Source organism: Endozoicomonas sp. G2_2 (assembly GCF_017744135.1).
GTDB lineage: Bacteria > Pseudomonadota > Gammaproteobacteria > Nevskiales > Salinisphaeraceae > Salinisphaera.
In genome coordinates, this window is record NZ_JAGHQU010000005.1 from 1 (window position 1) to 57,671 (window position 57,671).

Sequence of the window (57,671 nt, forward strand, 5' to 3'; positions counted from 1 at the left end):
AAGAACGACCGAAGAAAGAACTCAGCGGGCTGACGCCCGCTGACTACGCTGCGCGGATGGCCGCAGAAGCGGCCATTTAAACCCTGGGGCTCTGGATCGAAACGCTACTGAAACCGGGGTATGGTCGTTTATACCCTCTTAACTGCCTAGACTGGATAATGTCGTCAAATTTGCTCCGCCTATTATCTAGCCACTTATCCACGAATTGCTGTATCCAGGAAAGAAAATGGCTAATTGTTAGCCCACCAACCAAGAGTACCCAAAGTAACACCGATCCCCATAGTGGCAGACCGTTAACGTTTCCTAGGGCTGTAGCTCCTAAACCAAATCCTAGTGCTATGAGATAAACCACCAGAATTCCAAGGGCCCGTCGACACTTATAAGCACTATTAACTTCCGAAAGAGCTACCTCAAATTGGCTTCGAACGAACTCCATTTTTGATTCGTCACTTTTGTGTGCACGACTCTCCGAGCTTTCAGCTAAGACCCTGGCACGCTCTGCGCGGTCTTTCTCCCTTTGAATTTCCTCGTTCTTTCGGTCAATTTTGGCGGACGTTTCCTCCTGGAGTTGATGGACGAGGGCTTCTTCAATCGATTCAAGAATTTCCGCATAGTTATCATCATTTATAATTTCTGCATCATTCAAGGTCTGATCGGTCAAAACATATTGGCACCTTTGATCTCGAAGCAAAGCTTCATAGCGCTCCAAACTCTCAGGGTCATTCTTAGCAACGAAGGCGTGCATCCGTGAGATCACGTCCTGGCGAGGCGCGAGCGCGCGACTACTATTTGCTAACAACTTACTCTGCGGCAGCGATCTAGCGCTTTGACCCCCGGTGACGACCCATAAAAGACCGGCCAAATGGCGATCCGTTATACACGCAGGGAAGACATATGGAGGCACTAGTTTTTCGCGTTTCAAAGCGTTGTCGCCTTGCGCCGCCAAACGCGGATTTCTCGTTATAAACAGGAATTTGCATCCATAAAAGTCGCGGGGCTCGTTATCGCGCCGTAGACGTAAGATGTGCGCCAATGAAGCAGCGTCTCGCTCCCTAGTCACAACGTTAGATATAAACGATAGATTTTCAAAGAGCTTTTCTTCTTTTTCTCTTGTAAAATATTTTATAGACGTCGGGTCTATATTCCCCGCCCATTTATGAACAGTAACGTCGAATTTTTCGAGCAAATAAGAGGTGCTTTTTTGAGCCAACCGAGCCTTCATTTTTAAATCCGGCTCAGCTCGCATCCTCGTCGCAAGATCACCGTATGCGCCATTAGTGTAAGACGCCGAGATTACCGCATCGATAATTGAACCCACTTCCTCTACACAATGAGTGAACGTTTTCACCGCTGCGCCGGCAGATTTTAGGTTATTGATCAGCCTATGTGCGTAATCGACTTGTTTTTCGTTGCTCAGCCCAAGAATATCGAGAAGTATTGGGCCGTCGAGAAATACCGACATGCCTTCCACATACTTTTCATTGGTGGTTGGCTTTTTTATTTCGTCGATGACTTCAGCTAACAAAGCACCCTCCGCAACTTTTACTAGAGCGTGCATGTCTTCTGTTTTTTTGTTAGCGACATGAAGTATAAATTGCGCGCAGACTGTATCAATATGTAGCTCTGTTGAGTTACCAACTGAGGGTAACGACCGCCCCGGCTGATACTCTAGATCTGGCCGCATAAGCAGATCCACGAATTCCATTTTTCTTAGTCTTTTTAATAGTGCGTCGCCTAGCTCATGTGCCGTTGAATGGCTTTTTAGCCTCGCTAGTTTTGGGCGGGCGAAATCTACGAAAGCGCAAGTGATATCAGAAATTTTCTTTTCGATATCCTCCAGCGGCGCTTCTTCAACCTCGTTATAGTAATAGGTGACCCTTCGGTTAGAACGCTCGTTCGCGGAGATGAGGCCCGCTTCCTCAAGATATTTAGCCATCTGGTTGACGGCATACGGATGGATATCTATCCCGTAAAGATTTTCCATCTCTTTCGAAACAGAGTCCGCGTTAAAAACAGCTCCGGATTGGAATTTAGCTATGGCTGGCGCAAAAAGCGCGGTGTATGCAGAAGTTAGGCTGCTCGTTTCTACAAACTGTTCAGCAGCATATGCGAAAAGCAAAGCGGCCCTTGATACTTGCGCCATCTACGCTCCTTCCCGTTAATTGAAAGTAGGGCTAAGGTCAGGTCTTTCATTGTGCATTCTCAGTGTCGTAATCCGCCTGCAACCCCAACCAGAACTGAACCGACGTGCCAAAGAACTGGCTCAGCCGGCAAGCGATATCGGCATCTACCCGGCGCCGTGCTTCCATAAGCGAAGCTAAATCGTCATGCAGAAGACCAGTCGCATCCGCGACGTTGCGAAGGGTCAAACCCATCGGCGCGATAAACTCTTCGCGCAGCACGTCGCCCGGATGAACATTCGCAAGCTCGGCCATGTCGCCCCCTCGCAGCAGTATTAACAGCCGCTATCTAGAACAATAGAGAAGCGAATAGACCGAGTAAATGCAAAATGCATAAAAAAAGGCCGGCGAATTGCCGGCCTTTAGTCGTAGAAGTGAGCGCTTGAGCTACTTCTTCTTCGGAATATACAAATCCGTCAAAGTTCCGGCCGCGGCCTCGGCGGCCATCCCTACCGTTTCCGACAGGGTCGGATGCGGATGGATGGTGAGGCCGATGTCGTGGGCGTCGCAGCCCATTTCGATGGCGAGGCCCAGTTCGGCGATCAGTTCGCCGGCACCGGGGCCGACGGCGCCGGCGCCGATGGTACGGCCGGTGTCCTTGTCGAACAGGATCTTGGTGTTGCCTTCCGAGGTACCCATGCCGAGGGCGCGGCCGCTGGCGGCCCAGGGGAAGGCGCCCTTCTCGTATTCGATACCGTCTTTCTTGGCCTGGGTTTCGGTGACGCCCGTCCAGGCGACTTCCGGGTCGGTATAGACCACGGAGGGAATGACCTTGGCATCGAAAGCGGCTTTTTCGCCAGCACAGCATTCGGCTGCGACCTTGCCCTGGTGGGTGGCACGGTGGGCGAGCTGCGGTTCGCCGGAGACGTCGCCGATGGCGAAGATGTTATCCACACTCGTGCGGCACTGCTTGTCGATGGTGATGAAGCCGCGCTCGTCCACTTTCACGCCGACGTTCTCGGCACCGATCTTCTTGCCGTTGGGCTTGCGGCCGATGGCTGCGAGCACGCGGTCGTAGTCCTTGCTCTCGGGGGCGTCCTTGCCCTCGAAGCTGGCTTTCAGTGACTTCTTGCCGGCCTTTATGCCGGTGACCTGGGTGCCGGTCCAGATATTGCCGCAGCGGCTGCTCATGCGTTTCTGCAGCGGCTTGACCAGATCGCGGTCGGCGCCGGGGATGAGCGTGTCGGTCATCTCGACGATGTCGACATCGGTGCCGTGGGCGGCATAGACGTTGGCCAGTTCCAGGCCGATGATGCCGCCGCCGATCACCAGCAGTGATTTCGGGATTTCGTCCGGCGACAGGGCGGCTTCGGAATCCCAGATGCGGTCGTCTTCGGGCCAGTCGGGCAGGATGACCGGCTCGGAGCCGACGGCGATGATGCAGTTGTTGAAGCTGATCTCGCTGGTTTCGCCATCGCCATGACTATCACCTTCAATGGACAGCGTGTGTTCGTCCTTGAAGGTGCCCGTACCGGTAACGACGTTGACCTTGCGCTTGGAGGCCATGGATTTGAGGCCGCCGGTGAGCTTGTCGATGACCGACTGCTTGAACTCCATGAGCTTGGGCAGTTCGATCTTGGGTTTGCCGAAGGACACGCCGTGGTTGGCCATGTCGGCGGCGTCCTCGATGACCTTGGCGGAATGCAGCAGGGCCTTGGAGGGAATGCAACCGATGTTCAGGCAGACACCGCCGAGCACGCTGTGGCGTTCGACCAGGGTGACGTTCAGGCCCATGTCTGCGGCACGAAAAGCTGCGGTATAGCCGCCGGGGCCGGAGCCGAGCACCAGTACGTCGCAGTCGTAGCCGTGGTCTTTCTTCGGCGCCGACTTCGGCTGGCTTTCCTTCTGGCTCTTTTCGCCACTCTTGGCGTCTTTTCCGCTGCTTTTCGACGACGATTGCTTCTTTTCGCGCTCTTTAGCGGCGTCGTCCTGCTTCTGTTTGGCAGCCTTTTCTTCCTTTTCGGATTCGTCGGCCTTGGCGTCGGCATTGTCGTCGTCGCCGTCTTCGTCACCGCCGGCGTCGGCAGCTTCCAGCAGGGCGATCACGTCGCCCTCGGAGACCTTGTCGCCTTCCTTGACCTTCATTTCGGTGATCTTGCCGGCCGCGGACGAAGGCACTTCCAGCGTGGCCTTGTCCGATTCCAGCGTGATTAGCGGCTGTTCTTCCTCGACCTCGTCGCCCTTGGCGACCAGTACTTCGATGACCTCGACTTCGTCGAAATCGCCAATGTCCGGAACCTTGATTTCCTGCGCCATGGTTTAACTACCTTGACCGGCCCTAAGGCCGGATTGTGCGTTCAAGAAGCGAGCGATCGAAGCGACAAAACCTCGATCGCCCGGCGCGAGTCATGAGGCTGCAAGACAAGGCGCCGCGAGCGCCGTGTAGCAACGCTACACAAGCGATCGGCAACGCCGTATTGCAGTCGCATGGCCGCGGCCGCCTAGAGAAGCAACGTACGAAGATCGGAGAGTTTTTCGCTTAGGAAGCCGGTGATTCGTGCCGCCTTGGCGCCGTCGATCACGCGGTGATCGTAGGACAGCGACAGCGGCAGGATCAGGCGCGGCTCGAACTCGCTGCCGTTCCAGACCGGCTGCCAACTGTGCTTGGACACGCCGAGGATGCCCACTTCCGGGCTGTTCACGATCGGCGTGAACGCGGTACCGCCGACGCCGCCCAGGCTGGAGATGGAGAAGCAGGCGCCCTTCATCTCGTCGCCCTTGAGCTTGCCTTCGCGGGCGCGCCCGCTGAGATCGTCCAGCTCGCGGGCGATCTGGTAGATGCCTTTCTGGTCCACATTCTTGAGCACCGGCATGAGCAGGCCGTTGGGCGTATCCACCGCCACGGCGATATGCACGTAATGCTTGTGTACCAGATGCTCGCAGTCCGCGGTGAGCGAGCTGTTGAGGTCCGGGAATTCGCGCAGCGCTGCAGCCGCGGCCTTGAGCATGAAGGCCAGCGGGGTGAGCTTCACGCCGTCGGCCTTGGCTTTTTCCTTATTGGCCTGGCGGAAGGCTTCCATCTCGGTGATATCGGCGGTATCGAACTGGGTGACATGCGGAATGAGCAGCCAGTTGCGGTGCACAGCCTTGGCCGAGAGCTTGCGGATCCGCGGCAGTTCGTTGGTCTCGACCTCGCCGAACTGGCTGTAGTCGATATCCGGCTGGGCCGGTACGCCGCCGCCCCCGGCCGGCGCCGCGCTGCCGGCACCGGCACTGGCGCGGCCCTGAACCTGTTCCAGCGTCTTCCGGACGTATGCCTGGACGTCTTCCTCGAGAATGCGCCCCTTGCGGCCGCTGCCTTCGATCCGCCCGAGATCGGCACCGATCTGGCGCGCGTACTTGCGCACGCTCGGCGAGGCGTGGGCCTTGTTGAAACGGTCCTCGTCGACGCTCTTGAGCTTGCTCGAGTCGCCGCTGTCGCCGGCCTTGGCCGCGGGCTGTGTGGGCGCGTCGTCCTGCGGCTCGTCCTTGCCGCTCTTGCCGCGCTTCGGCGGCTTCGGTTCACCATCCTTCTTGGGCTTCGAATCGGCCTTGGACTCGGACTTCTTGTTGCCCCCGGACGCCTTCTTGCCGCCGCCGGCGGTTTCCAGCATCGCGATCACGTCGCCCTCGGACACCTTGTCGCCTTCGGAGACCTTGAGTTCGGTGATCTTGCCGGCGCCTGACGAGGGCACTTCCAGTGTGGCCTTGTCCGATTCCAGGGTGATCAGCGGCTGTTCTTCCTCGACGTCGTCGCCTTCGGACACCAGAACTTCGATGACCTCGACCTCGTCGAAGTCGCCGATGTCCGGCACCTTGACCTCGACACTCTCGCCGCCGCCCGAGGCGTCGTCGTCAGCTTCATCGTCGTCGCTGTCGTCGTCATCCTCGGATTCCGAGGCGTCGGCTTCTTCTTCGCCGTCGTCCGCGCCGCTCGAGTCGTCTTCGGCTTCCTCGTCCGTATCGGCGTCGTCGGCTTCGTCCTCCGAGTCGTCGCCGGATGCGTCTGCAGCCTCGAGCATGGCGATCACGTCGCCCTCGGAGACCTTGTCGCCTTCGGCGACCTTGAGCTCGGTGATCTTGCCGGCCGCGGACGAGGGCACCTCGAGCGTGGCCTTGTCGGATTCGAGGGTGATGAGCGGCTGCTCTTCCTCGACCTCGTCACCCTCGGACACCAGCACCTCGATGACCTCGACCTCGTCGAAGTCGCCGATATCCGGGACCTTGATTTCCTGCGCCGCCATAAAGCGTTTCCTTGATCCGGTGGCGCGGCCCGCGGACGGGCCGCGCTTTTAAAGCATTGTTTCGACTGGGTGATCCGCGTTTTCAGACCATCAGTGGGTAATGGGCTCCGGCTTGTCCGGATCGATGCCGTACTTGCGAATCGCCTCGCCCACCTGCTTGCGCTCGATGGTGCCTTCGTCGGCCAGCGCCTTGAGCGCCGACACGGTGATCCAGCGGCGGTCGACCTCGAAGAAGTCGCGCAGGGCCTCGCGCGTGTCCGAACGGCCATACCCGTCGGTGCCGAGCGTGTGATACGCCACCGGCATAAACGGCCGGATGAGGTCCGCATAGCCGCGCACATAGTCGGTCGCGGCAATCGCCGGGCCCTTGGCGTCGGCGAACTTCTTGCCGATGAAGCTCTGGCGCGGTTCCTCCTCCGGATGGAGCATGTTCCAGCGTTCGGTGGTGAGACCGTCGCGGCGCAGCTGGGTGAAGCTGGGTACGCTCCAGACGGTGGCCCCGACGTTGTATTCCTTCTCGAGCATTTCGGCGGCGGCGATGGCTTCGCGCAGGATGGTGCCGGAGCCCAGCAGGTTGACCTGCTTCTTGTAGCGCTTGTTGCCCTCCGAGAACTTGTACATGCCGGCGATGATGTCGTCTTCCACGCCTTCCGGCATCGCCGGATGGCTGTAGTTCTCGTTCATCATCGTGAGGTAGTAGTAGACGTCCTTCTGCTCGACGTACATCTCTTCCAGACCGCGATGAATGATCACCGCCATCTCGTAGGAGAAGGTCGGGTCGTAGGCGCGGCAGTTCGGCACGAAGTCGAACATGATGTGGCTGTGGCCGTCCTGGTGCTGCAGGCCTTCGCCGTTGATCGTGGTACGACCGGCGGTGCCACCGAGCAAAAAGCCGCGGGCGCGCATGTCGCCGGCCGCCCAGCAGAAGTCGCCCACGCGCTGGAAGCCGAACATGGCGTAGTAAGCATAGAACGGGATCATCGTCTTGCCGTGGTTCGAGTACGACGTGGCCGCGGCGATGAACGACGAAATAGCGCCCGCTTCGGTGATGCCTTCCTCGAGGATCTGGCCCTTGACCGATTCCTTGTAGAAGGCGAGCTGGTCGGAGTCCTCGGGCTTGAATAGCTGGCCGACCGGCGAATAGATGCCCAGGCTACGGAACATGCCTTCCATGCCGAAGGTGCGCGCCTCGTCCGGGATGATCGGCACCACGCGGTCCTTCACGTTCTTGTCGCGGGTGAGGATCTGCAGGATGCGCACGAACACCATGGTGGTGGCCATTTCGCGATCGCCGGAGCCGTCGAGCAGCTTCTGGAATGCCGACAGCGGCGGGATCTCGAGCTTGTCGCCGTCGGTGCGACGCTGCGGCAGGTAACCGCCCAGCTCCTTGCGACGCGCCTTGAGATACTGGATTTCCTCGGAATCCTCGGCCGGCTTGTAGAAGGGCGCCTCGGCGATCTTGTCGTCGTCGACCGGGATCTCGAAGCGATCACGGAATTCCTTGAGCGCGTCCTCGCCCATCTTCTTCTGCTGATGGGTGATGTTCTGGCCTTCGCCGGCCTCGCCCATGCCGTAGCCCTTGACCGTCTTGGCCAGGATCACGGTCGGCCGCCCGTTCTTGTTGTTCACCGCGCGGTGATAGGCCGCATAGACCTTGTGCGGGTCGTGGCCACCACGGTTGAGGCGGCGGATGTCCTCATCGGACATCGACGCGACCATCTTCTTCAGCTCCGGATACTTGCCGAAGAAGTTCTCGCGCGTGTAGTCGCCGCCGTGCGCCTTGTACGCCTGGTATTCGCCATCGACGGTTTCGTTCATCAGCTCGACGAGCTTGCCGTCGTGATCCTGGGCCAGCAGGCCGTCCCAGAGGGCACCCCAGATCACCTTGATGACGTTCCAGCCGGCACCGCGGAAGGAGCCTTCCAGTTCGTTGATGATCTTGGAGTCGCCGCGTACCGGGCCGTCGAGGCGCTGCAGGTTGCAGTTGACCACGAAGATCAGGTTGTCGAGGCCTTCGCGGGCCGCGATATCGATCGCGCCCATGGATTCGGGCTCGTCCATCTCGCCGTCGCCACAGAAGCACCACACGTGGCGATCGCTGGTGTCCTCCACGCCGCGATTGTGCAGGTAGCGCATGAAGCGCGCCTGGTAGATGGCGTTGATCGGGCCGATGCCCATGGACACGGTAGCGAACTGCCAGTAGTCCGGCATCAGCCAGGCGTGCGGATAACTGGACAGCCCCTTGCCGCCGGCTTCTGAACGAAAGTTGAGCAGCTGATCCTCGGTCAGACGGCCTTCGAGATAGGAGCGCGCATAGATACCCGGCGCCGAATGGCCCTGGATATAGACCAGATCGCCGCCGTGTTCCTCGCTGGGCGCATGGAAGAAATGGTTGAAACCCACTTCATAGAGCGTGGCCGCCGACGCGAAGCTGGCGATATGCCCGCCCACGCCTTCGTGGTGGCGATTGGCCTGGATGACCATCGCCATCGCGTTCCAGCGGATGATCGAACGGATACGCCATTCGATGGCCGGATCGCCCGGCGAGGGTTCCTCCCGGTGTGGCGGGATGGTGTTCACATAGGCCGTATTCGGCGAGTAGGGGATATAGGCCCCGGACCGCCGGGAACGCTCAATAAGCATTTCCAGCAGAAAGTGCGCCCGTTCCGGGCCCTCGCGTTCGATAACGGCATCGAGTGCGTCGCGCCATTCGGCGGATTCCTGCGGATCGACGTCTTCTGCGTCGTCGGCGTGCTCGGGGTGCGCGCTCGCCTGGACCATAGGGCGCTCCTTGGTAATAGAGTCGTTGAAAGACAGTCTGAAAGCGATACTACGCCCGCATTTCGAGGGCCGACAACTGGCCGTCGCGGCGCGTCGGTGGCATGCTTGCCACGTTTTTCGATAATGCTGCGTTGCACTATACAATGACCACTTTCGATGCGGCCGCGGCCAAGCCCCCGCTGTGCCTGCCATCACGCCTCCATACGGCGTCGAACGGTGAAAGGCGTGTCGGCGTGGAACTTGAATTTACCGGCCTGACCATCGAACGCATCGGCGAAACCCTACGACAGACGCTGGGCGGCGAGATTCACCCGCACAGCGCGTACGAATACACCGTGTCGGACACGCCGCTGGGCGATTTCGCCATCGAACTCGACTACGCGTTTCTCAAGGAGCGGGGCCGCCGCGAGGGCGAACCCGGGCTGCTCGACGAGATCGAACGCGTATCCGAGGACATGCTCGGCGCGCTGGCCAAACGCGTGGTGCCGTTCGAGATTGTCGGCCCGCCGATCGCGATCAGTCGGCTGCACGAACTGCATCCGCTGATCGAGGCGCTGCGCGTCGCCGGCGCGCGCGGTACGAGCCAGTCGGCGATCTACGCGTTCGGGCTGCATCTCAATCCGGAGTTGCCGGATCTGGAAACGCCCACGCTGGTGAACTATATCCGTGCCTTCGCCGTGGCCTTCGACTGGCTGCGTCGGGTCAGCGAGATCGATATCAGCCGGCGCGTGTTTCCGTATATTCAGCCGTTCACCAAAGCCTATGTGCGCCAGGTCTGCGACCCGGCCTATACGCCCACGCGTACGGCCATGATCGACGACTATCTCGCCGAGAACGCCAGCCGCAACCGCGCGCTGGACATGTTGCCGGTATTCGCCCACCTGGACGAGGCGCGCGTACGCGCCGCGGTTTCGGATGGCCTGGTCAATGCCCGGCCGACGCTGCACTATCGCCTGCCCAACTGCGAGATCGAACAGCCCGGCTGGGATCTGCACCCCGCGTGGAATCACTGGTGCGTGATCGAGGAACTGGCGGCCGACGAGGACCGCCTGCTGGAGATCTGTGCCGAATACTGCGCGACCCTCGACAAGCCCTTCGGCGACTGGCTCGGGCGCTGGGGCGATCGCTTCGAACAGCTCGTCGACGCCTGAGGCGCTGTCTTGGCTCGTAAACGACCGCTGATTGCCGTTACCGGCAAAGCCAGCCGCTGGGCGCCCGGGTGGTGGGCCGCCTGGCTGGCCATCGCGCTGGCGGGCGGACGCGCGGTCCGCGCCACGCCCCGGCATCCCATGCCGGCGCCGATCGACGGGCTCGTGATCGGCGGCGGCGACGACATCGCCACTGATCTCTACGGCGCCACCGCGGCCTACGACAACACCGCCGATCGTGCCCGCGACGAGATGGAACTGGCCGCGATCAAGCGCGCCCGTGTCGATAACACGCCGATACTCGGCATCTGCCGCGGCGCCCAGCTGATCAACGTCGCCGCCGGCGGCACGCTGTATTCGGACATCAGCGAACTGCGGCGCTCCACGTCCAATCGCGTCAATCCGCTGGCCTGCAAGCCGATCGCGCTCAAGCGGCGCTCACGGCTGGCGGCTATCGTGGGTAGCTCGCGGCTGCGCGTGAACAGCCTGCATCACCAGGCCGTGCACGGGCTGGGCAGCGGAATACAGGCCAGTGCACGCGATGCCGACGGTTTCGTGCAGGCGATCGAGGCCCGCAACGCGGCCTTCGTGATCGGCGTGCAGTGGCACCCCGAATATCTGTGCTATCGCCCGGCCCAGTACCGGCTTTTCCGGGCGCTGGTCGCCGCCTGTCACCAGGCGCGCCCGGCGCGATAGCCACCGCAAGGCGGGCAATAAAAAAGCCGCCCGGCAGAACCGGACGGCTTTCGCGGTCGATACGCGCGCTAGAGATGCTTGCGTTCGAAATCCTTGAGCATCTCTTCGGCCTTTTCCTTGGTCTCGCCGTACTTCTCCTGGATCTTGCCCAGCATGTTCTGGCGCTTGCCGGCCGTTTCCTCGACCTCGTCGTCGGTCAGACGCCCGAAATGCTCACGGGCCTTGCCCTTGACGCGTTCCCAGCGGCCTTCCCATTTGTCGTCGGATTCTGCCATGACAGATTTTCCGTTTGAGTGGTGACTCGACTATACCGCATCGCAGCATCTTCGCCAGCGACGACCGGAACGTGCATCAGTCGCCCTTGTCGACGTCGCTGTTATCGCGCTCGGAGTCGCTGTAGGCGACCTGGGCGTAGTTCACGGCGGCCACCAGTGCCACCCCCCCGATCACGTTGCCCAGAATCGTCGGCACGAAGAATACGGACACGAACTCCATGAACCCGTGGGCGCCCGTGAACACGCCGTAGAGCGCGGCGACCGAGCCGGCGATGATGTGCGGGAAATGCGCGAGCCCGATGACATAGGTCACGAGGATGATCACGCCGACGCGCGCGGTCTCGGCGAAGGGCATCAGCCAGAGCATGAGCGCCACCAGCCAGCCGGCAAAGATCGCGCGCACGAACATCGTGCCGAAGCCGTACTCGTATTCCTTAGCCGCGATCGAGGCGAGCGCGCCGTTGATCTTGGGGTCCAGCACGTCGAAATTGGCCAGCGTCGCCGCGAATATGGCCGTGCCCACGAGGTTGGCGACGAGCACCACGCCCCAGAGGTTGATCGTGCGCGAGACCGTTGACCAGCGCCGCACACGCAATACTTCGAGCACCGGCGTGAGGGTGTTTTCCGTGAACAGTTGCTGGCGGCCCAGAATCACGAACAGGAAGCCGATCGAATAGCCGAAGCTGGCGATGATCGGCCGCCAGGCGGATTCCGGCGTGTAGCTGTAGAGCAGCGCCTGGGCGATGAGGGAGAAGCCCATGGACAGCCCGGCAGCCAGCGCGGAGAAGGCCAGCCCGGGCAGGGGGCGGGTGAGCTCGGACTCGGCCTCGCGCCGGATCGCCTCGTAGACGACAGCAGCGCTGGGCGCTTCACGACGACGCGCGTCGCGCTTCTGATTCGAATCCAGATCGTGTTCGGTATGTTGGTGTTCGGCCATGCAAGGCGTCTCTTAGCGGTTACAAGTCTTCCATGATAATCGTCTTTTCCCTGTCTTAGCAGGCTGCTGCCGCGACTTTCGAACGCCATCGCGCAACGCGCGCTACCATGCACGCATGCCGCGCCTGCTTGCCCTGTCGACACTGCTGGCCGCCGTGCTCGCATCCACGGCCTGCCGCGCCGATACCGCGCCCGCGAACGTGATTTCCAGCGCACCACACGACGCCGCTGCCTTCACCCAGGGCCTGCTTTTTCACGACGGCATGCTCTACGAAACCACCGGCAAGCACGGCCGCTCGACCCTGCGCCGGGTGAACCCCGCCACCGGAAACATACGCGCGCAGCAGCGATTGCCGGCCCGCTATTTCGGCGAAGGCCTCGCACGAATCGACGACAAGCTCTACTGGCTCACCTGGAAAGCCGGCGAGGCCTTCGTCTTCGACGCCGCCTCGCTCGAACTGATCGGCCGGCGGCGGTACACCGGCGAGGGCTGGGGTCTGACCTACGACGGCGCGCATCTATGGCTGAGCGACGGCACCGACACGCTGCGGGTGCTGGACCCGTCGGATTTCGGCGTCGTGCGGCGTGTCCAGGTGCGCCGGAACGGTCGACCGGTCGACCGACTCAACGAACTCGAATACGTCGACGGCGAGATCTGGGCGAACGTCTGGTTCGACGACCACATCCTGCGCATCGACCCGGACAGCGGCGCTGTACTGGGGCGTATCGACGCCTCCGGTCTGCGCGAGGCTCTGCCCGGCGACAGCAATGCCGAGGCGTTCAACGGCATTGCCTACGACAGCGACAACGATCGCGTCTATGTCACCGGCAAATACTGGCCGCGCCTGTTCGAGATCGAACGCAGCCCCTAGCTCAGCGCTGCAGAACGCTGCCGTCGTCGTCGAGCAGCGGGTAGCTGCCCTGTTCGTCGTGATCTTCGGGGCCGACGAGCGCCGGGCTGAAACAGCACAGCACGGTCATGCCCTTTTCGCTCGAGAGGATATGCTGCTGGTTCTTGTCGAGGGCATAGAGCACGCCCGGCTTCAGGTCCCACTGGCCGCCCTCGGTGAGGTCCTCGATCCGACCTTCGCCTTCGATGCAGATCACCGTTTCCTTGTGGTTCTTGTACCACATGTGCAGCGCGCAGCCGGGTTTGACGTAGGTCTCGTGAAAGGAGTGGCCCATGCCATCGGCACGCAGCGTGTAGCGGCGACTGATGAACTTCTCTTCATCGATTGCGGACTCTTGCGCATCGTCGTGATCGCGAACAACCATGGTCATGCCCTGTTTCGGCTCGGTCGATGGCCGCACAGGCTATAGCCCGCGGCCGACACGGCCCATCCGGCAGACTACGGAATGGCCGGGGGCTATTTGCCGATACAGAAACTGGAGAAGATCGCGCCGAGCAGATCGTCGCTGGTGAAGGTACCGGTGATCTCGCCCAGCGCTGCCTGCGCCAGGCGCAGCTCCTCGGCAAGCAGCTCCCCGGCCGCGTCGACGACCAGACGCTCGTGCCCGGTCTCGAGAGCGGCGCTCGCCCGCGCCAGCGCGTCGAGATGACGCCGGCGCGCCATGAAAGCCGGGGTGGCGTCGTCACTCAGCCCGGCGGCCTCCTTCAGATGCCGCGCCAGCGCGTCGAACCCGGTGCCCGCGGTCGCAGACACGCGCACGGCGTCGCGGCCCGCCAGTTCCGCCGGGCCGGCCGGTGCACCGGTGAGATCGATCTTGTTGGCGACGATGGTCACCGCGCAGCGGGTACCGATGTCTTCGAGCAGGGCCTGTTCCTCCGGGCCGATGCCCTGCGCGTCGTCGACCACCAGCAACACGCGATCGGCGCGCTCGAGTTCGGCTTTCGCCCGACGCACGCCTTCGGCCTCGATCGGGTCTTGGGTTTCGCGCAGGCCCGCGGTATCCACCAGCGTGAGCGGTAGCCCGTCGATGGACAGCTGCTCGTGAAGCACATCCCGCGTGGTGCCGGCGATATCCGTGACGATTGCGGTATCGCGCCTGGCGAGGCGGTTGAGCAGGCTGGACTTGCCGACGTTCGGCGCGCCGAGGATGACCAGACGCAGCCCTTCGCGCAGGCTTGCCCCCTCGCTGGCCTGGCGGGTCAGAAGACGCAGGCGCTCACGCAGGGCGTCGAGGCGATGCGCGATCTCGCCGTCGCCGAGAAAATCGACATCGTCCTCGTCCGGAAAATCGATAGCCCCTTCGGTATAGACACGCAGCTCGATGAGCGCTTCAACCAGGGCGTTCACCTCGGCCGAGAATGCCCCTTCGAGCGAGCGCATGGCCGCCCGCGCGGCGGCGCCGCTGCCGGCATCGATGGCATCGGCGATCGCTTCGGCCTCGTTGAGGCTCAGCTTGTCGTTGAGAAAGGCGCGCCGCGAGTACTCCCCGGGATCGGCGAGGCGCGCGCCGAGCTCCAGCAGGCGTGCCAGCAGCATGTCGACCAGCACGGGGCTGCCGTGGCCCTGCAGTTCGAGCACATGTTCGCCGGTAAACGAGGCAGGGGCCGCGAAATACAGCGCTACCCCGTGGTCGATCGCGATGCCCTCGCGATCATGAAAGCCGCAAACGCGTACGCGCCGTGGCGCGGGCAGTTCACCGATGAGCGCGGCCGCAATCTCCGGGACCGCCGGGCCGGAGACACGGATCACGCCGACGCCCGCTCGCCCGGCACCACTGGCCAGTGCCGCGATGGTGTCGCCGGGCGCCGCGCTCATGCCGGGGCGGTCAGCTGCTGGCAGCCTTGTGGCCCAGGCCTTCGGCGTCCAGCTTGCGATAGATGTACCACTGCTGGCCGATCGAGAGCAGGTTGTTGGTACACCAGTACAGCACCAGCCCCGCCGGGAAGAAGGCGAAGAACACCGCCAGGCCGACGGGCATGATCTGCATGATGCGCTGTTGCATCGGGTCCATGGTGACGTTCGCGGTCAGCTTCTGCTGCAGGAACATGGTCACGCCGAAGATCACCGGGAGAATGTAGTAGGGGTCCGGTGCAGACAGGTCCTGGATCCAGAGCATGAACGGTGCATGCCGCAGCTCGACGGATTCACGCAGCACCCAGTACAGCGAGATGAACACCGGCATCTGGACCAGCATCGGCCAACAGCCGGCCAGCGGGTTGAAGCCCTCTTTCTTGTAGAGCTCCATCATCTTCGACTGCAGCTTCTGGCGGTCGTCGCCGTACTGCTCCTTGAGCTGCTGCATGCGCGGCGCGAACTTGCGCATGCGGGCCATCGCCCGGTACTGCGTCTCGGACAGCTTGTAGAAAACGAGCTTGATGAGGAACGTCAGCAGAATGATGGCCACGCCCCAGTTGCCGACCAGCGCGTGCAGATGTTCCAGCACCCAGAAGATCGGCTTGGCGAGCACGGTCAGCCAGCCATAGTCCACGGTCAGCCCGAGCCCGGGCGCCACCGATTCGAGCTGATCCTGCAGTTTCGGGCCCACGAACAGGGTCGATTCGAAATCGGCCTGCGAGCCGGCAGCCACCTGCTGCTGGGCACCGATGAAGCCGGTCGCGAAACCGCCAGCCGCGTTGGGCACGTCCTTGGGCTGGCCGAAGAAACGCGCCTTGGCGTCGGGCGGCGGGATCGCGGCGCCGATGAAATAGTGCTGGATCATGGCCACCCAGCCACCCTGCTGGGTCAGCTCGAGCGGGTTTTCGGCCAGATCCTCGTGGCTTTCAGTGCGGTAGCTGTAGCTGTCGCCGCCGTCCTTGCGGTCGTACCAGCCGACGCCGAAGAACGCCTGGGCGAAGGGCACGTCGCCGGTGATTTCGTAGGGCGCGCGCCAGAACCGCACGTACTGGGACAGACGCCAGGGGCTGTCGCCATTATTCGTCACGCGATGGTTCAGGCCGATGCGATAGCTGTCGCGGTGGAAGGTGTAGACCTTTGTCACCTCGTGCCCGGCCTGGTTGGTCCAGGTCAGCGGCACCTCGAGCGTGTCCTGGCCGTCCTCGAGCTCGTACTCCTTGCGCTCCGCCTGATAGGTCGAGCGATGATCCGGCGCCTTGGCGCCGTCGGCCACGAGACCACTCTGGGTGATGAAGAAGTTCGGCGCGCTGTCGTTGATCAGGCGCAGGTTGGTGTCCGGCTTTTCCGACGACACCGGCACGCCGCGCAGCTCGACCTTGCGAAGATCGCCGCCGCGCGTGTCGATGATGACATCGAGCCGGTCGGTGACGACATGAATCTGATCCGCTTCGCCGACAACCGGCTCGTCGTCCTGGCCGGTCTGCGCCTGGCGCGAATCGCTACTCTGCTCCGGACCACCGTCGCTTTCTGGCGCCGAGGACAGCGAGGGCACATCATCCTCGTCGGCCGACGCATAATCGTTCTGGCCGGCCGTCTGGCCGTTGGCCGACGTGGCGTCAGCCTGGGTGGGTGCGTAGTCGGTCTGCCAGGCCTGATAGAGGAAAAAACACAGGACGCCGATAGCGCAGAGGAGTCCGAAACGAATATTTTCCATGCGTGGGGAAATCCCTCGTTAACGGGCCTGATCGGACCCATGGTCGTGCGGCGGCCGGCTGTTCAGGCGTTCCAGCTGCGGCCATATCTCGGCGAGCTGGGCGAACAGTGCCGCGTTGTCCATCGCGGCCGTACGGCTTCTGGCCAGCACCACGACATCGATCGAGCCGAGCCGGTGGCGGTTGTTGCGAAAAGATTCCCTGAGCACCCGCTTGACCCGGTTCCGGTCGACGGCGCGCGCGATCCTGCGCTTGGCGAGCGCGAGCCCAAGCCGCGATCGATCGGCGCCGCCCGGGGCAGCGATGATCACGAATCCGCGGCTGACGTACTTTCGGCCGCGAGCGAAAACGGCTCGGAATTCACTCGCCTGCCTGAGGCGCGCAGTCGCGGGAAACCCAGCCTGCGCCACCCGGTTTTTCCTACGGCGTCAGGCGCTTGCGGCCCTTGGCACGGCGCGATGCCAGCACGGCGCGACCATTCTTGGTAGCCATGCGCGCACGGAAGCCGTGGGTGCGCTTACGGTGCAGGTTGCTCGGCTGATAGGTTCTTTTCATGACGGTCTCGACTCGGCGGCCTGACGGACGCACTTCGCGGTAAAGAGCGCGGATTCTAGTCGCCCGCCCCATGCCCTTGCAAGCGGTGAAAAACGCTGTGGATAAGTTGTGGCTCGTACGCTAGGGTAAGGCGCCGGCGCGCCGGCAAGGCAGCGCTTTTTTTCGCTACGGAGTATGGGATCTTGGCTGACACGCTCTGGCAACGTTGTCTGACGCATATCGAGGCGCGGCTGCCTGAAAAGGACATCAACCTCTGGCTGCGCCCCCTCGAGGCCGAGTTCAACGATGACGGGCTCGATCTCATGGCCCCGAACGAGGTTGTGCGTGATCAGGTCGAGCGCGAACTGCGGACACCGATCGCCAACGCGCTGAACGATCTCGGTGCCTTACCCAAGCGAATCCGGGTGCTGGTCGGCGGCGGGCGCAAACCCGACACCAGCACGAAAAACGAGGCCGCGGCCGCGCCGCCCGCATCGCGCCACAACCTGGACAGCCGCTACACCTTCGAGGCGTTCGTTCAGGGTAAATCCAACCAGATCGCCCGTGCGGCCGCCGAGCAGGCCGCCAATCCGGACAACATGGCCTACAACCCGCTGCTGATCTACGGCGGCGTAGGTCTGGGCAAGACGCATCTGATGCAGAGCGTGGGCAATCGCCTGCTGGATAACAATCCGCGGGCCAAGGTCGCCTACGTTCGCTCCGAGCACTTCGTCAACGAGATGGTCACCGCGATCCGGCATAACCGGATGGATCGCTTCAAGGCGCATTACCGTTCACTGGACGCCCTGCTGATCGATGATATCCAGTTCTTCGCGAACAAGGATCGATCGCAGGAGGAGTTCTTCCATACGTTCAATTCGCTGCTCGAGTCCAATCAGCGAATCGTGATCACCTGCGATCGATTTCCCAAGGAAGTCGAAGGCCTCGAGGATCGACTCAAGTCGCGGTTCTCCTGGGGGCTTTCCGTGGCCGTCGAACCGCCGGAACTGGAGACACGGGTCGCGATCATGCTCTCCAAAGCCGATGCCCATGGGGTCGCGTTGCCGCAGGAGGTCGCGTTCTTCATCGCCAAGCGCGTGCGATCGAACGTGCGCGACCTGGAAGGCGCACTGCATCGCCTCAAGGCGTCCGCCCAGATTACCGGGACGCCCATCACGGTGGATTTCGCCAAGCAGGCGCTGCACGACATGCTGGCCGTATACGACCGGCTGGTCACGCTCGAGAACATCCAGCGCACGGTCGCGGAGTACTACAAGATGCGACTCGCCGACCTGCTCGGCAAGAAACGCACCCGTTCGGTGGCACGCCCGCGTCAGATATCGATGGCGCTCGCAAAGGAACTCACGAACCACAGCCTGCCGGAAATCGGCCAGGCATTCGGCGGACGCGACCACACGACGGTCCTGCACGCCTGCCGCAAGGTCAAGGAGTTACGCGAAACCGACGCACGGGTCGACGAAGACTACGCCAACCTGAGCCGGATACTCACAAGCTGACTGTGGATAGCGCGTGGACAATTACTGAAGCCTCGAAAAGGCGCGTGCCCTGGATGAAGAACGCACAATCTGTCCACAGCCGAGCAACAGGATTCGAACGCTTTTTAGAACAATCTTAATAATATCTCAGGTGTCTGTTTTTATTGAATAAAAACCGGTTATCGACAGAGTTGAACCACACCAGTTACTACTACTACTAGCTTTTCTTACTAGTCCTTAAGACAACAAAGACGACTGTTCCCGGAGCCCGTCATGCAATTCACCGTGCAGCGCAAGGATCTGCTCACTGCTCTCCAGACCGTTATCGGCGTCGTGGAACGTCGACAGACGATGCCGATTCTGTCGAATATTCTTATTCGGGCAGAAAACGATCGCATCATCGTTACCGCAACGGATCTCGAACTCGAGCTGATCACCGATACACCCGCCGTTATCAGCAACCCGGGCTCTGCCGCAGTACCGGCACGAAAACTGCTCGATATCTGCCGCGGCCTGCCAGACGATGCGGAAATTACGCTGCACCATGATCAGCAACAGACACGCGTGCAGTCCGGTCGCTCTCGGTTCACGTTGGCGACAATGTCCGCTCAGGATTGGCCGTATCTCGACGAAGTCGAGGAAGGTCAAAGGATTGCCATTGCCGAGCGGGTACTGAAAGGGCTTCTGGACCGCACACACTTTGCAATGGCACATCAGGATGTGCGCTATTACTTGAACGGACTGTTGTTGTCGCTTCGGGAAGATCGCGCCCGTTGTGTGGCCACCGATGGACATCGTCTCGCCCTGAGCGACGCACAGGTGAAGACGGGAATCAACGAACCAATACAGGCGATCGTGCCGCGTAAGGCGATCACCGAACTGGTTCGCCTGCTCGATAGCAGCGAAGCTGAAATCACGTTGCAGCTGTCCTCAAAGCATCTTCGCCTGCAACTGCCTGGCCTCGTGTTCACAACCAAGTTGATCGATGGGCGGTTCCCGGATTACGAACGCGTCATTCCCCAGGAGGCGGACCGCCAGATGCATGCCGATCGCGACACGATTCGGCAGGCGCTTTCTCGAACAGCGATTCTCTCCAACGAGAAATTCGGCGGCGTGAGGCTGGCTCTCAACGACCACAGTCTTCGGCTTCAGGCCCAGAACGTGGAACGAGAAGAAGCAGAGGATGAAATCCAGGTCAGCTACGACAGTGATCCGATTGAAATCGGGTTCAACGTCAATTATCTGCTCGAGGCGTTGGGCGCCATGGATAGCGGAGAGTTCACCCTGTCGTTGTCGGGCCCGGATAGCAGCGGTTTGCTGCAAGCGGTAAACGATCCCGCGACGCGGTATGTCGTCATGCCCATGCGTCTCTAGTCTGGCCCGAATGCACCTTTCAAGCCTGCGACTGCATGACTTTCGGTGCTTCGAAAATGTAGAACTTGCGCCGGACGCAGGTGTAAACGTCATCACCGGAGACAACGCCTCGGGGAAAACAAGCCTCCTCGAGGCGATTTTTTTCCTGGGCCGGGGGCAGTCGTTTCGACAATCGGGCCCCAGGCCGGCAATTCGGCGTAACGCCGAAGCATTTACCGTGTCGGGCGAAATTGATGTTCCCGGGGGACGTTCACACCGTATCGGGATCCAGCGAACCCGCCGGGCAATCACCTATCGTCGAGATGGTGACCCGAACACCACGCGCCTTGATCTCGTCAACGCGCTTCCCCTTCAACTCATCGACCCCAACGTCCACCGCCTTCTGGAACAGGGGCCGCGTTACCGTCGATATTTCATGGATTGGGGCGTGTTTCACGTGGAACACACTTTTTTCCCTGCGTGGCGGCGTTATCGACGCGCCTTACGTCAGCGCAATCGCGCACTCAAATCCCGCTGGCCTAAGAAAGACGTCATTGCATGGGATGCGGAACTTGTCCGCAACGCCGAGCTCGTGGACGCATCGCGTCGAGCCTACATCGACCAGCTTCATGCCGGATTACCTGCCCAGGCGCGCCGTCTTCTGGGGGACGAAGCCGTTTCTCTCGAATACGACAGCGGCTGGCGCGGTGAGGACGGGTTGGGCCATGCGCTAGCCGCGAATCTCGATCAGGATTTGCGTGCCGGTTTCACCCAGCAAGGCCCACATCGGGCTGACCTCCGTGTAACGATCGCCAGCGCAAATGCGCGTGACTGGGTGTCACGCGGCCAACAGAAAATACTGACTACCGCGTTGCTTCTCGTCCAGGCCGAGCTTCTATATGCCCGCCGCGGCATTCGGCCTGTTCTTTTAATCGACGATATGGCCGCTGAACTCGGTGCTCGTTATCGCGAAGTGCTGGCCCACGAAATTGCCGCCCTCGGCGGGCAATCGTTCGTCACGTTTCTCGAAGCGTCGCTCGTGCCGGAGGCATTGGCGGAGGCGCGGATGTTCCACGTGGAACATGGGGCGGTGACCCGGCGTTAAGCCGCCACCGTGGTAGAATTGCAAGATTGATTCGATTGAATCCTGCGTGAACTGCGGTGGCATATGGCGGAATCTAACGGCGATTACAACTCCAGTAGTATCAAGGTCCTGAAGGGGCTCGAGGCCGTAAGAAAGCGGCCGGGCATGTATATCGGTGACACGGATGACGGCACCGGTCTACACCATATGGTCTTTGAGGTCGTGGATAACGCGATTGACGAGGCGCTCGCCGGGTACTGCAACGAGATTCAGGTCGTCATTCATCGCGACCAGAGTATTACGGTCACCGATGATGGCCGCGGTATTCCGGTCGACTACCACGAAGGCGAAGGGCGCTCGGCAGCCGAAGTCATCATGACCGTGCTCCATGCCGGCGGTAAATTCGACGCGAACTCGTACAAGGTCTCAGGCGGCCTTCATGGTGTCGGCGTGTCGGTCGTGAACGCATTGTCCGACCGGCTCGAGCTCAATATTTATCGCGACGGCAAGCATTATCGGCAGGCCTACAGCATGGGCGAGCCGATGGGCGATCTCGCGACCCAGGCCGACACCGACAAAACCGGTACGTCCATCCATTTTCATCCCAGTGCGGACGTCTTCACGAACATCACCTTCAGCTTCGATATTCTGGCCAAGCGTCTTCGGGAGCTGTCGTTTCTCAATTCAGGCGTGCGCATTCGCCTGCGCGAAGAGGCGAGCGAGCGCGACGTGGTGTTCGAATACGAGGGCGGTATTCGCGCTTTCGTCGAGAACCTCAACGAGAACAAGACGCAGCTTCATGAGTCCGTGTGCTATTTCACGGCCGAGCGTGAAGATATCGTCGTCGAGGTGGCGATGCAGTGGAACGACTCCTATCAGGAGAGCGTGTTCTGCTACACCAACAATATCCCGCAGCGTGACGGCGGCACCCATCTGGCCGGCTTCCGGGGCGCGCTCACACGGACGCTGAACGGCTATATCGACTCGGAAGGACTGGCCAAGAAGGAAAAGGTCGCGCCGGCTGGCGACGACGCCCGTGAAGGTCTGACCGCCGTTATTTCCGTGAAAGTCCCGGACCCCAAGTTCTCGTCGCAAACCAAGGAAAAGCTGGTGTCGTCCGAAGTTCGCGCCGTCGTGGAATCCACGGTGAACGAGCATCTGAGCGACTTCCTTCTCGAAAACCCGCGGGATGCCAAGGTAATCGCCGGCAAGGTGATCGAGGCGGCGCGCGCGCGAGATGCGGCACGTCGGGCTCGCGACATGACACGCCGCAAGGGCGCACTGGATGTTGCTGGGTTGCCGGGCAAGCTGGCGGACTGCCAGGAAAAGGACCCGTCGCAGTCCGAGCTGTTCCTGGTGGAGGGTGACTCGGCCGGTGGCTCGGCGAAACAGGGTCGTGATCGTCACAATCAGGCGATCCTGCCGCTCAAGGGCAAGATTCTGAACGTGGAGAAAGCCCGTTTTGACAAGATGCTCTCGTCCGTCGAAGTGGGCACCCTCATCACTGCGCTCGGCTGCGGTATTGGCCGCGACGAGTTCGACCCCGCGAAGCTGCGCTATCACCGGATCATTATCATGACGGATGCCGACGTCGACGGGTCGCATATCCGGACGTTGCTGCTGACTTTCTTCTACCGCCAGATGTTCGCCCTGATAGAGGCGGGTTACGTCTACATTGCGCAGCCGCCACTGTATAAGGTTAAAAGCGGCAAGCAGGAGTATTACGTCAAGGACGACAAGGAACTCGACAACTACCTGTTGCGACTTGCCCTGAACAAGGCGGAGCTGCGCGTGAGTGCGGATGCGCCGCCGATTGCGGACGATGCGCTCGCCGATCTCGCCCAGCGCTTCATGGGGATGCTCGAGGATATCGACCGTCTGACCCGCCGCTTCGATCCGGCGACTCTGAAGGAGATGACCTATCTCGCGCCGATGACACCCGAGCTGTTCTCGGACGCCGAGCGCATGCAGGACTGGGCCGCACAACTCCAGGCGCGGCTGGATGCACGTAACGAGGCGCGGCACCGCTACGAGGTCCAGATCAAGCCGGCGGACGATGAACGGCCGCTGCATCTCCAAGTGGTGCGTTTCAGTCACGGGATCCCGCACACCTTTGTTTGGCATGAGGATTTCTTTACCGGCGAGGAGTACCAGCGGATGTCCGCGTTGGGCAACGAACTACTCGACCTGATTGGCGAAGGCGCCCAGGTCAGCCGTGGCGAGCGCAGCGAACCTGTCGATTCTTTCGAGGCCGCATACGAATGGCTCCTCGCCGAAGCCAAGCGCGGCCAGAATGTCCAGCGTTACAAGGGGCTGGGCGAGATGAATCCGGACCAGCTCTGGGAAACCACGATGGACCCGAACAGTCGGCGTCTCATGCAGGTCAAGATCGACGACGCCGTGGGCGCAGACCAGATGTTCACGACGCTCATGGGCGATCATGTCGAGCCGCGCCGAGAGTTCATCGAGCGCAATGCGCTCATGGTGTCGAATCTGGATATCTGACGAGCGGCATGTCACCGCCCCGGGTTTGAAAAGCGGCTGGTCGTTCAGCCGCTTTTTTTATGCCTGCGCGGCGCGTGGGTCTGGATGAGGGCCTCGGCTGCCGCCGCCAGATCGGCGTAGGTCTGCACGCCGTCCAGCGAGGCGTCGTGTGGCAGCGGCTTGCCGCTACGCACCAGCACCGGTTGGGCACCGGCATCGCGCGCCGCGTTAATATCCGAGAGGCTGTCGCCGACGAATGGCACGCCTTCGATCGAGCGGCCGAATCGGCGCGCGATATCGTCGAGCAGGCCGGTATGCGGCTTGCGGCAGGTGCAGCCGTCCTGTGGTCCGTGCGGGCAGAAAAAGATGCCGTCCAGCTGCGTGCCGATATCGGCGAGCATTCGGGTCATCTTGTCGTGGATCGCGAATAACGTGTCGTAATCGAACAGGCCGCGCGCCAGCCCCGACTGGTTGCTCGCCACGACCACCCGAAAGCCTGCGTGCTTGAGTTTGACGATGGCCTCGAGGCTGCCCGCGATCGGGCGCCATTCGGCCGGCGACTTGATGAAGTCGTCGCTGTCTTCGTTGATGACGCCGTCGCGATCGAGGATGACCAGTTTCATGCGGTCAGTCTGTTGGATGTCCGTGGGCGCGTCCAGTGCGTCAGTCCAGGGCCAGACAGGAAATATCCGCCACCTCTCGGCAAAGCCGGTCGAGCGCCTGAAGCAGCGCCAGGCGATTCTGGCGCAGGGTGTCGTCCTCGGCCATGACCATCACGTCGTCGAAGAACGCGTCGAGTGGCTCGGCAAGTGCCGCAAGGCCTGCCAGCGCCCGGGCCGGATCCTCGTCACGCATGGCGCCGGTGACGGCGTCCCGCTGCGCTTCGAGCGCCTGCGCCAGCCGCGTTTCGGCGCCCGGTTCCACCAGGCGATCGTCGAACGACCGGCCATCGAGCTCGGATGCATTTCGACGCAGAATGTTGCGGATTCGCTTGTGTGCGCCGCAAACGGTCTGTGCCGCCGCTTCGCGGCCGAACGCATCGACGGCGACGATGCGCCGATCGAAATCCACAAGATCGCGCAGGCCGAGATTGGCGACGGCATCGAACCGGTCGCCGCTGATGCCGCGCTCAGCGTAGTAACCGCGCAGACGTTCCATGTGGAACGTCCAGAGCGCTTCGAGGCTGCCCTCGGCCGGTTCGACGGGCTGCATGCTCAGCGCATGGTCGAGCTCGGCACGAAGATCGAGCGACAGATTGCCCTCGATGAGGGTTCGCAGTACACCGAGCGCCGCGCGACGCAGGCCGAACGGGTCCTTGTCGCCGCTCGGGCGCCGGTCGATGGCGAAGATTCCGGCCAGGGTGTCCAGGCGATCTGCAAGCGCGAGGGCCTGGCCTGCCGGCGTGGCCGCGATCGGCGCACCGGCACGGGCCGGCGCGTACTGTTCGGTGATCGCGGTTGCCACATCGTCTGACTCGCCGCCATCGCGGGCGTAGTAATAGCCCATCACCCCTTGCAGATCGGGGAATTCGCCGACCATTTCGGTAAGCAGATCGGCCTTGGCGAGTTCGGCGGCCCGCGCCAATGTGTCCGAATCGGCGCCGGCAGCCTCGCCAAGCCGGTTACACAGGGTGGCCACCCGCCCGCTCTTGTCGGCGAGCGAGCCCAGTGACTGTTGGAACGTGACTCGGGCCAGCCCGTCGACATGGGCCGCGAGGCCCCGGCGGCGATCCTGTTCCCAGAAGAACAGCGCATCGGCAAGGCGCGGGCGCACAACACGCTCGTTGCCCGCGATGACCTGGGCGACGTCCCGGCTTTCGAGGTTGGCGACGGTCACGAACCCGGCCATCAGTTCGCCGTTGCCGGCTTCGATCGGAAAGTAGCGCTGGTGTTCCTGCAGCGTCGAGATAAGCACCTCGCGCGGCAGCACCAGGAAACGTTCATCGAACGTGCCGGCGATACCCACCGGCCACTCGACCAGAGCCGTCACCTCTTCGACCAATCCGTCGTCGATCAGCGCGCGGCCGCCGAATGTCTCGCCTGCCGCGGTAACCTGGGACTCGATACGCGCCTTGCGCACGTCGGGATCGGCGATCACATGGCCGGTCTCCTCGAGAGCGCGGGCGTATTCGTCAGCTGTTTCCAGGACGATGGTGCCGCCATGATGAAAACGGTGACCTTGCGTATTGCGATCTGCGGCTTCCTTGAACAGCGTCAACGGCACGATCTGCGCGCCGTGCAATGCCACGACCCAATGCACGGGCCGTACGAAGCCGGTATCCGAATCGCCCCAGCGCATCAGTTTCGGAATCGGCAATCCGCGCAGGGCGCTGTCGACCGCGCCCTGTAGGAGATCGGCCAACGGCTTGCCCGGCTCGGTCGCGCGATAGACGAGACGCTCCCCCTTGTCACTGTCCTCGCGGGCCAGTGCGTCGACCGTCGTGCCCAGCGAGCGGGCAAAGCCCTCGGCTGCCTTGGTCGCGTTGCCCTCGTCGTCGAAGGCGATTGCCACGGTCGGGCCGGCTTTCTCCACCGCCTCCGGCGCGGTCTGTTCGGCCACGTCGGTAATCGATACGGCCAGCCGACGCGGTGTCGCATAGCGCGATGTCTTTCCGATCGCCAGGCCCGCATCTCGCAGGCCCTGGGTGACGCCGTCGGCGAGGGCGTCGGCCAGGGCGCGCATGGCTTTCGGCGGCAGTTCCTCGACGCCGATTTCAATGAGTAGCGTAGCGGTCATGCAGCCTCGCTGTTCTTGAGCAGCGGAAATCCGAGGGCTTCACGGGATGCGTAATAGGATTGCGCGCAGGCGCGAGCGAGCGTACGCACGCGCAGGATATAGCCCTGGCGCTCGGTCACCGATATGGCGTGCCGTGCGTCGAGCAGATTGAAGGTGTGCGAACATTCGAGCATGCGTTCGTAGGCCGGCAAGGCCAGTTCGGCCTCGATCAGGCGCTGGCACTCGGTCTCCAGGGCATCGAAGTGTGTGAACAGCGCGTCCACGTCCGCGTGTTCGAAGTTGTAACGCGACTGCTCGACCTCGTTCTGGTGAAACACGTCGCCGTAGTAGATCGTGCCCGCCGGCGAGTCGGACCACACTAGGTCGTAGACGCTCTCCACGTTCTGGATATACATGGCGATGCGCTCGAGCCCGTAGGTGATCTCGCCGGAAACTGGCCGGCAGTCGATGCCGCCCACCTGCTGGAAATACGTGAACTGGGTGATTTCCATGCCGTTGAGCCAGATCTCCCAGCCAAGACCCCAGGCCCCGAGTGTCGGCGATTCCCAGTTGTCTTCGACGAAGCGCACGTCGTGGATCGACATGTCCAGACCCAACGCCTCCAGCGACTGCAGATACAGCGACTGAATGTTCTTGGGCGACGGCTTCAGCAATACCTGAAACTGATAGTAATGTTGCAGCCGGTTCGGGTTCTCGCCGTAGCGGCCGTCGGTCGGTCGGCGCGACGGCTGTACATAGGCCGCGCGCCAGGGTTCGGGCCCGATCGAGCGCAGAAAGGTCGCCGGATGAAAAGTGCCGGCACCGACCGGCATATCCAGCGGCTGCACGATGGCGCACCCCTGCTCGGCCCAGAATTGCTGCAGCCGAAAGATGAGCTGTTGGAAATCCATGCGAACTGTCCTTGATTCGAGCGCGGAGTATAACGAAAACACGCTGTTTTCATGGTGGCGCGGCATCAGCACCAAAAAAGTGCAGCGTCTTTCGTCTGCACCCTAATCGATCTTCTAAAGCACTATAAAAGTGCATTGAGGCGCGCTGTGACCCGAAAACAGGCAAAGATGACGTGGCATGGAAACTGCCTTTATAGTGGCTGTCCTCGTTGCTCTGCAGCAGACAGTTCAACCGGGTTCTACTTACAAGGAGTCATCAATGTCGAGTAGCGAAGCGCTCAAACTCATCAAGGAAACCGAAGCGAGATTCGTGGATTTCCGCTTCTGCGATACGCGCGGCAAGGAACAGCACGTCACCATGCCGGCGCATATCGTCGACGAAGAGTTCATGGAAGAAGGTAAGATGTTTGACGGTTCGTCGATCGACGGCTGGAAGGGCATCAACGAGTCCGACATGGTTCTCATGCCGGATGACAGCACCGCGGTGCTGGATCCGTTCTTCGAGGAACCCACCGTCATCATCCGCTGTGACGTTCTCGAACCCAACACCATGATGGGTTACGAGCGCGACCCGCGCACCGTCGCCAAGCGTGCCGAAGCCTATCTGGCGTCCACCGGTATCGCCGACACGGCGTTCTTCGGCCCCGAAGCCGAGTTCTTCGTGTTCGACTCGGTCACCTGGCAGAACGAGATGAAGGGTGCCGGCTTCGCGATCGACTCCGAAGAAGGCTACTGGAGCAGCAACAAGAAGTACCCGGAAGGCAACATGGGCCATCGCCCGGGTATCAAGGGCGGTTATTTCCCGGTGCCGCCGGTCGATTCCCACCAGGACATCCGCTCGGCCATGTGTCTGGCCATGGAAGAGATGGGCCTGACCGTCGAAGTGCATCACCATGAAGTGGGCACCGCCGGCCAGGGCGAAATCGGCATGCTGTTCAACACGCTGGTCAAGAAGGCCGACGAGTTGCTGGTCTACAAGTACTGCGTGGCCAACGTTGCCCACAGCTTCGGCAAGACGGCGACCTTTATGCCCAAGCCGCTGGTCGGCGACAACGGTTCCGGCATGCACGTGCACCAGTCGCTGTCCAAGGACGGCAAGAACATCTTCTCCGGTGAAGAATACGGCGGTCTCTCCGAGACGGCGCTGTACTACATCGGCGGCATCATCAAGCACGCCAAGGCGATCAACGCCTTCGCGAACGCCTCGACCAACAGCTACAAGCGTCTGGTCAAGGGCTTCGAGGCACCGGTGCTGCTGGCCTATTCGGCCCGCAACCGCTCGGCCTCGATCCGTATCCCCTGGGTCTCCAGCCCGAAGGCGCGTCGTATCGAGGTGCGTTTCCCGGATCCGACCGCCAACCCGTATCTGGCGTTCTCGGTGATGATGATGGCCGGCCTCGACGGCATTCAGAACAAGATCCATCCGGGCGAAGCCATGGACAAGGATCTCTACGATCTGCCGCCGGAAGAGGAAAAAGCCATTCCGACCGTCGCCCAGTCGCTGGAAGAAGCGCTCAAGGCGCTGGACGAGGATCGCGACTTCCTCAAGAAGGGCGACGTGTTCACCGACGACCTCATCGACGGTTACATCGAACTCAAGATGGAAGAAGTGCTGCGCATGAAGATGAGCACGCACCCGGCCGAGTTCGACATGTACTACTCCTGCTAGAGCGGGATTCCCGCTTCAGGGGAGGCCGGTACCGCGTGTTCGCCTGAGTGCGGCATGCCATCGGCCAGCAGGGCGCGCCCTTTCGTCGGGTGCGCCCTTTTTTATGCGCGCCGTGCGCGCTAGATTGCACCTTATGAACAAGCTGCTTCTGTTTTGTGTCGTCTCGTTCGCGGCAAGCGTCGCACAGGCCGACATCTACACCTGGGTCGATGCCCAGGGCGTGCGTCATTACAGCGACAGCGCTGCGCATGGCGGGGCGAAACGCGCCAACCTGCCCGGGCTGCAGAGCGCGGATGGCAATCCTCAGGCGCTCGAGCAATTGCGCGCCATGTCGCCGTCGGCGAATGCCGGCTCGCGGGCCGAAAGCGCGGATTCGCGGCTGCCGCGGATCTTGCGGCCGCAGTCCGAAGAAACCTTTCGTGACGCCCAGGGCATCGTGCCGGTTTCGGTCACCATCGGCGGCGCGGACGGTCTGCGCGACGGCGAACAGATCACCTACTATCTGGACGGCAGCCCGATACCCCAGTCGCCCACCGACCAGACCACGCTGCAGCTCGGCAACGTGCCGCGCGGCAGCCATACGTTGAGCGCGGCCTTGCTTTATCAGGGCAGAGAGATCCGTCGCACCGAGCCGGTCACCTTCTACATGCAGCCGCCGTCGGCCATTTCGCCGCTCAATGCCAACCAGGGCGGTGGTGCGTCGGACAGCGAAACCCCCAGTGGCTCGGTTGCTGCACCACCGGCGGGCAACAGTTCGGGCGCTCCGGCAGCGCCGCGGTTTAACACCACCACGGGCAGTGCCGGGCAACCTCCCAGTTAAGGCACTATAGTGGTGCAGAGCGACGGCGCGTTCGCGCGCTTCGCCGGTCTCTTGTACTGGCCCGAGTCTTGCTTCTGCAGCCATCATGATTGCCCGCGACAGTATCGGTGTTCGGCCGGACACGATTCTCGATAACCTCAAGACCGCCGTCGTCTGTCTGGATGCCCGGTTGCGGGTCACCTACCTGAATACCGCCAGCGAGATGCTGTTCGGCGTGTCGGCCCGGCACTGCGGCAGCGAAGCCTTCGACAAGGCTTTGCCCTATCTCGCGGACCATCGCAGCAAGCTGGAATCCGCGCTCTACGAAGGCGCGGCCTTCACCGAGCGCGAGCTCTACCTGCGTGCCGGCGGCGGCGATCCGTTGACGGTCGACTGTACGGTCACGCCCTTCACCGATCGCAACGGCGACTCGGCACTGCTGCTGGAATTCCTCTCGCTCGACCGGCAGTTGCGCATATCCCGCGACGACCAGATGCGGGTCCAGAATCTGGCCAATCGCGAAATGATTCGCGGGCTCGCCCACGAGATCAAGAATCCGCTCGGCGGCCTGCGCGGCGCGGCCCAGCTGCTCGAGCGCGAGATCGACGACAACGGCCTCAAGGAATTCACCACGGTGATCATCCGCGAGGCCGACCGGCTGCAGAATCTCGTCGACGGCCTGCTCGGCCCGCGTCGGCCGCCCAACAAGCAGCCGCTCAACATCCACGAGCCGCTCGAGCACGTGCGCGCGCTGATCAATTCCGACCTGCCCGAAGGCATCACGCTCCAGCGCGATTTCGACCCCAGCATTCCGGAAATCCGCGCCGACCGCGAACAGCTGATCCAGACGCTGTTCAATCTCGTCGGCAATGCCGTGACCGCGCTCGACGGCAACGGCGACATCCTGCTGCGCACGCGCACCCAGCGTCTGTTCACCATCGGCGGCACCCAGCATCGGCTGGTCGCGCGTATCGACGTGATCGACAACGGCCCCGGCATACCGCGCGACCTGCTGCCGCGCATCTTCCATCCGATGGTCAGCTCGCGCGCCGAAGGCACCGGCATGGGTCTGCCGATCGCCCAGTACCTCATTCACCTGCACCAGGGGCTCATCGAGTGTGAAAGTCGCCCCGGGCAGACCGTATTCAGCGTCATTCTGCCCCTGGAGGCCGCCGATGATGATTAAGGTCGCTGTTGTTCAGCCCGCTGTGGTCCTGAAACCGACCGCGCGCGTCGTGACGGGGTGGGTACGATGACGTCGCCGGATACCGCCACGCTCACGGCCTGGCTCGTCGATGATGACGAATCGATCCGCTGGGTGCTCGAACGTGCGCTGACCGGTGCCGCCATTGCGGTTCGCACGTTTCCAGGCGGCGCCGAACTGCTCGATGCGATCGAGGAAGACGTGCCCGATGTGCTGCTGACCGATATTCGCATGCCGGGCATCTCGGGTCTGGATCTGCTCGACCGGGTGCGTGCCATCCAGCCGGACCTGCCGATCATCATCATGACCGCGCACTCCGACCTGGACAGTGCCGTATCCGCCTATCGCGGCGGTGCGTTTGAATATCTGCCCAAGCCGTTCGATCTCGACGAGGCGGTCGAGCTGGTCACCCGCGCCGCGCGGCTGGCGCGCGAGGACGAGCCGGAAAGCGAGGCCACCAAGCCGCAGGCGTCAATCATCATCGGCGAGGCGCCGGCGATGCAGGAGGTCTTTCGCGCGATCGGCCGGCTGTCGGCATCGAACATTACGGTGCTCATCACCGGCGAGTCCGGCACCGGCAAGGAGCTCGTCGCGCACGCCCTGCACGAGCACAGTCCGCGGGCCAGCCGGCCCTTCATTGCCGTGAATACCGCCGCGATCCCGAAGGATCTGATGGAGTCGGAGTTCTTCGGCCACGAGAAGGGGGCGTTCACCGGCGCCGCGGCCCAGCGGCGCGGGCGGTTCGAGCAGGCCCACGGCGGCACGCTGTTTCTCGACGAGATCGGCGACATGCCGGCCGATCTGCAGACCCGGCTTCTGCGCGTACTGCAGGACGGTCAGTTCTATCGTGTCGGCGGGCATACGCCGGTCAGCGTGGATGTGCGCATCATCGCGGCGACCAATCAGGAACTGGAGAACGAGGTACGCAAGGGCCGTTTCCGCGAAGATCTGTTCCACCGCCTGAACGTTATCCGGTTGCGCGTGCCGCCGCTGCGCGAGCGCCGGGAGGATATTCCGCTGTTGCTGGAGTTTTTCCTCGGCCGTGCCGCGCAGGAACTCGACATGGAGCTGAAGTCGCTCGGCACGCCGGTGAGCGACTTCCTGAGTTCACTCGACTGGGCCGGCAACGTGCGCCAGCTCGAAAACCTGTGCCGCTGGCTTACGGTGATGGCGCCCGGGCGCGAAGTGGTGTTCGAGGATCTCCCCCAGGAGCTGCGCGACGATCGCGCCCTCGCGGCCGCGACGCCCTCTGCCACACCGTCGCCGATGGCATCGCCGGCGGTGGCCGCCCGCCCGGCCGGCGAGCCCGCGCCGGTGGCGACAACCGCGAGCGGCTGGGACGATCAGCTGGCGCAGTGGGCCAACGCGCGGCTGGCCGAAGGCGCGGACCATCTGCTCGACGAAGCGATCCCGAGCCTGGAGCGGGTCATGATCCGGGCCGCGCTGGCCCGCACCGACGGGCATCGCCAGGAGGCCGCACGTCTGCTCGGCTGGGGGCGCAATACGCTCACCCGCAAGATCAAGGAACTCGGCATGGAGTCCGAGACCGCCTGACGGCGCCCGTCTCGCGACGCCGGCTCGGCTCAGGCGCTGTCGTCGCCGGCGCGGTGTTCCGCGCGGATACGTTGCGTGTTGGGCGGCCGGCCGGTGATCAGCCGGTCGCCGGTGCGCCGGGTGAAGTATTTCCATACCCACTGCAGCATCACCCGCAATCGACGCTCGCTGCCGATCAGCGCATAGATATGCACGATCACCCAGAGTAGCCAGGCGTTGAAGCCCGACACGGTGAAACCCGGCAGGCTGCCGACCGCGCGATTGCGCCCGATCACCGCCATGCTGCCCTGGTCCTTGAACTTGAACGCCGGCGTGTCCTTGCCCGCGGCCCGGCGCTTGAGCAGCCTGGCAACGTACTCGCCCTGCTGGATCGCCGCCGGCGCGAGCCCCGGCACGTCCTTGCCGCGCCGGTCCGTGACCGCCGCGAGATCGCCGATCACGAAGATGTCCGGCCGGCCCGGCAGCGCCAGCGACCCGTCGACGCGCAGTCGCCCGCCGCGCTCGCGTGTCGCGCCGGTGCGCTCGGCCAGGGCCTCGCCGAAAGCCGAGGCACGAACCCCGGCTGCCCACAGGACGGTGCGTGCCGCGACGCGCTGTTCGTTGCCGTCGGCGTCCTTCATGACCACGCCGTTCTCGTCGATCGAGCCCACGAGCGTGCCGGTGATGACCTCCACGCCGAGCTCGGCGAGCATGGCCTCGGCCTTGCGCGACAGTTTTTCCGGATACACCGGCAACACCCGGTCCGCACCCTCGACGAGCAGGATGCGGGCCTTCTGCGGGTCGACATGGCGGAAATCGTCCACCATGGTGCGATGCGCCAGTTCGGCGATTGCCCCGGCCAGTTCGACGCCGGTGGGGCCGGCACCCACGATCACGAAGTTCAGCCACGGCGCGCGCTGGCTTTCGTCGCTGGTAAGCTCGGCGGTCTCGAACGCGTAGAAGATCTTGCGGCGCATGCGCAGCGCGTGTTCCACGGTCTTGAGTCCGGGCGCGAACTCGCCCCACTGGTCGTTGCCGAAATAGGCGTGCTTCACGCCGGTGGCCACGATCAGCGTGTCGTAGCGCAGTTCGCCGGCCTCGTGATACAGGATCCGGCGGTCTGGATCGACATCGTAGGCCGTACTCATGAGCGTGCGCACGTTCTTCTTGTGACGCAGCGTCACGCGGTGGGGGGTGCAGACGTCGCCGGTGGTGAGCATGCCGGCCGCGACCTGATACAGCAGAGGCTGAAACGTATGGAAATTGCGCTTGTCGAGCAGGGTCACGTCGTAGCCGCTGCGGCCCAGCTTGCGCGCGGCGAACAGGCCGCCGAAGCCGCCGCCCACGATCACGACATGATGTTTTTCTTCCTGTCTTCGCACGGTGTACCCCCTTCTCCGTGGAGGCGTAGCTTAGCAGTTCGGGCTTGCGGTCGATCGCCGGCCACCGGTGGCTTGCCATGTGCCTGATCGCCTTCGCCTGGCAGGCGCATCCGCAGCTCGATCTGGTGGTCGCGGCCAATCGCGACGAGTTCCATCAACGCCCCACCGAAGCGGCGCACTGGTGGCAGGCGCCGGCCGGCACATTCGGCGGGCGTGATCGCGAAGCCGGCGGCGCCTGGTGTGCGGTCGATCGCCACGGTCGCTTCGCGGCGGTGACCAATGTGCGCGAGCCCGCACGCGCTGCGCCGGTGCGTTCGCGGGGTCTGCTGGTACGCGACTATTTCGCCGAGCCGTGCGGGGCCAGCGCGTGGGCCGCACGCATGGCCGAGCAAGGCCCGGCCTTCGGGCCGTTCAATCTGCTGGTCGGCGATCGCGACACGCTCTGGTTCGTGTCCAACCGGGGCTCGGTGCGACACATGGCATTGCGTCCCGGGGTGCATGCGATCTCCAATGGCCACTGGGGCGACCACTGGCCCAAGACCGAGCGTGCCCAGGACCGACTGCAGACGCTGCTCGGTGCTGGCGCGCTTGAAGACGACGTCCTGTGCGACTTGCTCGCCGATACGGATATCGCGCCGGCCCGGGCCCTGCCGGATACGGGCGTCGGCGACGAGCGCGAGCGTTTTCTGTCGCCGCTGTTCATTCGCAGCGCCATGTACGGCACACGGGCGTCGACGGTCATTCGTCGCGACCGAAGCGGCCGCGTGCATTTTCACGAGCGCGGCTTTGATGCCGACGCGCGCATCACTCATCGTGTTGATCAGGACTGGCGTATCGACAAGGAAGACCGTTCATGACCGATTCGCAGCATAGCGAGCGTGCCTACGGCAGCTGGCCTTCGCCCATCACGGCAGCGCATGTCGCCGCTGCCGGACGAAAGCTCAGCGATGTCTGTATCGATCGCGCCGGCGACACGCCGGTACTCTACTGGATCGAAAGCCGGCCGGACGAGGCCGGGCGCAACACGATCATGCGGCTCGACGACGACGGCGAAGCGGTATCGCTGCTGGACGCGCCGGCAAGTGCGCGCAGCGCCGTACACGAGTACGGCGGCGCGGCGTTCACCGTGCATGCGGGTACCGTATGGTTCGTCAATGCCGCGGATCAGGCGATCTGGCGGCGCGCGCCATCGGGCGAACTCGCGCCCATCACCGATGCCGCCAAACCGGGCCAGTTCGCTGATCTGCAGTTCGACGCGGCGCATGACCGCCTGTTCGCGATCGCCGAAACGCCGCGCGATGGCGACGAGCCGCGGGCAACCGTCGAAAGCATCGATGCCGATGGCCACCGGCGCGTAATCGCGCAGGGGCACGATTTCTATGCCAGCCCGCGGCTGTCGCCGGCCGGCGATCGACTGGTCTGGCTGGCGTGGAATCATCCCGACATGCCCTGGGATACCACCGAGCTCTGGCAGGCGGATATCGACGCCGATGGCACCGTGGCACAACCCGACTGCCTGTGGGCGCCGTGCTCAGCGTCGCTGTTCGGCCCGTGCTTCGATGCCGCCGGCCGATTGCATATTGTCTGCGACGCGAGCGACTGGTGGAACATTCACCGCGAGCGCGACAACGGTGACGGTTTCGAAGCGCTCACCCGTGAAACCGCCGAGTTCGGGGTGCCGCAATGGGTGTTCGGCCAGAGCACCTATACGTTCACCGACGACGGCCGTCTGATCGCCATGGCCACCCGCGATGGCATCTGGCAGCTTGGCGAAGTCGACCAGGGGTCGGGTGAGTTCATGCCCTGGTCGCTGGGTCACGATTTCTACGAGCAGCTGCAGGCTTGTGGTAACGAGATTGTCGTCATCGCCGCGGATGCGCGCACCCCGAAGCAACTGATCGCGGTTTCGTCCGACGTCCAGGCGCGCGTGCTGCGCGCTACGGACGGCCTGCCCGCCGACGCGGTCTTGTCCGCGCCCGAGCCGGTCTCCTGGGCCACGGCCGATGGCGACACCGCCCATGGTCTGTTCTACCCGCCCGCGAGTGCGGCCTGCACGGGCCCGCAGGGCGCGGCGCCGCCGCTGATTCTCAAGTGTCACGGCGGGCCAACCGGCGCCACGAGTACCGCGCTCGATGCCCGCATCCAGTACTGGACCTCGCGCGGGTATGCGCTGCTGGATGTGAACTATCGCGGCAGCACGGGTTATGGCCGTGCCTATCGCCAGAAGCTGACCGGCGCCTGGGGCGTGGCCGACGTGGCCGACTGCGTACACGGCGCGCATCATCTCACCGCCGCCGGCCGGGTCGACGGCGAGCGCGTGGTCATCTCCGGCAGCAGTGCAGGCGGGTATACCGTGCTCTGCGTGCTCACCTTTGCCGATGTCGCCGCTGCGGGCGCCAGTTATTACGGCATTGGCGATCTCACCCGTCTGACGGCCTCGACCCACAAGTTCGAGTCCCGCTATCTGCATCGACTGATCGGCGATGCGCCCGCAACGCTGGTTGAACGCTCGCCGCTCGCGCACGCCGAGCGGCTGTCCTGCCCGGTACTGTTTCTGCAGGGCCTCAAGGACAAGGTGGTGCCGCCGGACCAGGCCGACACGATGGCCGCCGCGCTTCGCGAACGTGGCGTGCCGGTGGCCCACGTGACGTTCGCCGAAGAGCGCCACGGCTTTCGCGACGCGGCGAATATCCGTACCGCCATCGAATCCGAGCGCGCTTTCTATACGCGCGTGCTCGATATTCCCGGCGTCGAGGACATCGTCGATTTACGCATCGACAATTTCGCGTAGCCCGGCCGCCGGGCGCCCGCGGCTCATCCGAAAGCGGCGCCGGCGAGTAGATCAAGGCAGCGGCTGTGCCCGTTCGTGTTGCGAGCGGGACCGCCGTTTGGGGTAACCTAGATTCGCGCACCCGGCGGCGTTCGCGGTCAGGGGTCTGATTTTTTTGGGGGTTTGTCGCCGCAATGGCGAAAGACGCAACCACCGCTTGGGTACTTCGGGCAACGTGATCGAGCGCTATCGAAAGATTCTGAAATGGCGACACCTGCCACTGGTGGCGGTGATCGCGCTGGCGGGCGTGCTCGTGCGCCCGGCCGCTGCGGACGTGGTCAACGTCAATATCGACGGCATCGAGGATCCGCTGCTGTCGAATGTGCGCAAGTCACTGTCGGTGGCCGGCGAGCACGAAGCGCCCTGGTCGGCCGGCCAGATTCGCCGGCTGTACCGCCTGGCGCCGAACGAGATCAAGAAAGCGCTGGCGCCCTACGGCTACTACAATCCCGTGATCGAACAGGATCTCGTCGAGCCCGAGGGCAAGGGCGATACCTGGCATGCCACGTTTCGCATCAAGCACGGCCCGCGAACCCGGATCACCGCGCTCAATCTCAAGGTCACGGGGCCCGGCGACGAGTTGCCGGAGATACGCGAGGCGCTGCGCAGCAGCAAGCTGGCCGAAGGCAAGCGCCTGATCCATGCCCAGTACACCGCCACCAAGAACGCCCTCTACACCGCGGCTTACCAGGCCGGGTATCTCGATGCGCGCTTTAGCAAGTCGGCGATTCGCGTGCGTCCGGACGACAACGCCGCTCAGATCGATCTGGTGCTGAATACCGGTGAGCGCTACTACTTCGGTGACGTGACGTTCGACCAGGACGTACTCAACGACGACTTCGTGCGCCGCTTCGTGCCGTTTTCCGCGGGCGAGCCGTTCGACGCCGAGCGCCTGGTGGATCTGCAGCTGATCCTGTCCGACACCGACTACTTCAACAAGATCGCGATCCAGGCGGAGCGCGGCCAGGCCACGCGCGAAGCCCCCATCGAGGACTGGCTGTTCGACATTCTCTACCCGCCGGACGATCCGCTGATCAGCATCGGCCGGCTGCAGGTGCCGGTCGCGGTGACCGCCGAGCCGAGCAAACCGCAGAGCTACGAGATTTCCGGCGGCTACGGCACCGATACCGGCCCGCGCGTGGGCTTCGGCGTGAAGTTCCGGCATCTGAACAAGCGCGGCCATCAGTTCCGCAGCGATCTGCGGCTGTCGACCGTCAAGCAGGCGCTGCAGGCGTCCTACGACATTCCCATCGAGAACGTCGCCGAGGACAAGCTCAGCTTCACCGCCAACGTCGCCAACGAGGAGTTCGGCGATATCACGTCGATCAACTATGGCATTGGCGCGGTGCGCGATACGGGCTGGTCGCTGGGGCGCAAGCGCGCCTATATCAACCTGGAGCGCGAGACCTACGATCTGGGCGACGACGTGGGCGATCGTACCTCGACGCTGCTCTACCCCGGCTACACCATCACGCTGCAGAAGGCCGACGACCTGCTCAACACCCGCAAGGGCGTGAGCGCGTCGCTGGACGTGCACGGCGGCAGTGAAGCACTCGCCTCGAGCGTCGATTTTCTGCAGGCCACGGTCAGCGGCAACGCGGTACTGCCGCTGACGTCCAAATCGCGGCTGCTGCTGCGCACCCAGTTCGGCGCCACCGAGGTCGACGACTTCGATCAATTGCCGCCTTCGCAGCGTTTTTTCACCGGCGGCGATCGCACCGTGCGCGGCTACGGCTATCAGCAGATCAGCCCCGAGAACGAGGACGGCGACAACATCGGCGGCCAGTATCTGGCGGTGGGCAGCATCGAGGCCGACTACAAGGTCTATGGCGACTACGGCGTGGCCGCGTTCTTCGACGTCGGCGACGTGGCCAATACCACCAGCTTCGATCTCAAGCGCGGCGTGGGCATCGGCTTTCGCTGGGCTTCGCCGGTCGGCCAGATCCGGCTCGATCTCGCCCATCCGCTGGATGACCCCGACAGCGATTTCCGTATCCACTTCAGCCTCGGCCCCGACCTGTGAGCGAAGACGACAACGACAAGCCGGCCACCGACTCGGCGCCGAACGCACAGCCGGCCACCGGCAAGAAGCAGGCGCCCAAACGGCGTCGTTCGCGCGTCTGGCGCATCGTCAAGTGGACGCTGCTGATCCTGCTGCTGTTGATCGTGGTCATCGTCGGGCTGGTCGCCTGGGTGGCCACCACCCGTAGCGGCCTCGACTTCGCCTGGGGTCAGATCGGGCCGCGCCTGCCGGAAGGCATCGAGGTGGCCAGCGTCGAGGGCCGGCTGATCGGCCCGCTCGAGGTGCGGGGCGTCAAGTACGAAACCGAGACCATGAAGGTCGCGGTGAATGCCGTCGACTTCGACTGGACCGCCAGCGAGCTGCTCTCGGCGACCGTGCATGTGCGCAATCTCGCGGTGCGCGGCGTGGACTACGAAGTCACGAAGATCGTCGATACGCCCGAGCCCGAACCGGAAGAACCGGCCGAGCCGTTCAGCTTGCCGGATGCCATCGATCTGCCGGTCACGGTGCAGATCGACAACGTCGCGCTCGACGATATTTCCGCGATCACCGCGCCCGAGGCCGAGCCCTTCGTGGTCGACAGTGCACGCCTGGCCAACGCCCGCCTCGACGGCGAGCAGTGGCGGATCGAGTCGCTCACCGGCCACGGGCCGATGTTCGATATCGACGCCCGGGCCGAGCTGAACCCGCGCGGCGGGTATGCGACCAATCTCAGCCTCAACGCGGCGCTGCGCCTGCCGGATCTGGCGCCGATCGAGGCGGATGCCGAGATCCAGGGCGATCTCGCCGATCTCGGTCTGCGCGCGACCGTCGCCGCGCCCTACAACGTCGATCTCGACGCCCGCCTGACGGATGCCCTCGAGAAACCGGCCGTCGATGCCACCCTTAAACTAGACGACACACGCCTGCCGGCGATTCGTGAGGACCTGCCCAAGGCCGGGTTCACGGCCACCGTCGGCGCCAAGGGCCCGCTCGACGATCTGGGCGTGAATCTCGACGTGGATGCCGACAGCGCGGACTTCGGCCGCGCCGCGCTCACTGCCGCGCTGCGCTATACCGGCGAGGCGGTGGCCATCGAGCGCCTGAATCTGTCCAGCCCGGACATGCCCGGCACGCTGAATGCCGAAGGTCAAGTCGCGCTGGCGGAAGGCAACGCGATGGATCTGTCGGTGGACTGGTCCGATCTGCAGTGGCCGCTGGCCGGCGCGCCGGCCTATCGCTCGGAAAGCGGCCGGGTTCGTCTGACCGGCGAGATGACCGACTACGCGCTGGATACGGATCTCGCCTGGCAGGTCGTCGGCCAGACCGCCGGGAAGCTGTCGCTTGCCGGTAGCGGCAGCATGGAAGCCTTCGAACTCGCCAGGCTGAACGTCACCGGCGGCCCGGGCGACATCAGCGGCAACGCGTCGGTGCGCTGGGCCCCGGCGCTGGACGTGACCGCGCATCTGGAAGGCGAAGGCATCAACCCGGGTGCGGTGGTCGCCGACGTGCCGGGCGATTTCAACCTCGTGGCTGACGTGCGCGCGAAGCAGGACGGCGAGCAGATCGTCGCCAATATCGACAAGCTCACCGCGCGCGGCAGCCTGCGTAACCAGCCGCTGCGGCTCGACGCCAAGGCGCGGTATCTCGGCGATCATGTGCTTGTGGACAACTTCGATCTGGTTTCGGGTGCGACCAACGCCAAGATCACGGGCCGCTTCGGCTGGACGCCCGATGCCGTGCTCGACGGCCGCTGGACGATCGATTCCAGCGATTTGTCCACCGCCTGGCCGACGCTTGCCGGTACGATTCAGAGCCAGGGGACGGTGAAAGGCCGCGTCGCCGCCCCGAACGTCGATGCCACGCTCGCCGCGCGCAATATCGCGGTCGACGAGAACCGGGTCGCCAGCGCGGATCTGGATGCCAAGGTCGACTGGTCGGGCAACAGCCGGTCGAATGTCGCGCTGGATATCGCCGGCGTCGATGCCGGCGGCCAGGCGATCGACAGCGTGACGCTGCGCATGAACGGTACGCCGGGCGCGCATTCGATCACCGCGAATGTGGACAGCGAGATCGCCAAAGCAGATCTCGGCCTCGACGGCGCGTTGAACAAGAACACCATGAACTGGCGGTACACGCTCAACGCACTGACAGCCGGCTACGGCGAACTCGCGCCCTGGACGCTGGCTTCGCCGGCCTCGGGTGCGGTCTCGGCGAACGCCCAGTCCATTCAGGATGCCTGCCTGACCTCGGGCGATGCGCGGGTCTGCCTGCGCGGTTCGCACGACAATAAGGCGAGCGTCGCCCATGTCGAGCTGTCGGATTTCGCCTACGACTACGCCCGGATCTATTTCCCCGAGGGCCTGGATATCGAGGGCGCTGTTTCCGGCGTGATCGACGCGCGCCTGCCGGCCAGCGGCGACCCCGACGTGGACGCCCGGCTCAATACCAGCGCCGGCAGCGTGTCCATGACCCAGCCGGACGAGAGCGTGGTGCGCATCGTCGACATGGAGCCGGGGACGATTCGCCTGCGCATGCAGCGCTCGGCGCTGGATGGCGCGGTGAACCTGCCGTTGGCCGAAACCGGCGGTATCGACGCGGACGTGGCGGTGGCGCCGGGCGCGGCACCGCTCACCGAACGTGCCTTGAGCGGCTCGGTCAATCTGGATATCGAGCGCCTGGCCGTGATCGAGAAACTCTCGCCCGAGGTGGACGAGTTCAACGGCCAGATCGCCGGCCAGCTGGATCTTGGCGGCACCCTCGCGCGCCCGACCGTGCTGGGCGATATCGCACTCACGGCGTCGCGCGTGGTGCTGGTCACCCCGGGGCTCGTGCTTTCCGATCTGCGCCTGGCGGCGACCGGGCGTGGCGACGCCATCGATATCGACGCCACCGCGAAATCCGGCGGCGGAACGCTCAACGCCAACGGCGCGATCGCGTTGAACGACGACGGCCAGGATGTGGACCTGGCGATTCAGGGCGAGCGCTTCCAGGTGGTCAATATTCCGGATGCGAAAGCCTACGTCAGCCCGGATCTGACCGTGGCAGTCACACCCAGCCGCGTGGATGTGACCGGCAGCGTGACGGTGCCGGAAGCCGCGATCACGCCGCGGGACCTGCCGGCCGCAGGCGTGGATACGGTCTCGGGCGATCAGGTCATCGTCACCGGCGATGAAGACAGCCCGGCCGCCGAAGCGGTCAGCCGCGCGATTCATGCCGATGTGCGGGTGGTGCTGGGCGACAAGGTCCGTATCGAGGGCTTCGGCCTCAAGGCCAACCTCACCGGCGACCTGCGCGTGGTCCAGCAGCCGGGCGATGTGACCACCGGTACCGGCGAGATCCAGATCGTGGACGGGTCCTACCGAGCCTACGGCCAGAATCTGGATATCCAGGAAGGCCGGATCCTGTTTGCCGGCGGCCCGGTGAGCGAACCGGGTCTGGACATGCGTGCCGCGCGCTATCCGGCCGAGGACATCACCGTGGGCGTGGAGGTGCGCGGCAGCGTCCGCAGCCCGCGCCTGACCCTGTTCTCGGAGCCCGGTATGGGGCAGTCCGAGCAGTTGTCCTGGCTGCTGCTGGGCCGCCCGCTCGACGGCGCCAACAGTCAGCAGTCGAGCCTGGTGGCGCGCGCGGCGCTCGCGCTGGGCAACAGCCGCGCGAACCAGACGCTGGAAAACATCGGCGACCGGCTGGGCGTGGACGATATCGGCATCGGCAGCGGCGCGGGCGAAAGCAGCGATGAAGCCGCGTTCACGGTCGGCAAGTATCTGTCGCCCAAGCTTTATGTAAGCTACGGCATCGGCCTGTTCAACCCGGTATCGACGCTCTCGCTGCGCTATACGCTGAGTTCACGCTGGCGACTGGAGACCCAGTCCAGCGGCGTGGCCACCGGCGGTGATCTGATCTATTCCATCGATCGCTAGCGTTTTGCGCGCCGGCTCATTCGGGCCGGCAACAGGCCCTAGGACGTGGTGTTGCGCCGCATGCGGTAATAGCCGACGGCGATGGCGCCGCCGACCAGTACGACGGCAACCAGCACTTTCTCCACCTCTTGGATATGGTTGAGCGCGACGTCGACCGCGCCGGCCAGGTGAACGCCGATGAAGGTGATGGTGCCGACCCAGATCAGGGTGCCGAGGGTGGCGAAACAGAAAAAGCGCAGGGGCGAGATGCCGAGCGAACCGAGCAGGAACGGCGTCACGTAGCGCAGGCCGTAGAGGAATCGAAAGCCGATCATCACCGGCGCGCCGTGGCGCTCCAGCAGGCCCTCCACGCGCGCGATCTTGGGCTGCCAGCCGGGGCGCCGGTCGAGCGCCGGCCGGCCCATGCGGCGACCGATATGAAAACAGATGTTGTCGCCGATCATCGTGCCGACGACGGCCGCGATCATTACGGCTTCGAGCGGGAACATGCCGCGATGCACGGCGAAAACGCCAAGCAGGATCGCGGTTTCGCCTTCCAGCAGGCAGCCGATCGCGACCGCGATCGCGCCATAGTCGCCCATCAGCCCCTGCAGCGTTTCGATCATGCCGGCAGGCGGTCGGTGAGCCAGCGACCGATGGTCGCGATCTGCGGCATGCAGACCTGGTGCTGCATCGGATACTCGTGCCAGGCGACGTCGTAGCCGGCTTCCAGCATGTGGTCGCGGCTGGCCTGGCCAAGCTGCATGGGTACGACCGGGTCCTGGCTGCCGTGCGCCTGGAGAATGGATACGCCGCGGTTGGCGTCGCTGGCTTCGTCGCCAAGCGTCTCGGCCAGGGGAAGATAAGTGGACAGGGCCATGATGCCGGCAAGCCCACGGGCATGACGCAACCCTGTATGCAGCGCGATCGCACCGCCCTGCGAAAAGCCGGCGAGCACGATGCGCTCGGGCGCGATGCCGCGTTCGCCCTCGCGGTCGATCAGCTGCTCGATCTCCCGGGCGCTGGCGCGAATGCCTTCGGCGTCCTGCTTGTCGGCGATCGCCATGCCCTTGATGTCGTACCAGGCGCGCATCGGCATGCCGTTGTTGATCGTGACGGGCTGCACCGGCGCGTTGGGAAACACGAAGCGCACCCCGTGGTCGGCAGGCAGACCGAGTTCGTCCACGATCGGCACGAAGTCGTTGCCGTCGGCCCCCAGGCCGTGGAGCCAGATCACGCTGGCGGTGGCGGGACCGTTCGGTTCGATTTCGATACAGTCGAGCATTCGCACAGGGTCCATGAAAATTCAGATGCGGAAGTCTGGACAGCGAACGTTGCCAGCGCAAGGAATTCTTTGGTTGCGTATAAGACAGATCAATGCGCTAGACTCGGATACCTGTCCAATACCGATATAAATGAACGCTCGATTCATTGCATAACGAGGAGAAGCCATGAAAAGCCGTGCTGCAGTAGCGTGGGAGGCCGGCAAGCCACTCACCCTGGAAGAGATCGATGTGGCGCCGCCCAAGGCGGGCGAGGTGCTGGTGCGTATTGTGGCCACCGGCGTCTGTCATACCGATGCCTTCACCCTCTCCGGCGCGGACCCGGAGGGCTTCTTCCCCCGTGTGCTCGGTCATGAAGGCGGCGGCGTGGTCGAGGAAGTCGGTGAAGGCGTGACCAGCGTCTCGCCGGGCGACCACGTGATTCCGCTGTATACGGCCGAATGCGGCGAGTGCAAGTTCTGCAAGTCCGGCAAGACCAACCTCTGCGGCGCCGTGCGCGATACCCAGGGCCAGGGTTTGATGCCCGACGGCACAACCCGCTTCACCAAGGACGGCACCGAGCTGTACCACTACATGGGCACCTCGACGTTCTCCGAATACACCGTCGTACCGGAAGTATCGCTGGCCAAGGTGAGCAAGGACGCGCCGCTGGACAAGGTCTGCCTGCTGGGTTGTGGCATCACCACCGGTATCGGTGCGGTGTTCAATACCGCCAAGGTCGAGGAAGGCTCCACTGTGGCCGTATTCGGGCTCGGCGCCATTGGCCTGGCGGTGATCCAGGGTGCGCGGATGGCCAATTGCAGCCGCATCATCGCCATCGATATCAATCCTTCGAAGTTCGAGTTCGCCAAACAGCTCGGTGCGACGGAATGCGTCAATCCGAACGACTACGACGACCCCATCCAGCAGGTCATCGTCGAGTTGACCAGCGGCGGCGTCGACTACTCCTTCGAGTGCATCGGCAACGTCAACATCATGCGCAGCGCGCTGGAGTGCTGCCACAAGGGCTGGGGCGAATCGACCATCATCGGCGTGGCCGGTGCCGGCGAAGAAATCTCGACCCGTCCGTTCCAGCTGGTCACCGGCCGTGTCTGGCGCGGCAGCGCCTTCGGCGGCGTGAAGGGCCGCACTCAGCTGCCCGGCTATGTCGAGCGCTACATGAACGGCGAAATCAACATCGACGACTTCGTCACCCACGATCTGCCGTTCGAGAAGATCAACGAGGCGTTCGATCTGCTGCATGAAGGCAAGGCGATCCGTTCCGTCCTGCACTTCTAACCGCCATCGATGATCGTCATAGCGCCGTGGTGTCGAGTGTCGACATCGCGGCGTTTTTTTACGACCCGTTTCCGAAGAGAGCCGACCATGGAAAAGATTGACGAACACAAGGCGTTCGGCGGCGTGCAGCGCCGCTATACCCACGCGTCGAGCACCTGCAACTGCGACATGACGTTTGCGCTGTATCTGCCGCCGCTGGCCGATACGCGGCGCGTGCCGGTGGTGTACTGGCTATCGGGGTTGACCTGCACCGACGAGAACTTCGTCAACAAGGCCGGCGCGCAGCGCGTCGCCGCGGAGCTGGGCGTGGCCATCGTCGCACCCGACACCAGCCCGCGTGGCGACGACGTCGCCGACGAGGACAGCTACGACATGGGCAAGGGCGCGGGCTTCTACGTCAACGCCACACAAGAGCCCTGGGCCAAGCACTACCAGATGTACGACTACGTGGTCAGCGAACTGCCCGGCCTGCTGGCCGACGAGTTCGGCACCACACTGGATCTGTCGCGCGAGGCCATTTTCGGCCATTCCATGGGCGGCCACGGCGCGCTCGTGATCGGGCTGCGCAACATCGACCGCTTTGCCGCGATCTCGGCCTTCTCGCCGATCTGTGCGCCCACCGAGGTGCCGTGGGGCCACAAGGCGTTTCCGAAATATATCGGTGACGACAAGCAGGCCTGGAACCAGTACGACGCCACCTATCTGCTGTCCAATGCCGACAACGCCGAGGCGCTGCCGCCCATTCGTGTCGAGCAGGGCCTGGCCGACAACTTCCTGGACGAGCAGCTGCACCCGCATCGCCTGGAAGAAGCCGCCCAGAAGGTCGGTGCCGACGTGACCGTGAATCGCCGCGACGGCTACGACCACAGCTACTTCTTCATCGCGAGCTTCGTGGAAGACCACCTGCGTTTTCTGGCCAAGCATCTGGGCGTGTGACGGCTGCTAGACTAGGCGCCTAATCCACGGTTGCGAACGACAATGAAGGCGTTTCCCAGCGCGCTGTTTCTGGCGCTGTTCTCGGTGTTCGTGCTGGCCGGCTGTGGCCAGAAGGGACCGCTGTATTTGCCGGGCAACGCGCCCGAGTCGCAGACCCAGGGCCCGTTCGGCCTGGAGGATGACCAGGGCGACGACCAGTCCAGCACGCCGGACAACGCGGCCGACGACGAAGACGGCAACGCACAGTAGCCATGGATCATTTCGAGTATCGCGACGGCGTCCTCCACGCCGAGGGCGTCGCCTTGCCTGCCGTTGCCGAGCGTTTCGGTACGCCCTGCTATGTCTACAGCGCGGCGACGATCCGCCGTCATTACCGCGTGTTCGACGAAGCGCTGGCCGGTATCGATCACGACATCTGCTACGCGGTGAAGGCCAACGGCAACCTCGGCGTACTCGGCCTGCTTGCCGACCTGGGCAGCGGTTTCGACATCGTGTCGGTCGGTGAACTGGAACGGGTGATCACCGCCGGCGGCGACCCGGCCCGTGTCGTGTTCTCGGGCGTGGGCAAGCGTGTCGACGAGATCGAACGCGCGCTGGAAGTCGGTATCGCCTGCTTCAACGTGGAATCCGAGGCCGAGCTGGAACGCATCGACAGCGTGGCCCGCCGCATGGGCGTGCGTGCGCCGCTCTCGCTGCGCGTGAACCCCGATGTGGATGCCCAGACCCATCCCTATATCGCGACCGGCCTGAAAGAGAACAAGTTCGGCGTCGACATCGGCCGCGCTGAGACGCTCTATGCGCGCGCCGCCGGCATGGATGGCCTGAGCATACGCGGCGTGGACTGTCATATCGGTTCGCAGCTGACCCAGCTCGCGCCGTTCCGGGATGCGGTCCAGCGTGTGCTGGCGCTCATCGACCGGTTGGCCGACCAGGGTATCGCGATTGGGCATCTCGATGTCGGCGGCGGCCTGGGCATTCGTTACCGCGACGAAGAGCCGCCGTCACCGGCCGCCTATGCGGAAAATATTCGGGATCTGGTGGCCGGACGCGATCTGAAGCTCGTCTTCGAGCCGGGCCGGGTGCTGGTCGGCAACGCCGGCGTGCTGCTGACCCGGGTCGAGGTGCTCAAGCCCGGCGCCGAGCCCGAGGACAAGCATTTCGCGATCGTCGATGCGGCGATGAACGACCTGCTGCGGCCCGCGCTCTACGATGGCTGGCATGCCATCGTGCCGGTGACCGAGGCCAGCGCGGCAGCGACGCGCCCGTGGGAGATCGTCGGCCCGATCTGCGAGACCGGCGATTTCCTCGGCCACGACCGCGAACTCGCGCTGGACACCGGCGATCTGCTTGCGGTGCGTACCGCCGGCGCCTATGGCTTTGCCATGGCCTCGTCCTACAACGCCAGGCCGCGCCCGGCGGAGGTGATGGTCGATGGCGACGCGGTGCACGAGGTGCGCGCACGCGAAAGCATTGCCGATCTCATGCGCGGCGAGCAGCGACTGCCCTTCGCCTAGCGGTCCACTGCCAACGCGCAGTGTGCGCGTTAAGCTGTGCTCAGCCATTTTTTCGTCGTCGGCATGGCCGGCGACCGCCAGCGCGTTTTTGCCATGTCGAAAGATTCCAACACGCCCCGCGGCCCGCTGATTCTCATCGACGGCTCGTCGTGGCTGTACCGCGCCTACCACGTGCTGCCGCCGCTCACGAACGCGGCCGGCGAGCCCACGGGCGCGATCTACGGCATGACCAATATGCTGCGCAAGTTCCTGCGCGAATACGAGGCCGACCGCATCGTCGTGGTCTTCGACCCGAGAGGCGGCACCTTTCGCAACGAGCTGTTCGCCGACTACAAGGCCAACCGCCCGCCGGTGCCCGAGGAGCTGTCGGCCCAGTTCGAAGGCATTCGTGACGTGATTGTCGCGCTGGGCCTGCCGCTGCTGCAGGTGCCGGGTGTGGAGGCCGACGACGTGATCGGCACGCTCGCCGCCCGCGAGACCGGCGAGGTGCTGATCGTGACCGGCGACAAGGACATGGCGCAGCTGGTCAACGACCGTGTGCACCTGCTCGACACCATGCAGGACAAGCGCACCGACGTCGCCCGTGTGCATGACAAGTTCGGCGTGGGTCCGGAATTGATCACCGACTACCTCGCGCTGGTGGGCGATACGTCGGACAACATTCCCGGGGTGTCGAAAGTCGGCCCCAAGACGGCCGCCAAATGGCTGGACCAGTACGGCTCGCTCGCGGGTGTGATCGAGCACGCCGACGAGATCGGCGGCAAGGTGGCCGACAATCTGCGCGCGGCGCTCGAGGATCTGCCGCTGTACAAGGACCTGGCCACGATCCGCGTCGACCTGGACCTCGACGGCGCCGACGCCGAGCTCACGCGCCGCGACGCGGACGTCGAAACCCTGGCCGCGCTGTATCGCGCCTACGAGTTCCACAAGTTCCTCGAGGATCTGGACACCCCCGCGGCGCAGTCGTCGGCGCCGGCCGCGCCCACGGCACCGGCCGAAACGCATTACCAGTGCGTGCTCGATGCGGACGCGCTGGAAGCGATGATGGCGAAGCTCGAAGCCGCGGACCTGATCTGCGTGGATACCGAAACCGATGCGCTGTCGGCGATGCAGTCCAATCTCGTCGGCCTGTCGTTCGCGGTCGAGCCGGGCGAGGCCTGGTATGTGCCGGTGGCCCACGATTACATGGGCGCGCCCGAGCAGCTGCCGATGAAGACCGTCATCGAACGCGTGCGCGGCGTGCTCGAGAATCCCGATATCGCCAAGCTCGGTCAGCACATCAAATACGACATCAATGTACTGAAGCGCCACGGCATTAATATCGCCGGCGCCGATCACGACACGATGCTCGAATCCTACGTGCTCAACAGCACGGCCACCCGCCACGACATGGACTCGCTGGCGCAGAAGTATCTCGAACGCGGCACGACCAAGTTCGAGGAAGTCGCCGGCAAGGGCGCCAAGCAGATCACCTTCAATCAGGTGTCGCTGGAAGAAGCCACGCCCTATGCGGCGGAAGATGCCGATATCACCCTGCAGCTGCATCATCGCCTGTATGGCGAACTGGCCGACAGCCCGCGGTTGAAAGCACTCTACGAAGAGATCGAGATGCCGCTCATGCCGGTGCTGGCCCATGTCGAAGCCAACGGCGTGCTCGTCGATCGCGATCTGCTGGGCCGCGTCAGCCAGGAAATGGCCGAACGCATGGCCGAAATCCAGACCGCGGCGTTCGACGCGGCCGGCGGTGAGTTCAATCTCGGCTCGCCGGCACAGCTCAAGGAGATCCTGTTCGATCGGCTCGAACTGCCGGTGATCCGCAAGACGCCCAAGGGCGCGCCGTCCACCGCGGAGGATGTGCTGCGCGAGCTGGCCGACAAGCACGAACTGCCGGCGATGATCGTGTCCTGGCGCGAGCTGTCGAAGCTGCGCTCGACCTATGCCGAGAAGCTGCCGACCCAGATCAATCCGCAGACCGGGCGTATTCACACCTCCTACCACCAGGCCGTGGCGGCCACCGGACGGCTGTCGTCGTCCGACCCCAACCTGCAGAACATTCCCATCCGTACCGAGTCTGGCCGGCGAATCCGCGAGGCGTTCATTGCGCCGGAAGGCCACCAGATTCTGGCGGTCGACTACTCGCAGATCGAACTGCGGATCATGGCGCATCTGTCCGGTGACCCCGGCCTCGTCAGCGCATTCAACGATGCGCGCGATATTCATGCGGCCACCGCGAGCGAGGTTTTCGACACACCGCTCGACGACGTCAACGCCGATCAGCGCCGGGCCGCCAAGGCGATCAACTTCGGCCTCATGTACGGCATGTCGGCGTTCGGGCTGGCCAAGCAGCTCGATATCTCACGTGAGGACGCCGGGCGTTATATCGACACCTTCTTCGAGCGCTTTGCCGGCGTGCGCCGCTATATGGACGAAACCCGCAAGCTCGCCAAGGCCGAAGGTTATGTGGAAACACTCTACGGCCGGCGCCTGTACCTGCCCGAGATCAACGCGCGTAACGGTGCACGGCGCCAGGGCGCGGAGCGCGCGGCGATCAACGCGCCGCTGCAGGGCACTGCGGCGGATCTGATCAAGAAAGCGATGATCGACGTGCACGCCTGGCTGCAGGACACCGGCGAGCCGGCGCGCATGATCATGCAGGTGCACGACGAGCTGGTCTTCGAAGTACCCGAAGCCGAGGCCCAGCGGCTGGGCGACGCGATCAGCCAGCGCATGGGCGCGGTGGCGAAGCTCGATGTGCCGCTGCTCGCGGAAGCGGGTATCGCCGAGAATTGGCAGCGGGCGCACTGATCGCACCGGCCAAACGGCCGGGGCAACGCCACAGCCGCGCCTGGTATGGGCAACGCGCTGTGTGGATTCGAGTGGTGCTGCGCAGGGGCCGCCACGTGATTCAAAGCGCGTTGGCCGGATTGTGGCGGCCGCGCTTGCGCTAGCAATGCCATCCGACGCGGATAGCCGATCGGGCGGTCGAATCGGGACGCTCGAAAATTTTTCGAACGGGTGGGAACTCGATCGTAGAGTGCCGGTCTCATCCAGCATGAGCGTCGTGCAACGCTCGACCGCTTTTCTCCCTGAGCGGTAACCAGTATCCGGTTTCCCCCCAAGAACCGGACGACTTACCCCGACAGCGTTCCCCCGCGCTGTCGGGGTTTCTTTTTGTGGCGCGCCTGGCTTGGTCGCGCCTGGTTCGATACCGGGTGGTTTGCCCCGTGTGCGAGCGCTATTTCTCGGGACCCCGGGAAAAAACTTCGTAACCCGAGGAACTCCGCCGCGCGGCGCGCAGTCTGAACCTTGCAAGCAACAGGCTTGCCCGCTTTTCTCCCTGAGCGGTAACCCGAATCCGGTTCCCCCCAATAACCGGAATCTTGCCCCGACACGCATTTCCCCCGTGCTGTCGGGGCTTCTTTTTGCCCGGCGATCGCGAGAGCGGGGCAGTTGCGCCGTACAAGCCCCCTTGCATGGCGCGCCGTTATGGTGGTTACGAGGGTCGTAACGGGCTTCGAAAAATTTTTTCGAATTTTCTGGAACAAATTCTCGAAGGCCCGGTCTGACCTTATGCAAGCGCAATACTTGCCCGCTTTTCTCCCTGAGCGGTAACCCGATCCGGTTCCCCCCAAGGCCGGATCACCCGCCCCGACGGTATTCCCCCTGCCGTCGGGGTTTTTTTATCCCTGAGCAATCAGACCTTTGTTGCGCATACTTTATGCCATAGAAAAACCGGCGCGTCGATTCGACACGCCGGTTTTCCGACAAATGGTCATTTGGCGTCGACGAGTGTGATCAGCGTCGCGCTGAGGCCGCCTGCATACGCGTCAGGTCGTCCCGGACACTGAGGAGCATGAGTTCGTGGAACAGATCCTTGATCGCCCGCGAACGATCCCCCCGGCAGTCCCAGGCAACGCGCACGCTGCCCGAGTCGATATCGATGATCTCGAGCTGCGGGGTGCCCTCGCGATCAAGCCATGCCCGAATGTCGTATCCCATGTCGTTGGCCCTCTTGAGACATCGCAGTTCGAGCATATATGAGAATGATTCTCATTTACAAGCCAGGTTCGGCCGGCAATTCGTTGGCCAGCGTCGCGATGGCTTCACGCGCTTCGTCCACGCCCAGGCGCTTGAGTGCGGAAAACAGCTGTGCGGTCGCGTCGGGCATTTCGCGTTCCACGGCGCGCAGCGCCTTGATCTGCTGGTTGCGTGAAAGCTTGTCTGCCTTGGTCAGCACCAGATGAAAAGCCAGACCGACCTGTGTGCCCCAGTCGATGAGCTGGCGATCGAACGCCATCAGCGGTCGGCGGGCGTCCATGATCAGCACCACGCCGGCAAGGGTTTCACGGTTGCTGAGATAGCCCTCGATCAGGGTTTGCCACTGAGCCTTTACGGCCGGCGGCACACGGGCGAAGCCGTAGCCGGGCAGATCCGCGAACTGCAGGCAATCGCTGGTGAAGAAATTGATGGCCTGGGTGCGGCCCGGCGTCTTGCTCGTGCGGGCCAGGCCGGTACGCGCACAGATGGCGTTCAAGGCGCTCGACTTGCCGGCGTTCGAGCGCCCGGCAAAGGCGATCTCCGCGATATCGGGCGCCGGAAATGCACGCGCATTGGGTGCGGAGCAGACGAATCGCATCGCTTTGAAATCGGCTGGCGTAATGGCTGTCATGGGCAACGACCGGAATTGGCGGGTCTGGCGGGCGTGATCGGCGCCGCCATGGCGGACTGTGGCCGGCGGACCGGGTGGTATACAATAAAGGCTATTTCCAGTGGGCAGCCAGAATCCGGTAAGGGCATCGGATAGCGCCATTGTGCTGCCGTTTTGCGTCGGAGACGACTACGACATGACCAAGCGCTTTTTTGTGTTGTTCGGCCTTATGATCTGTGCCGGGGCGGTTGCCGCCGAGCCGCTGGTTGACGGGGATGTCGAAGCAGGCAAGACGAAGTCCGCCCAGTGCGCGGCCTGCCACGGTCCGCAGGGCAACATGCAGTCCGGCCAGTTCCCCAAGCTGGCCGGCCAGGGCGCGCCGTACATCTACGAGCAGCTCAAGCTGTTCAAGTCGGGCGAGCGCCAGAACGCGGTCATGGCGGGCCAGGTGGCCGGCCTGAACGATCAGGACATGAAAAACCTCGCGGCCTATTATGCCGACCAGCAGACCCGTCCGGGCGCGGCGGACGTGGCGGTGGCGCCCGCCGGGGCTGCGATCTATCACGGTGGTGATCCCGACAACAACATTCCGGCCTGTTCCGGTTGTCACGGTCCCAGCGGGCTGGGCAACGCGGCCGCCAAGTTCCCCCGGCTGTCGGGTCAGTCGCCGCAATATATCGCCGCGCAGCTCAAGGCGTATCGCGACGGCAAGCGTAGCGGGTATCGCAATGCCACGATCATGAACGGTGTGGCAGAGAATCTTTCCGACAGCGATATTCAGGCGCTGTCGTCCTATGTCGCCGGGCTGGGCCCGTCGACCGGCGATAGCAAGGGCAAGGCGTACGGCGCGCTGATGCAGAACGCCGGCGGCGCGCCGGGCGCGGCCGGTGCCGCCGCGGGTAACGCGAGTGGCGATGCTGCGGAAAGCGAAGCCAGCGATACCTCGCCTGCCGAAGCCAAGGCCAGCGACGCGGAATCCGATGAAGCGGATGCGGCGGCGAAGGAAGAAACCGGCACCGCGGCCGGCGATGCGCCGTCGGGGACCGACGCGGCGGCCGATGCGACCGGCGGCGTCGATGACACCGCGTCCGACGACTCGTCCAGCAATTCAGCTGGTAATGGCGAGCAGAACGGCGACGACAGCGCGGCGTCGCCGAGCGACAGCGAATCCGAGAACAGCGCGGACGCCGAAACCGACGACGCGCAGTAGCCGTCGGCCGTGCCCGCCGCAATCCAGAGGCAGAGCATGAAAGCATCCCGCATCGCCACCGTCGCCGTCCTGTTACTGGCGGCTTTCGGTGTCGCAAGCGCGCAGGGGCTCGTGTCCCGTTATGTGGCCGGCGAGCATTACCGTGCAGCTGCGGAGCCCGTGGCCCAGCCGGACGACGGCAAGATTCATGTCGTCGAGTTCTTCCTTTACAGCTGCCCGCATTGCGACGACCTCGAGCCGGATGTCGAGGCGTGGCGTGAAGAGCTGCCCGACGACGTGGAATTCTCGCGTGTGCCGGCACTGTTCGGCGCGGGCGGGCAACGCTACGCGCGCCTCTATTACGCCGCCGAAAAGCTCGGCGTGCTCGAAGCCGTGCACAGCCAAATCTTCAGCGCCATCCACGACGATGGCCGGCGGCTGCTGTCCGAGTCCGAGATGCGCGACTTCATGGAAGACCAGGGCGTTGACGGCGAGCGTTTCGTCAGCGCGTTCGAGAGCGACGAAGTCAGCGCGAAGGTTCGCCAGGCCGGCGAGATCATGCGCGGTTATCGCGTGACGGCCACGCCGAGCTTCGGCGTGGCCGGCGAAGCCTATGTCAGCGGCCGCACCGCAGGCAGCAATGATCGGATGTTCGACGTGGTCGATTTCCTGATCCGGCAGCAGCGCAACGCCAACCGCGACTGAGAAACGCACGCCGTGGCACTCGCCACGACCGCGGCCGGTCGTTCCGCCTGCTCTGGTCCTAGCGAAATGAAGTGTCTGCTTGCGAATGGCGCAAGGAGTCTGGGCGCGCCTGCGATCGACTGATCGCGTTGATGACCACCGCCGCCCGTCCGGAATACGCCGCAATCAGGCGCCGAGCCTTGTCCCCGCCCGGGCCGGCTGCGCGATCAGGCCGCGGGCTGTGCGCCTAGTCCTTTTCCGTCTCTAGAACGATCTGCCACTGGCCGTCGTCGTTTTGCTGCCAGTACTGCGTCTTGCGGTCTTCCGCGTGATAGTTGTTGCTGGTGTAGTTCTGATTGAACGTCACCTTCATCATCCGGTCTTCGCCGGGATAGCGGAAGATGCTGATATCGCTCAGATCGACGGTGATATTGGTCTTGGACGCGTTGATCTGTTTCTTGTAGGTCGCGAACGCCGCCTTGTCGCGCCCGTCGTCGCTCACGAAGTCCGGGGCGTAATAAGTCAGGTATGACTTGGTATCGATCGCCTGCCAGCTGTGGCGCCAGGACTCCACTGCCGAGAGCAGCGCCGTGCGTTGGGCCTCGACGTCGGCTGCCGGCACCCAGTCGATCCCCGTGGTCATGATCACCGGCGTGGTTCCCACATCGACGTGGTCGCGGATGGATTCGAAATCGTCATTCGCGATGACCACGCAGCCTTCGCTGGCCCGCGGTGTGCGCGAGTAGGTGGTGCGCGGCACGCCGTGCAGCCAGATGCCGTAACCGGTGCGTCCGCGCGCGCGGTCCAGCGCGTTCGGGTAATTCACGGGCAAGGCGCCGACGCCGTAAAGCTCCGGCAGGCCGTTGTCGTTGATATAGCGGGTGATGTGGTAGATGCCGATGGGCGTGCGCATGTCGCCCTCCACCTGTTTGCCCGCGCCGCCACGGCCGATGGTGGTGTAGAAATCGGAAATCAGCCGCGGCACGCCCTGGTCGTTGGCGAACAGATACAGGCGGTTGTTCGACAGATCGACCACGATGGCGTGTTCGTATTCCGGCGCCATCTGCAGGATCACGTCGGGCACCTTGCCGTCGGTGGCCGCCGACACGCGATGCGCCCATCGCGTCTTGGCCTCGTCGAGCAGCGCATCGCGCTGGTCGCGCATTTTTTCGCTGATCGCGGGGTCGATACTGCGCCCCGAGCGGGCCACCATGAGTTCGCCGTAGACGAGCTGGGCCAGGCGGAAATTCGGCCTTGCTTCGATGAGGTCGGAAAGATCGTTGATGGCCGTGTCGTATTCGCCCTGCTGGGCCAGGTTCAGCACCGCGAGCAGCTGCGATTCGGCGTTCGAGTGCACGCGCTCGCTGACGGTGCTGTCCGCTGTCTCGGTGCCGGCCGATGCCGCCAGCACTGGCCACAGACCGCACCCGGCAAGCAGCAGCAGAAGGGGTATCGCGCGCTTCATGGCTCAGTCCGCGCCGCTGGTTTCGCGCAGGATGCGCCAGCCTTCGGCCTTGCGCTCGAGGATGAGATGCTTGTCCACGCGGTCGCTATAGCGCGGCGATTCGTACTCCTGGGTGAAATCCACCCGCACGGTGCCGTTGGCCAGCCGCGTGATCGCGGGATCCTCGATACGGATATGGATATCCTCCGGCGTGCCGAGGCGGGCGCGGCGTAGGCTCAGCCACTGCGCGCGGCTCATGCCGTCCCCCGGGTCGTACTTGTCGGCGTAGAAATCCGTGTACGCATCGAAATCCTGCGATGACCAGGCCAGCGCCCAGGCTCTGATGGTCTGGATGATGCTGCGGCTGTCCTGGTCGCTGATCTTGTTGTTCTTGTCCGCGTCCGGCGTGGCCGGCCGTTTTGCCGGCGCCGGTGCCGGGGCGTTCCCTGGCGCCACCGACTCCTGAGCGTAATATAGACGATCCAGCATGGTCAGCGGTAGCTGCTTTTCGCTTTCGTCGCTGCCCAGCGCCTTGCGATAGGCGAGCTCGGCGAGCGCGGTATACACGTCGCCGAGATTGCGATGAGCGGTCGCGTAGGCGGGCTGCGTCGCCAGCGCCTTTTCCAGCCAGGTCCGTGCCTTGTCGTAGTCGCCCTGGCCGGCGTAGAGCACCGCCAGGTTGTTGGCGGGTTCCACGCGCAGCGGGAAATCTGCCGCCAATGCTTCGTAGGCGGCGATGGCCTTGTCGGTGTTGCCTTGGCCGGCGAGTGCGCGCGCATGCAGAAAACGGGCATCGCGATTGCCCGGATGCGCGTCGAGATAGCTCGCCGACTGGCGGGCGGCGGCGTCGAACTTGCCGGCATCGATATCGTCTTGCAGATCGTCGAGGGTCACGGCCGCGGCCACCGACGCCACGAAGATCAGCGCACCCACGAGGGGCACGAACGGCTTCGTCGCTATTCGTCGTGTCACGAGTACATTGTCCTGTTCCGCATGGACGTATCCAGACCGGCCCGCCTGCAGCAAGGCCTTCCCCCGGTCGTGGCCGTAGCCTTGGGAAATTATACTAGACAAGCACGCCGGTCTCGTGGATCGCGCGCGCGAAGGCAATCGTCTGTTATAAAACCCGCTTTGAGTCCAGCGCTCGCGCTGCGACGGTCATGCACCAGGGGCTCGAATCGCAGCCCATGGGAGAGGGACATGCTGGTACCTGTTCTGCTCGCCGGCGGCGTCGGCACGCGCCTGTGGCCGCTTTCGCGCGAAAGCCGCCCCAAGCAGTTTCTGTCGCTGACCGGCGAGGCGAGTCTGCTCGAAAAGACGCTGGCGCGGCTTGCCCGCCTGGACGATCTCGGTCCGGCGCTATTGATCGGCAACGCCGACCATCGCTTTGTGATGGCCGAACAGCTGCGTGCATCGGGCGTCGACGGCAAGGTGCTCATCGAGCCGTCGCGCCGGAACACCGCGCCGGCAGTCGCCGCCGCGGCGTTCGAAGCGCTCGGCGCGCATGGCGAAGACGCGGAGCTGCTGGTATTACCCACCGACCACGCCATCGCCGATGACGCGGCCTTTGCCGCGGCCGTCGCGACCGCGCGCCGGAATGCGGCATCCGGACGGCTGACTCTTTTCGGCGTCGTGCCCGGCCGGGCCGAACCCGGCTATGGTTACATCCACGCCGGCGAGACCCTGTCGACCGGCGTGCGCACGGTGCGCGCCTTCGTGGAGAAGCCGGACATGGATCGGGCCGCGGCCTACGTGGCGGACCCCGACTACTACTGGAACAGCGGCATGTTCCTGTTCTGCGCGCGCGACTATCTCGACGCGCTGGCAAGGCAGGCGCCGGATATCCACGCCGCCGCGCAGCGCGCGCATGCCCAGGCGCATACCGATATCGACTTCCTGCGCCTCGACGCAGCGGCGTTTGCCGCCAGCCCGGCGGATTCGATCGATTACGCGGTGATGGAGGACGCCGAGCATGCGGTGGTGGTCGAGCTCGACGCGGGCTGGACCGACCTGGGCAGCTGGTCGGCGGTGGCGCAGGCCAACGGGACCGATGCGCAGGGCAACAGCGTGCACGGCGATGT

44 protein-coding genes and 1 pseudogene (1 of these 45 running past the window's edge) are annotated in these 57,671 nt (G+C 63.8%); 23 read left to right on the forward strand and 22 right to left on the reverse strand.

Annotated elements, in window-relative coordinates; translation table 11 throughout:
• Window positions 1-76: 76 nt before the first annotated feature.
• The 5 genes from J7355_RS07180 to aceE all read right to left on the reverse strand — a co-directional run bounded on the left by J7355_RS07180 (window position 77) and on the right by aceE (window position 9,184).
• Window positions 77-2,143, reverse strand: coding sequence for a hypothetical protein (locus J7355_RS07180; RefSeq protein ID WP_209061257.1), 2,067 nt, complete (start codon window positions 2,141-2,143; stop codon window positions 77-79).
• Between the two features lie 46 nt (window positions 2,144-2,189).
• Window positions 2,190-2,435 (reverse strand): HigA family addiction module antitoxin, encoded by a 246-nt coding sequence (locus J7355_RS07185; protein WP_209061258.1) that lies wholly within the window; start codon window positions 2,433-2,435, stop codon window positions 2,190-2,192.
• 132 nt (window positions 2,436-2,567) lie between these two features.
• The gene (gene lpdA, locus J7355_RS07190; RefSeq protein WP_348523006.1) at window positions 2,568-4,436 is read right to left on the reverse strand and encodes a dihydrolipoyl dehydrogenase; all 1,869 of its coding nucleotides are present in this window, start codon (window positions 4,434-4,436) and stop codon (window positions 2,568-2,570) included.
• 185 nt (window positions 4,437-4,621) lie between these two features.
• Window positions 4,622-6,403 (reverse strand): dihydrolipoyllysine-residue acetyltransferase, encoded by a 1,782-nt coding sequence (gene aceF, locus J7355_RS07195; protein WP_209061259.1) that lies wholly within the window; start codon window positions 6,401-6,403, stop codon window positions 4,622-4,624.
• A gap of 90 nt (window positions 6,404-6,493) precedes the next feature.
• Entirely contained in the window at window positions 6,494-9,184 is a 2,691-nt protein-coding gene (gene aceE / locus J7355_RS07200; RefSeq protein WP_209061262.1) for a pyruvate dehydrogenase (acetyl-transferring), homodimeric type, read from the reverse strand.
• A gap of 143 nt (window positions 9,185-9,327) precedes the next feature.
• Between aceE and J7355_RS07205 the strand changes: the two genes are divergently transcribed.
• Together J7355_RS07205 and J7355_RS07210 are read left to right on the forward strand one after the other, a co-directional pair.
• A complete protein-coding gene (locus J7355_RS07205; RefSeq protein WP_247739860.1) occupies window positions 9,328-10,335 on the forward strand; it encodes an amidoligase family protein in 1,008 nt (335 codons plus the stop codon).
• A 9-nt stretch (window positions 10,336-10,344) separates the two neighbouring features.
• Window positions 10,345-11,028 carry a gamma-glutamyl-gamma-aminobutyrate hydrolase family protein gene (locus J7355_RS07210; RefSeq protein WP_209061266.1) on the forward strand — a complete coding sequence of 228 codons (684 nt, stop codon included), beginning with the start codon at window positions 10,345-10,347 and terminating at the stop codon, window positions 11,026-11,028.
• A 68-nt stretch (window positions 11,029-11,096) separates the two neighbouring features.
• On the opposite strand, the gene J7355_RS07215 is transcribed toward J7355_RS07210, so the two are convergent.
• Entirely contained in the window at window positions 11,097-11,303 is a 207-nt protein-coding gene (locus J7355_RS07215; protein ID WP_209061268.1) for a CsbD family protein, read from the reverse strand.
• A gap of 76 nt (window positions 11,304-11,379) precedes the next feature.
• A complete protein-coding gene (locus tag J7355_RS07220) occupies window positions 11,380-12,240 on the reverse strand; it encodes a formate/nitrite transporter family protein (protein ID WP_209061270.1) in 861 nt (286 codons plus the stop codon).
• 115 nt (window positions 12,241-12,355) lie between these two features.
• Here J7355_RS07220 and J7355_RS07225 point away from each other — a divergent pair, with 115 nt between their 5' ends.
• Window positions 12,356-13,111, forward strand: coding sequence for a glutaminyl-peptide cyclotransferase (locus J7355_RS07225; protein ID WP_209061271.1), 756 nt, complete (start codon window positions 12,356-12,358; stop codon window positions 13,109-13,111).
• A 1-nt stretch (window position 13,112) separates the two neighbouring features.
• On the opposite strand, the gene J7355_RS07230 is transcribed toward J7355_RS07225, so the two are convergent.
• The 5 genes from J7355_RS07230 to rpmH all read right to left on the reverse strand — a co-directional run bounded on the left by J7355_RS07230 (window position 13,113) and on the right by rpmH (window position 17,271).
• On the reverse strand, window positions 13,113-13,520 hold the full coding sequence (locus tag J7355_RS07230; protein ID WP_209061272.1) for an ectoine synthase: 408 nt from the start codon (window positions 13,518-13,520) through the stop codon (window positions 13,113-13,115).
• An 86-nt stretch (window positions 13,521-13,606) separates the two neighbouring features.
• Window positions 13,607-14,965 (reverse strand): tRNA uridine-5-carboxymethylaminomethyl(34) synthesis GTPase MnmE, encoded by a 1,359-nt coding sequence (gene mnmE, locus J7355_RS07235; protein WP_209061273.1) that lies wholly within the window; start codon window positions 14,963-14,965, stop codon window positions 13,607-13,609.
• Between the two features lie 10 nt (window positions 14,966-14,975).
• Window positions 14,976-16,718 (reverse strand): membrane protein insertase YidC, encoded by a 1,743-nt coding sequence (gene yidC, locus J7355_RS07240; RefSeq protein ID WP_209061274.1) that lies wholly within the window; start codon window positions 16,716-16,718, stop codon window positions 14,976-14,978.
• Window positions 16,719-16,736: 18 nt separating this feature from the next.
• Complete coding sequence (gene rnpA / locus J7355_RS07245) at window positions 16,737-17,126, reverse strand: ribonuclease P protein component (protein ID WP_209061275.1); 390 nt, start codon at window positions 17,124-17,126, stop codon at window positions 16,737-16,739.
• A gap of 10 nt (window positions 17,127-17,136) precedes the next feature.
• The gene (gene rpmH / locus J7355_RS07250) at window positions 17,137-17,271 is read right to left on the reverse strand and encodes a 50S ribosomal protein L34 (RefSeq protein WP_209061276.1); all 135 of its coding nucleotides are present in this window, start codon (window positions 17,269-17,271) and stop codon (window positions 17,137-17,139) included.
• A gap of 182 nt (window positions 17,272-17,453) precedes the next feature.
• Between rpmH and dnaA the strand changes: the two genes are divergently transcribed.
• The 4 genes from dnaA (at window position 17,454) to gyrB (ending at window position 23,688) form a co-directional block, all read left to right on the forward strand.
• Window positions 17,454-18,767: a chromosomal replication initiator protein DnaA gene (dnaA, locus tag J7355_RS07255; protein WP_209061277.1), complete on the forward strand. Its 1,314-nt coding sequence runs from the start codon at window positions 17,454-17,456 to the stop codon at window positions 18,765-18,767.
• Window positions 18,768-19,019: 252 nt separating this feature from the next.
• On the forward strand, window positions 19,020-20,120 hold the full coding sequence (dnaN, locus tag J7355_RS07260) for a DNA polymerase III subunit beta (protein ID WP_209061278.1): 1,101 nt from the start codon (window positions 19,020-19,022) through the stop codon (window positions 20,118-20,120).
• Window positions 20,121-20,130: 10 nt separating this feature from the next.
• Entirely contained in the window at window positions 20,131-21,204 is a 1,074-nt protein-coding gene (gene recF / locus J7355_RS07265; protein ID WP_209061279.1) for a DNA replication/repair protein RecF, read from the forward strand.
• A gap of 63 nt (window positions 21,205-21,267) precedes the next feature.
• The gene (gene gyrB, locus J7355_RS07270) at window positions 21,268-23,688 is read left to right on the forward strand and encodes a DNA topoisomerase (ATP-hydrolyzing) subunit B (protein WP_209061280.1); all 2,421 of its coding nucleotides are present in this window, start codon (window positions 21,268-21,270) and stop codon (window positions 23,686-23,688) included.
• A gap of 44 nt (window positions 23,689-23,732) precedes the next feature.
• Here the strand turns inward: gyrB and gmhB are convergent, their stop codons facing one another.
• From gmhB to glyQ, 3 genes are read right to left on the reverse strand one after another with little or no spacing between them, the layout of a single operon-like run.
• Entirely contained in the window at window positions 23,733-24,290 is a 558-nt protein-coding gene (gene gmhB, locus J7355_RS07275; protein ID WP_209061281.1) for a D-glycero-beta-D-manno-heptose 1,7-bisphosphate 7-phosphatase, read from the reverse strand.
• A 40-nt stretch (window positions 24,291-24,330) separates the two neighbouring features.
• Entirely contained in the window at window positions 24,331-26,403 is a 2,073-nt protein-coding gene (gene glyS / locus J7355_RS07280; protein ID WP_209061282.1) for a glycine--tRNA ligase subunit beta, read from the reverse strand.
• On the reverse strand, window positions 26,400-27,293 hold the full coding sequence (glyQ, locus tag J7355_RS07285; protein ID WP_247739846.1) for a glycine--tRNA ligase subunit alpha: 894 nt from the start codon (window positions 27,291-27,293) through the stop codon (window positions 26,400-26,402). Before glyQ ends, glyS begins: the two co-directional genes overlap by 4 nt.
• Before the next feature lie 259 nt (window positions 27,294-27,552).
• Between glyQ and glnA the strand changes: the two genes are divergently transcribed.
• The 4 genes from glnA to glnG all read left to right on the forward strand — a co-directional run bounded on the left by glnA (window position 27,553) and on the right by glnG (window position 32,519).
• Window positions 27,553-28,962, forward strand: coding sequence for a glutamate--ammonia ligase (gene glnA, locus J7355_RS07290; protein ID WP_247739847.1), 1,410 nt, complete (start codon window positions 27,553-27,555; stop codon window positions 28,960-28,962).
• A gap of 103 nt (window positions 28,963-29,065) precedes the next feature.
• The gene (locus J7355_RS07295; RefSeq protein WP_209061285.1) at window positions 29,066-29,782 is read left to right on the forward strand and encodes a DUF4124 domain-containing protein; all 717 of its coding nucleotides are present in this window, start codon (window positions 29,066-29,068) and stop codon (window positions 29,780-29,782) included.
• Window positions 29,783-29,867: 85 nt separating this feature from the next.
• Window positions 29,868-30,947 (forward strand): nitrogen regulation protein NR(II), encoded by a 1,080-nt coding sequence (gene glnL / locus J7355_RS07300; RefSeq protein WP_209061286.1) that lies wholly within the window; start codon window positions 29,868-29,870, stop codon window positions 30,945-30,947.
• Between the two features lie 66 nt (window positions 30,948-31,013).
• Entirely contained in the window at window positions 31,014-32,519 is a 1,506-nt protein-coding gene (gene glnG, locus J7355_RS07305; protein ID WP_209061287.1) for a nitrogen regulation protein NR(I), read from the forward strand.
• Window positions 32,520-32,548: 29 nt separating this feature from the next.
• Here the strand turns inward: glnG and J7355_RS07310 are convergent, their stop codons facing one another.
• Window positions 32,549-33,880 (reverse strand): NAD(P)/FAD-dependent oxidoreductase, encoded by a 1,332-nt coding sequence (locus J7355_RS07310; protein ID WP_209061288.1) that lies wholly within the window; start codon window positions 33,878-33,880, stop codon window positions 32,549-32,551.
• 77 nt (window positions 33,881-33,957) lie between these two features.
• On the opposite strand from J7355_RS07310, the gene J7355_RS07315 reads away from it, so the two are divergent.
• The 4 genes from J7355_RS07315 (at window position 33,958) to J7355_RS18020 (ending at window position 42,635) form a co-directional block, all read left to right on the forward strand.
• Window positions 33,958-34,737, forward strand: a complete 780-nt coding sequence (locus tag J7355_RS07315) for an NRDE family protein (RefSeq protein WP_209061290.1) — start codon at window positions 33,958-33,960, stop codon at window positions 34,735-34,737.
• On the forward strand, window positions 34,734-36,671 hold the full coding sequence (locus J7355_RS07320) for a prolyl oligopeptidase family serine peptidase (RefSeq protein ID WP_209061292.1): 1,938 nt from the start codon (window positions 34,734-34,736) through the stop codon (window positions 36,669-36,671). The genes J7355_RS07315 and J7355_RS07320 overlap by 4 nt, the downstream gene beginning before the upstream one ends.
• 196 nt (window positions 36,672-36,867) lie before the next feature.
• Window positions 36,868-38,733 carry an autotransporter assembly complex family protein gene (locus J7355_RS07325; RefSeq protein ID WP_209061294.1) on the forward strand — a complete coding sequence of 622 codons (1,866 nt, stop codon included), beginning with the start codon at window positions 36,868-36,870 and terminating at the stop codon, window positions 38,731-38,733.
• On the forward strand, window positions 38,730-42,635 hold the full coding sequence (locus tag J7355_RS18020) for a translocation/assembly module TamB domain-containing protein (RefSeq protein ID WP_209061296.1): 3,906 nt from the start codon (window positions 38,730-38,732) through the stop codon (window positions 42,633-42,635). Before J7355_RS07325 ends, J7355_RS18020 begins: the two co-directional genes overlap by 4 nt.
• Before the next feature lie 38 nt (window positions 42,636-42,673).
• Here J7355_RS18020 and J7355_RS07335 read toward each other — a convergent pair whose 3' ends face one another.
• Window positions 42,674-43,240 carry a DedA family protein gene (locus tag J7355_RS07335; protein WP_209061298.1) on the reverse strand — a complete coding sequence of 189 codons (567 nt, stop codon included), beginning with the start codon at window positions 43,238-43,240 and terminating at the stop codon, window positions 42,674-42,676.
• Window positions 43,237-43,914: an alpha/beta fold hydrolase gene (locus J7355_RS07340; RefSeq protein ID WP_209061300.1), complete on the reverse strand. Its 678-nt coding sequence runs from the start codon at window positions 43,912-43,914 to the stop codon at window positions 43,237-43,239. Before J7355_RS07340 ends, J7355_RS07335 begins: the two co-directional genes overlap by 4 nt.
• 151 nt (window positions 43,915-44,065) lie before the next feature.
• Between J7355_RS07340 and J7355_RS07345 the strand changes: the two genes are divergently transcribed.
• From J7355_RS07345 to polA, 5 genes and pseudogenes are all read left to right on the forward strand, one after another.
• Window positions 44,066-45,175: an S-(hydroxymethyl)glutathione dehydrogenase/class III alcohol dehydrogenase gene (locus J7355_RS07345; RefSeq protein WP_209061301.1), complete on the forward strand. Its 1,110-nt coding sequence runs from the start codon at window positions 44,066-44,068 to the stop codon at window positions 45,173-45,175.
• Between the two features lie 87 nt (window positions 45,176-45,262).
• Window positions 45,263-46,111 (forward strand): S-formylglutathione hydrolase, encoded by an 849-nt coding sequence (fghA, locus tag J7355_RS07350; protein WP_209061304.1) that lies wholly within the window; start codon window positions 45,263-45,265, stop codon window positions 46,109-46,111.
• A gap of 42 nt (window positions 46,112-46,153) precedes the next feature.
• A pseudogene (locus tag J7355_RS18025) lies at window positions 46,154-46,270 on the forward strand (lipoprotein); the annotation flags it as partial.
• A gap of 92 nt (window positions 46,271-46,362) precedes the next feature.
• On the forward strand, window positions 46,363-47,625 hold the full coding sequence (gene lysA, locus J7355_RS07360) for a diaminopimelate decarboxylase (RefSeq protein ID WP_209061308.1): 1,263 nt from the start codon (window positions 46,363-46,365) through the stop codon (window positions 47,623-47,625).
• A gap of 93 nt (window positions 47,626-47,718) precedes the next feature.
• Window positions 47,719-50,430: a DNA polymerase I gene (polA, locus tag J7355_RS07365; protein ID WP_209061310.1), complete on the forward strand. Its 2,712-nt coding sequence runs from the start codon at window positions 47,719-47,721 to the stop codon at window positions 50,428-50,430.
• A gap of 990 nt (window positions 50,431-51,420) precedes the next feature.
• Here the strand turns inward: polA and J7355_RS07370 are convergent.
• Together J7355_RS07370 and yihA are read right to left on the reverse strand one after the other, a co-directional pair.
• Window positions 51,421-51,624 (reverse strand): hypothetical protein, encoded by a 204-nt coding sequence (locus J7355_RS07370; protein ID WP_209061311.1) that lies wholly within the window; start codon window positions 51,622-51,624, stop codon window positions 51,421-51,423.
• A gap of 55 nt (window positions 51,625-51,679) precedes the next feature.
• Window positions 51,680-52,261 (reverse strand): ribosome biogenesis GTP-binding protein YihA/YsxC, encoded by a 582-nt coding sequence (yihA, locus tag J7355_RS07375; RefSeq protein WP_247739848.1) that lies wholly within the window; start codon window positions 52,259-52,261, stop codon window positions 51,680-51,682.
• Between the two features lie 208 nt (window positions 52,262-52,469).
• Between yihA and J7355_RS07380 the strand changes: the two genes are divergently transcribed.
• Both J7355_RS07380 and J7355_RS07385 read left to right on the forward strand, forming a co-directional pair.
• On the forward strand, window positions 52,470-53,483 hold the full coding sequence (locus J7355_RS07380) for a c-type cytochrome (protein ID WP_209061312.1): 1,014 nt from the start codon (window positions 52,470-52,472) through the stop codon (window positions 53,481-53,483).
• A 36-nt stretch (window positions 53,484-53,519) separates the two neighbouring features.
• The gene (locus tag J7355_RS07385; protein WP_209061313.1) at window positions 53,520-54,167 is read left to right on the forward strand and encodes a thiol:disulfide interchange protein DsbA/DsbL; all 648 of its coding nucleotides are present in this window, start codon (window positions 53,520-53,522) and stop codon (window positions 54,165-54,167) included.
• A gap of 226 nt (window positions 54,168-54,393) precedes the next feature.
• Here J7355_RS07385 and J7355_RS07390 read toward each other — a convergent pair whose 3' ends face one another.
• Together J7355_RS07390 and J7355_RS07395 are read right to left on the reverse strand one after the other, a co-directional pair.
• A complete protein-coding gene (locus J7355_RS07390; protein ID WP_209061314.1) occupies window positions 54,394-55,611 on the reverse strand; it encodes a L,D-transpeptidase family protein in 1,218 nt (405 codons plus the stop codon).
• Window positions 55,612-55,614: 3 nt separating this feature from the next.
• Window positions 55,615-56,562 (reverse strand): tetratricopeptide repeat protein, encoded by a 948-nt coding sequence (locus J7355_RS07395; protein WP_209061315.1) that lies wholly within the window; start codon window positions 56,560-56,562, stop codon window positions 55,615-55,617.
• Between the two features lie 228 nt (window positions 56,563-56,790).
• On the opposite strand from J7355_RS07395, the gene J7355_RS07400 reads away from it, so the two are divergent.
• Window positions 56,791-57,671: the 5' portion of a mannose-1-phosphate guanylyltransferase/mannose-6-phosphate isomerase gene (locus tag J7355_RS07400; RefSeq protein ID WP_209061316.1), read on the forward strand. It continues 613 nt past the right edge of the window; the window shows 881 of its 1,494 coding nt (coding positions 1-881); it begins with the start codon at window positions 56,791-56,793; its stop codon lies beyond the right edge, outside the window.

Bases quoted from the DNA above. Each gene is read 5' to 3' on its own strand.
- J7355_RS07225 (WP_209061271.1), top strand. From the start codon at position 12,356: ATGCCGCGCCTGCTTGCCCTGTCGACACTGCTGGCCGCCGTGCTCGCA.
- J7355_RS07340 (WP_209061300.1), bottom strand. From the start codon at position 43,914: ATGGACCCTGTGCGAATGCTCGACTGTATCGAAATCGAACCGAACGGT.
- J7355_RS07370 (WP_209061311.1), bottom strand. From the start codon at position 51,624: ATGGGATACGACATTCGGGCATGGCTTGATCGCGAGGGCACCCCGCAG.
- glyS (WP_209061282.1), bottom strand. From the start codon at position 26,403: ATGACCGCTACGCTACTCATTGAAATCGGCGTCGAGGAACTGCCGCCG.
- mnmE (WP_209061273.1), bottom strand. From the start codon at position 14,965: ATGAGCGCGGCGCCCGGCGACACCATCGCGGCACTGGCCAGTGGTGCC.
- aceE (WP_209061262.1), bottom strand. From the start codon at position 9,184: ATGGTCCAGGCGAGCGCGCACCCCGAGCACGCCGACGACGCAGAAGAC.
- glnL (WP_209061286.1), top strand. From the start codon at position 29,868: ATGATTGCCCGCGACAGTATCGGTGTTCGGCCGGACACGATTCTCGAT.
- rpmH (WP_209061276.1), bottom strand. From the start codon at position 17,271: ATGAAAAGAACCTATCAGCCGAGCAACCTGCACCGTAAGCGCACCCAC.
- J7355_RS07205 (WP_247739860.1), top strand. From the start codon at position 9,328: ATGACCACTTTCGATGCGGCCGCGGCCAAGCCCCCGCTGTGCCTGCCA.
- yihA (WP_247739848.1), bottom strand. From the start codon at position 52,261: ATGCGATTCGTCTGCTCCGCACCCAATGCGCGTGCATTTCCGGCGCCC.
- J7355_RS07220 (WP_209061270.1), bottom strand. From the start codon at position 12,240: ATGGCCGAACACCAACATACCGAACACGATCTGGATTCGAATCAGAAG.
- J7355_RS07295 (WP_209061285.1), top strand. From the start codon at position 29,066: ATGCGCGCCGTGCGCGCTAGATTGCACCTTATGAACAAGCTGCTTCTG.
- gmhB (WP_209061281.1), bottom strand. From the start codon at position 24,290: ATGAAACTGGTCATCCTCGATCGCGACGGCGTCATCAACGAAGACAGC.
- polA (WP_209061310.1), top strand. From the start codon at position 47,719: ATGTCGAAAGATTCCAACACGCCCCGCGGCCCGCTGATTCTCATCGAC.
- glyQ (WP_247739846.1), bottom strand. From the start codon at position 27,293: ATGGATTTCCAACAGCTCATCTTTCGGCTGCAGCAATTCTGGGCCGAG.
- J7355_RS07335 (WP_209061298.1), bottom strand. From the start codon at position 43,240: ATGATCGAAACGCTGCAGGGGCTGATGGGCGACTATGGCGCGATCGCG.
- glnG (WP_209061287.1), top strand. From the start codon at position 31,014: ATGACGTCGCCGGATACCGCCACGCTCACGGCCTGGCTCGTCGATGAT.
- J7355_RS07315 (WP_209061290.1), top strand. From the start codon at position 33,958: ATGTGCCTGATCGCCTTCGCCTGGCAGGCGCATCCGCAGCTCGATCTG.
- yidC (WP_209061274.1), bottom strand. From the start codon at position 16,718: ATGGAAAATATTCGTTTCGGACTCCTCTGCGCTATCGGCGTCCTGTGT.
- fghA (WP_209061304.1), top strand. From the start codon at position 45,263: ATGGAAAAGATTGACGAACACAAGGCGTTCGGCGGCGTGCAGCGCCGC.
- recF (WP_209061279.1), top strand. From the start codon at position 20,131: ATGCACCTTTCAAGCCTGCGACTGCATGACTTTCGGTGCTTCGAAAAT.
- J7355_RS07215 (WP_209061268.1), bottom strand. From the start codon at position 11,303: ATGGCAGAATCCGACGACAAATGGGAAGGCCGCTGGGAACGCGTCAAG.
- lpdA (WP_348523006.1), bottom strand. From the start codon at position 4,436: ATGGCGCAGGAAATCAAGGTTCCGGACATTGGCGATTTCGACGAAGTC.
- J7355_RS07320 (WP_209061292.1), top strand. From the start codon at position 34,734: ATGACCGATTCGCAGCATAGCGAGCGTGCCTACGGCAGCTGGCCTTCG.
- lysA (WP_209061308.1), top strand. From the start codon at position 46,363: ATGGATCATTTCGAGTATCGCGACGGCGTCCTCCACGCCGAGGGCGTC.
- J7355_RS07380 (WP_209061312.1), top strand. From the start codon at position 52,470: ATGACCAAGCGCTTTTTTGTGTTGTTCGGCCTTATGATCTGTGCCGGG.
- dnaN (WP_209061278.1), top strand. From the start codon at position 19,020: ATGCAATTCACCGTGCAGCGCAAGGATCTGCTCACTGCTCTCCAGACC.
- J7355_RS07345 (WP_209061301.1), top strand. From the start codon at position 44,066: ATGAAAAGCCGTGCTGCAGTAGCGTGGGAGGCCGGCAAGCCACTCACC.
- aceF (WP_209061259.1), bottom strand. From the start codon at position 6,403: ATGGCGGCGCAGGAAATCAAGGTCCCGGATATCGGCGACTTCGACGAG.
- J7355_RS07390 (WP_209061314.1), bottom strand. From the start codon at position 55,611: ATGAAGCGCGCGATACCCCTTCTGCTGCTGCTTGCCGGGTGCGGTCTG.
- glnA (WP_247739847.1), top strand. From the start codon at position 27,553: ATGTCGAGTAGCGAAGCGCTCAAACTCATCAAGGAAACCGAAGCGAGA.
- J7355_RS07230 (WP_209061272.1), bottom strand. From the start codon at position 13,520: ATGACCATGGTTGTTCGCGATCACGACGATGCGCAAGAGTCCGCAATC.
- J7355_RS07185 (WP_209061258.1), bottom strand. From the start codon at position 2,435: ATGGCCGAGCTTGCGAATGTTCATCCGGGCGACGTGCTGCGCGAAGAG.
- gyrB (WP_209061280.1), top strand. From the start codon at position 21,268: ATGGCGGAATCTAACGGCGATTACAACTCCAGTAGTATCAAGGTCCTG.
- J7355_RS07180 (WP_209061257.1), bottom strand. From the start codon at position 2,143: ATGGCGCAAGTATCAAGGGCCGCTTTGCTTTTCGCATATGCTGCTGAA.
- J7355_RS07385 (WP_209061313.1), top strand. From the start codon at position 53,520: ATGAAAGCATCCCGCATCGCCACCGTCGCCGTCCTGTTACTGGCGGCT.